This window comes from Streptomyces sp. NPDC088810 (assembly GCF_044750305.1).
Classification (GTDB): Bacteria; Actinomycetota; Actinomycetes; order Streptomycetales; family Streptomycetaceae; genus Streptomyces.
Genome location: NZ_JBIVJQ010000003.1, coordinates 712,252 through 767,472, shown reverse-complemented (window position 1 = coordinate 767,472; position 55,221 = coordinate 712,252). Strand labels below are relative to the sequence as shown.

Here is a 55,221-nt window from a genome sequence, read left to right as displayed (position 1 = left end):
GCCGGGCGAGTAGGTGTAGTCGAGGCGGGCGGGGGCGACGATCCCGGTGACCGGGTTCTCGAACGCGCCGCTGTGGCCGCCCGGTTCTTCCGGACCGCCGTCGTACGGTTCGAAGCAGGCGATGTCGGTGATGGCGCCGGTGCGTTCCGCGGCCCAGCGGACGCGCACCCGCATGCCGGTGCGGACGGCGTCGGGGCCGGGGGCGTCGAGTGCGTGCAGCAGGGCGGTGTCGGCGCCGTCGAGCCGGACCAGTACCCAGGCGAAGGGGGTGCCGAGGGGCTGGCCGCGGCGCGGGGCGGGGTTCCAGGCCCAGGTGGTGACCGTGCCGGTGGGGGCCACCTCGACCAGATCGCGGAGCTCCTCGGCGGTGACGGGGTCGTACTCGACGGGCGGGACGAGGGTACGGCCGTCCTTCGTCTTCACACCGAGGACGACGCGCTCACGAAGGCCGGTGAGGAAGGCGCTCTGGACGGGGCCGAGGGAGCGGGTGAAGGGGAACTCGACGACGAGTGGGGCTTCGAGGACTTCTGGCATCGGCTGCCTCCTTGGGAGGTCGGCGGTGAAGGCGCGCCCCGTAGGGGTCGCGGGGCGGTGACATGTGCGGCTCCGCCGCGTGGGCGCGACCAGCCCACGGCGGCCGCAGTGTGCGAACGGCGTCTGCCAGCCCCCGGCGGAGCGTCACGCACGCTTGTAGACAGGCGGCCGCTTCTCCGCGAAGGCGCGGGCGCCCTCCTTGGCGTCGGCGGTGTCGAAGACGGGCCAGCCGCGGGCGAGTTCGGCGGCGAGGCCGTCGGTCTCGGTCATCTCGGCGGCCTCGTACACGGACGCCTTGACGGCCTCGACGGCGAGCGGGCCGCAGGCGTTGATCTGCTCGGCGATCTCCAGGGCCCCGGAGAGGGCGGTGCCGTCGGGGACGACATGCCCGATCAGTCCGATGCCGGCGGCCTCCCGGGCGCTGTAGGGGCGTCCGGTGAGCAGCATCTCCAGGGCGTGGGTGCGCGGGATCTGGCGCTGGAGGCGGACGGTGGAGCCGCCGATCGGGAACAGGCCGCGCCTGACCTCGAACAGGCCGAAGGTCGCGGACTCGCCCGCGACCCGGATGTCGGTGCCCTGGAGGATTTCGGTGCCGCCGGCGACGCAGTGGCCCTCGACGGCGGCGATCACCGGTTTGCGGGGGCGGTGGTGGCGCAGCATCGCCTTCCAGTGCAGGTCGGGATCGGCTTTCAGCCGGTCGCGGTACCGCTGCCCCTGCATGCCGTCGCCGGCCAGCGCCTTGAGGTCCATGCCGGCGCAGAACGCGCCGCCGGCACCGGTGAGGACGATCGAGCGGACCGAGTCGTCCGCGTCGGCCTCGAGCCAGCCGTCGTACAGGCCGACCAGCATCGCCAGGGAGAGCGCGTTCCTGGCGTCGGGCCGGTTGAGCGTGAGCACCAGTGTGGCGCCTTCCCGCTGCACGGTGAGGTGTTCCGTCCCACCCATGGGCCATCTCCCCTCGGTCGGAACGAGAACAGGTTGCAGGAGGGGAGGGGGCACTTCAAGGGTTTTCTGACAGTCAGTCAGATTTCTTGGTGCGGGCCCTTCCCACTTGCCGCCCCCTTTGCTCTGATGACCGGCGAGCCGACGGATGCGCCTGTCGTCGCCAGGACGTGCCGGGGTCAGGAGGAAGCGGTGGAGTACAACCTTGCCGACCTGTTCGAGTCGGTCGTCGGCGTGGCCGCGGACCGCGAGGCGCTGGTGTACCTCGACCATCCCGGCACGGGTGCGGAGCGCCGGCTGACGTACGCCGAGCTGGACGCCGCCGCCAACCGCGTCGCGCACCACCTGATCGACACCGGCATACGGCCCGGTGAGCACCTCGGCCTCCACCTGTACAACGGTGTCGAGTACCTGCAGACGGTGCTGGCCTGCCTGAAGGCCAGGATCGTGCCGGTGAACGTCAACTACCGGTATGTAGAGGACGAGTTGGTGTACCTCTTTCGAGACGCGGACCTGGTCGCGCTGGTCTTCGACGCGGAGTTCGAGGGCCGGGTGGCGGGCGCGCTGCCGCGGGCACCGAAGCTGCGGCACCTGCTGCGAGTGGGCACCCCGGCCGCGCAGGCGGTGCCCGGGGCGGTGCCGTTCACCGCCGCGGAGGCCGCCGGCTCGCCCGGGCGGGGCTTCCCCGCGCGCTCCGGGGACGACCGGTTCATCATCTACACCGGCGGTACGACCGGCATGCCGAAGGGCGTGATGTGGCGTCAGGAGGACCTCTTCTTCGCCGGACTGGGCGGCGGGGCGCCGACCGGGGAGCCGGTGAAGGCGCCCCAGGAGCTGGCCGAGCGGGTCGCCGCGGGCGGCTCCGGGATCACCTTCTTCCCCACTCCCCCGCTGATGCACGGCACGTCGACGCTCACCGCGTTCATCGGCTTCAACTTCGGCCAACGGGTCGTGCTGCACCGCAAGTTCGTGCCCGAGGAGGTGCTGCGGACCGTCGAACGGGAGCGGGTCACCAGCATGTCGCTGGTCGGGGACGCCATGCTCCGGCCGCTGATCGACGCACTCGCCGGACCGCTCAAGGGCACGGACTGCTCGGCGCTGTTCAGCGTCTCCTCGTCGGGCGCGATCATGTCGGAGACGGTGCGCCGGCAGTTCCGCGAGCTGCTCCCGAACGCGGTGCTGCTCAACAACTTCGGCTCCTCCGAGTCCGGCTTCAACGGCACCGCGACCGAGGACTCGGGTCCCGAGCGCGGCTTCCGCATCCGGGTCAACTCCCGTACCCGGGTGGTGGATCCGGTGACGCACGAGCCGGTGGCGCCGGGCGAGGTGGGCCGGGTCGCGCAGTACGGCCATGTGCCGCTCGGCTACTACAACGACCCGGCGAAGACCGCCGAGACGTTCTTCGAGAAGGACGGGCGGCGCTGGGTGCTGCTCGGCGACATGGCGACGGTCGACGCGGACGGCGTGGTCACCGTCCTCGGCCGGGGCTCGCAGTGCATCAACACGGGCGGGGAGAAGGTGTACCCGGAGGAGGTCGAGCAGGCGCTCAAGGCGCATCCGGACGTGTACGACGCGCTGGTAGCCGGGGTGCCGGACGCCCGGTGGGGCAACCATGTGGCGGCCGTGGTGCAGCTGCGCCCGGGGGCGCCGCGCCCCTCGCTCGCCGCCATCCAGCGCCACTGCCGCACCCGCCTGGCCGGTTACAAGGTCCCCCGTCAGCTGGTCGTCGCGGACACCATCCAGCGGTCGCCGAGCGGCAAGGCCGACTACCGGTGGGCGCGGGAGGTGGCGGTGGCGGCGGAGCGGCCGTAGGCCGGGTGTCCCGCACCGCCGAGCCGCACCCCGACGATTACTCTGTGCGCACAGTCGAGCCACTCACTGACACACAGTGACGACCGCACGGAAGGACCTTCGGGTGTCCCACCCCACGCCTGGTCACCTGCCGGACGGCACGGTGACGCCGGACAGCGGCGGCGCGGCGGCCGGGGGTGCTGCCGCGCCAGAGACGTCGGCGGGCGCCGGGTCCCGCCGGTCCGGGCGGCCGGCGCGCGGCGCGGCCGTGGGGGCGACCGTGCTCGCCGCCGCTCTCCTGCTGGGCGCGCTGCTGCTGCCGAACCGGCTCCACAGCCTCACCCCGTCGGCGTTCCTGCGCCTCCCGGTCGAGGGCATCGGGCTCGCCGCGCTGCTGCTCGCGCTGCCGCCCCGGGCGAGGCGGGCCGGCGCAGCCGCCGGCGGCTTGCTGACCGGATTGCTCGCCCTGCTCAAGGGCGTCGACATGGGATTCCAGGAGGTGCTGCTGCGCCCGTTCGACCCGGTGCTGGACTGGAGTCTGCTCGGCAACGCGGCGGACTACCTGCGGCAGACGTCCGGCCGGGCCGGCGCAGTGCTGACCGCGATTGGGGTGCTCGCTCTCGCACTCGCCGTCCCCGCCCTGACCACGCTGGCGGCGGTGCGCCTGGCGACCGTGATGACCCGTCACCGGCGGCCCGCCGTCCGCGCCACCCTGGTGCTGGCGCTCGCCTGGACCACCTGTGTCACGCTCGGTCTGCGCTCCGGCGGGGCCCCGGTCGCCGCCACGATCGACGCGGACCTCGTCGCCGACCGCGTCCGGCAGGTCCGTACGTCCCTCGCCGACGCGCGGGTCTTCCGCCGCCAGGCCGCCCACGACGCCTTCGCGCACACCCCGCCCGGCCGGCTGCTGACCGGGCTGCGCGGCAAGGACGTGCTGGTCACCTTCGTCGAGAGCTACGGCCGTACGGCCCTGGAGGACCCGGCCGTCGCCCCGCGGATCGGCGCGGTCCTGGACGAGGGCACCGCCGCTCTGCGGACGGCCGGCTTCCGGGCGCGCAGCGGCTGGCTGCGCTCGCCGGTGACCGGCGGCGGCAGCTGGCTGGCCCACGCGACCTTCCTGTCCGGGCTGTGGATCAGCAACCAGCAGCGGTTCCACACCCTCACCACCAGCGACCGGACCACCCTCACCGGCGCCTTCCGCACGGCCGGCGCCTGGCGGACGGCCGGCATCATGCCCGGGATCGACCGGGCCTGGCCGGAGGGCGGGTTCTTCGGGCTGGACCACGTCTACGACCGGGCCCGCCTCGGCTACCACGGCCCGGGCTTCGGCTGGTCGCAGGTGCCCGACCAGTTCACCCTGGAGGCGTTCCGGCGGCTGGAGTCCGGGCGGCGGGGCCGGGGGCCGCTGATGGCCGAGATCGTCCTGACCTCCAGCCATCATCCGTGGGCGCCGGTGCCCCGCATGGCCGACTGGGGAAGCCTGGGCGACGGCTCGGTCTTCCGCCGCCTCGGGACGCAAGGCAAGGACGCCGAGGAGGTGTGGAAGGACCCCCAGAGCGTGCGCGCCGGGTACCGGGACGCGATCGCGTACTCGCTGCGCAGCGTCATCGGCTTCCTGCGGCGCTACGGCGACGAGCACACCGTCCTGGTCTTCCTCGGCGACCACCAGCCCGTGCCGGCGGTCACCGGGGGCAGCCCCCGCAAGGACGTGCCCGTGACGATCGTCGCCCACGACCCGAAGGTGCTGGAGCGGATCTCCGGCTGGGGCTGGACCGAGGGTCTCGAACCGGCCGCGGACGCCCCCGTCTGGGCGATGGACGCGTTCCGGGACCGGTTCCTGACGGCGTACGGCCCGCAGCCGGGCGGATGAGCGTCACCGGTCGAGGAAGGCGAGCGTACGGCTCACGAACAGCTCCGGGTCGTCCAGCCAGGGGTAGTGGGCCGCGCCGGGCTGCACGGTGCACTCGGAGTGGGGGAAGGCCTCGGCGGTGCGGCGGGCGAGGTCGGGGCGGGGACCGCCGTCGACCGCGCCCGCGTACACGAGGACCGGCGCCGTCAGGGCGGCGAGGGCGGCCCGGGTCGCGTCCGGGGTGAAGGCTCCCTCGGCGAAGTAGCGCTCGCCCGCCTCCTCATTGGTCTGGTGCAGCTCGGCGTCCGAGTGCGCCCGGGCGGTGTCGTCCCAGCGGCCGTGGAAGAACGGCAGGAACACGTCGTCGAACTCCGCCTCGCCGGCGAGCCAGGCCCGGAAGGCGGGGAACGCCCGGGCGAACCACGGCTCGTCCGCGCGCAGCCGGGCCGCGGCCAGCCGGTCCTCGGGCGTGGCCCGCAGGCCCAGGGCGGACGGATTGGGTGTGATCAGGAGCAGCCGCCGTATCCGGTGCGGGTGGCGGGCCGCGTAGAGCATCGCCAGGGCGGCACCCGCCGAGTGGGCGACCAGATCCATGTGCTCCAGTCCCATGTGGGCCCGCCACACCTCCACGTCCTCGACCATCCGGTCGCAGCGGTACGTCGCCGGATCCGCCGGCACCTCCGAGTCACCGGTGCCCCGCAGGTCGAGCAGGGCCAGCCGACGGTGCGCGGTCAGCCCGCCGAGGTCCCCGAGGTAGGCGGAGGCCCGCATGGGTCCCCCGGGCAGTACGGCGAGCGGCTCACCCGTGCCCCGCAGGTGGTAGGCGAGCCGGGTGCCGTCGGTGGCGGTGAAGGTCGGCATGCAGGTGATCATCGGGGCGGGCCCCACCGGCCCGCAACGCCTTTGGGCGCGGAAAAATCTTCGCCGCCCTCTTGCCTCGGGCCGCGTGGCCTGCATTACTGGCCCCGAACAGATCGACCGAATGATCGGTCGGGCGGAAGGTGCGACTGGCGAGGGAGACGTCGCGATGGCCGAGGTGACGGACCTGCTCGACGCGGGTGAACGGCTCGGGCCCGAGGAACTGCGGGCGCTGCAACTGGAGCGGCTGCGTGCCACCCTGCGGCACGCGTACGCACACGTGCCGTTCTACCGGGAGTCCTTCGACAAGGCCGGCGTCCGCCCCGAGGACTGCCGTTCGCTCGCCGACCTCGCACGCTTCCCCTTCACCACCAAGGCCGACCTCCGGGAGAACTACCCGTACGGCATGTTCGCCGTGCCCCGGGAGCGGATCCGCCGGCTACACGCCTCGAGCGGCACCACCGGACGCCCCACGGTGGTCGGCTACACCGACAACGACCTTTCCCTGTGGGCCGACATGGTGGCGCGGTCGATCAGGGCGGCCGGCGGCCGACCGGGAGACGTCGTCCATGTGGCGTACGGCTATGGGCTGTTCACCGGAGGTCTCGGCGCCCACTACGGCGCCGAGCGCCTCGGCTGTACGGTCGTCCCCGCGTCCGGCGGCATGACGGCCCGCCAGGTGCAGCTGATCCAGGACCTGGAACCCTCCGTCATCATGGTGACCCCGTCCTACATGCTCACCCTGCTGGACGAGTTCGAGCGGCAGGGCGTGGACCCGCGCGGCACCTCGCTGCGGGTCGGCGTCTTCGGGGCCGAGCCCTGGACCGAGCAGATGCGGCGGGAGATCGAGGACCGGTTCGCGATCGACGCCGTCGACATCTACGGGCTGTCCGAGGTGATCGGTCCCGGGGTCGCCCAGGAGTGCGCGGAGACCAAGGACGGCCTCCATGTGTGGGAGGACCACTTCTACCCCGAGGTCGTGGACCCGATCACGGGCGAGGTGCTGCCCGAGGGCGAGCGGGGCGAGCTGGTGTTCACCTCGCTGACCAAGGAGGCCATGCCGATCGTGCGGTACCGGACGCGGGACCTGACGCGGCTGCTGCCCGGCACGGCCCGGGCGTTCCGGAGGATGGAGAAGATCACCGGGCGCAGTGACGACATGGTGATCCTGCGCGGGGTCAATCTGTTCCCGACCCAGATCGAGGAGATCGTGCTGCGCACCCCCGGGGTGGCGCCGCACTTCCAGCTGCGGCTCACCCGGGAGGGCCGCCTGGACGCGCTGACCGTCCGGGCCGAGGCCCGCCCGGACGCGCCGCCGGAGGTGCGGGAGGCGGCGGCCCGGGCCATCGTCGCGGCGGTCAAGGACGGCATCGGCGTGTCGGTCGACGTGGAGATCGTGGAGCCGGAGTCGCTGGAGCGGTCGGTGGGCAAGATCCGCCGCATCGTGGACCTGCGGCCGCGGGACGGCGGACAGGGGTAGGCCGCTCGGGGCGGCCCCGCGGGGCCGGAGGTCACTCCCGCCGGACCGCGCGTGTGATCGCATCGACGTACTTCGAAACGTCGGCGACACCTATACTCCGGAAGCATGACGGACACCGCCACCGCCCCGGACCCCGACCTGGTCAACGCGCTGCGGGCGCTGTCCAACCCCATGCGGCTGCAGATGCTGCGCTGGCTGCGCGAACCGGAGCGGCACTTCCCGATGGAGACCGCCATCGCCGACCCGGCCGAGGTGGGTGTGTGCGTGAGCCACATCCAGGCCAAGGCCGGGCTGGCGCAGTCGACCGTGTCGGCCTACCTGGCGGAACTCCAGCGCGCGGGCCTGGTCCGCGCGACCCGGGTCGGCAAGTGGACCCACTACAAGCGGGACGAGCAGCGCATCGCCGGCCTCGTCGCGGAGCTGGGGCGGACGCTGTAGGGCACGCGTAGAAGGCGGCGGTCGTCGTGTTGCGGCGACTGCCGGCGCTTGCGATTCATATCGAGAATCTGCGATATTTCGAATCGACGAGATCAGCGACTCCACGGATCGACGCGTCGAGCGGTCGGTCCGCCCTGCGAGGGGAGCACACGATGGACCTCGGTACGTTCGGCATCTACACCTTCGACTTCGAGCACCAGCCGGCCGCGCTGATCCGGGACTCCGTCCAGCAGCTGGAGGACCTGGGCTGGCGGTCGCTGTGGATCCCCGAGGCGCTCGGCCGGGACGCGTTCACCCACGCCGGGCTGCTGCTCGCCGCCGGCCGGCGGCTGAGCGTCGTCAACGGCATCGCCCGGATCTGGTCCCGGGAGGCCCGCTGGACGCAGGGCGCCGCGCTGCTGCTCGCGGACGCCTACCCGGGCCGGCACGTGCTCGGCCTCGGCTTCGGCGGTGATCCCCGGCCGGGCGTCACACCGCTGGCAGCCATGGCGGCGTACCTGGACGAGCTGGACAGCCTGCAGACCCCCAACCCCCGCCCGGCCACTCCGGTCCGGCGCCTGCTGGCCGCGTACGGGCCGAAGATGCTGGAGCTGGCCCGCGAGCGCGCCCACGGCGCCCACACCTACCACGTGAGCACGGCCCACACCGCGCAGGCCCGGGAGATCCTCGGCCCGGACGCCTTCCTGGCCGTCGAGCACGCCGTGCTGTTCGAATCCGACCCGGTGCGGGCCCGCGCCGTCGCGCGCGAGCATCTGCGCGGCTACCTCGCGACGCCTTACAACCTCGCCAAGTTCCGCCGGCTGGGCTACACGGACGACGACCTCTCCGGCGGCGGCAGCGACCGCTTCGTGGACGACCTGGTGTTCTGGGGCGACCCGGACACCGTCGTGACGAAGCTGCACGGCCACCTGGAGGCGGGCGCCGACCATGTGGCCGTACAGGTGATCGGCGTCGCACCGGGTGAATCGGCGCTGCCGTACTGGCGGTTGCTGGCCGACGCGCTGCTGCCGGAGCGGGCCCCGGCTAGCCGCTGAAGCGGTCGCGCAGCTCGCGCTTGAGGATCTTGCCGCTGGCGTTGCGGGGCAACTCCGCGACGAACAGCACCCGTTTGGGTGCCTTGAACGGCGCGAGCCGCTCCTTCACGTGCGCGATGAGCTGTTCCTCCGTCACCTCGCCGCGCGGGACGACGACCGCGGTGACGGCCTCGATCCACCGCTCGTCGGGCAGGCCGATCACCGCGGCCTCCGCGACCGCCTCATGGGTGTACAGGGCGTCCTCGACCTGGCGCGAAGCCACCAATACGCCACCGGAGTTGATGACGTCCTTCACCCGGTCCACGATGGTGAAGTAGCCCTCGGCGTCCCGCACCGCGAGGTCCCCGGAGTGGAACCAGCCGTCGCGGAAGGCCTCGGCGGTCTCCTCTGGCTTGTCCCAGTAGCCCTCGCACAACTGCGGTGAGCGGTAGACGATCTCGCCGGGCGTGCCGGCGGGGACGTCCTTGCCGTCCTCGTCGACCACCCGGGCGTCGACGAACAGCACGGGACGGCCGCAGGAGTCCATCCTGCCCTCGTGCTCGTCGGGCGCCAGGACGGTGGCCAGCGGGCCGATCTCGCTCTGGCCGAAGCAGTTGTAGAAGCCGAGCCCCGGCAGCCGCTCGCGCAGGCGCTCCAGGACCGGCACCGGCATGACCGAGGCGCCGTAGTAGGCCTTGCGCAGCCCGGACAGGTCCCTGGTCGCGAAGTCCGGGCGGCCCGCCAGGCCGATCCAGACCGTCGGCGGCGCGAACAGGCTGTCCACCCGCCCCGCCTCGACCAGGTCGAGCAGCCGGTCCCCGTCGGGCCCGTCGAGGATCAGGTTGGTGGCGCCGACCGCCAGACAGGGCAGCAGGAACACGTGCAGCTGTGCGGAGTGGTACAGCGGCAGGGAGTGCGCGGGGCGGTCGCCGGCGCTCAGGTCCAGGGCGGTGATCGCGCTCAGGTACTCGTGCACCAGGGCGCGGTGCGTCATCATCGCGCCCTTGGGGAGCGCGGTGGTGCCCGACGTGTAGAGCAGCTGCACCAGGTCCTCGGCGCGCGGCTCGGGGCCGTCGTACGCGGGTGCCGTCGCGAGCCGGGCCAGGAGCGAGTCCTCCGCGTCGCGCAGCGGCAGCGTGCGGACACCGCCGGGGAGCCGGTCCGCGAGGGAGGGGTCGGCGAGGACCAGGGAGCTGCCGGACTGGCCGACGATGTACGCGAGGTCGTCGCCGGTCAGGTTCTGGTTGACCGGCACGTGCACCAGGCCTGCGCGGGCGCAGGCCAGGAAGCCGATCAGGTAGGCGTCGGAGTTGTGGCCGTAGGAGCCGACCCGGTCGCCGGCGGTGAGGCCCAGGCCGAGCAGGACGCTCGCCGCCCGGGAGACGGCCTCGTCGAGTTCCTCGTACGTCCAGGCGCGGTCGCCGTACTCCACCGCGGTCCGCGCCGGGGTGCGCCGGGCGCTGCGCCGCAGCACCCCGTCAACCGTGCTGCCCTGTCCCTGCGTCATGACTCATGATCCTCGGTCCGTCACCGGGGCGGGTCAAGCACCCGGAGGACCCGGATACATACCGGTTGGTACGCTCAACCGCTCCTTCCGTCGATGATGTTGGGAGGCACGACGTGCGTAACCGCTTCAGACGACTGGCCGTCGCGGCCGTCGCCCTGCTCACCGCCTCGGCCGCGCTGCCGGCCGCCGCGGCCGAGCGGCCGAGCCGCCAGGAACACCCTTCGCACGGGGGTCTGTCGGCTGTCATCCGCTACACCGAGTACGGCATTCCGCACATCCGCGCGAAGAGCTACGCGGACCTCGGCTTCGGCACCGGCTGGGCGCAGGCCGCCGACCAGGTGTGCGTCCTCGCCGACGGCTTCGTGACCGTGCGCGGCGAACGCTCGCGGTACTTCGGCCCGCACGCGGCGCCCGACGGCTCGCTGTCCTCGGCCGGCGACAACCTCTCCAGCGATCTGTACTTCCGGGGCGTCCGGGAGGCCGGCACGGTGGAGAAGCTCCTCGCCGAGCCGGCTCCGCTGGGCCCGAGCCGGCAGATCAAGGACCTGATGCGGGGCTACGCGGCCGGGTACGACGCCTGGCTGCGGCAGCACCGGACCACCGACCCGGCCTGCGAGGGCGCCGCCTGGGTGCGCCCGGTCAGCACCGTGGACGTGGCGGCCCGTTTCTACGCCCTCGCCGTGATCGGCGGCCAGGGCGACGCCGTGGACGGCATCACCGGGGCCCAGCCGCCCACCGCCGCCGCCCGGGCCCGAGGCACCGGGACCGCGCCGGACGCCCAGGCTTTGATACGGGCCCTGCGCCGGCGGGCCGCCGACGCGGACATGGGCTCGAACGCGGTCGCGTTCGCCGGCGGCACCACGGCCAGCGGACGCGGCCTGCTGCTGGGGAACCCGCACTACCCCTGGCAGGGCGGTCGCCGGTTCTGGCAGGTGCAGCAGACCATCCCGGGCGAGCTGGACGTCGCCGGCGCCGCGCTGCTCGGCTCGCCCACCGTCTCCATCGGCTACAACTCCCGGGTGGCGTGGAGCCACACGGTGTCCACCGGTGTGCCGTTCAACCTGACGCAGCTGACGCTGGATCCGGCCGACCCGACCGTCTACCTGGTCGACGGCCGGCCGGAGCGGATGACGCGGCGGACCGTGACCGTCCCGGTCAAGGACGGCCCGCCGGTGACCCGCACCCAGTGGTGGACCCGCTACGGCCCGGTCGTCGCCTCCGGCGACGGCGACCTCCCGCTGCCCTGGACCACCACGACGGCGTTCGCGCTGAACGACCCCAACGCCGCGAACATGCGGTTCGCCGACACCTCGCTCGGCTTCGGGAAGGCACGGGACACGGCGGACGTCCTGGCGTCCCTCGCCCGGCACCAGGGCCTGCCCTGGGTGAACACGATCGCCGCGGACTCCTCGGGGCACTCGCTGTTCACCCAGTCGCAGGTGCTGCCCCGGATCACCGACGACCTGGCGGGGCGCTGCTCCACGGATCTCGGCAGGGCCACCTACCCGGCGGCCGGGCTCGCGGTCCTCGACGGCTCCCGCGGTACCTGCGCCCTCGGCCGCGACGCCGACGCCGTGCAGCCGGGCACCTTCGGGCCGGCCCGCATGCCCACGCTGAAGGACGCCCCGTACGCGGAGAACTCCAACGACAGCGCCTGGCTGGCCAATGCCGACCGGCCGCTCACCGGGTACGAGCGGATCTTCGGCACCGTCGGCACCGCGCGCTCGCCGCGCACCCGGGGCGCGCTCGACGCCGTGGCGGCGATGGCGCAGCGGGGCGGTCTGACCGTGCGGGACCTGCAGCGGCAGCAGTTCGCGAACCGGGTGACCGTGGGCGCTCTGGCGGCCGGGGACGCGGCACGGGCGTGCGCCGCGCTGCCCGGTGGTGTCGCCAGGAACAAGGACGGCAAGGAGGTCGACGTCTCGGCGGCGTGCCCGGTGCTCGCTGCGTGGGACCGCACCGCCGGCACCCGCAGCCGGGGAGCGCTGCTCTTCGACCGCTTCTGGCGGCGGATCGGCGCGCTGGTGCCGAACGCGCAGCGGTGGAAGGTGCCGTTCTCGGCGGCGGACCCGGTGCACACCCCGAACACGCTGGACACCGGTGCGCCGGGCTTCGCCACGGCCCTCGCGGACGCGGTCACCGAGCTGCGGGGGGCCGGCATTCCGCTCGACGCCCCGCTCGGTGAGCACCAGTTCGTCGTGCGGAACGGCCAGCGGATGCCCGTCCCGGGCGGCACGGAGGCACTGGGTGTGTGGAACAAGGTCGAGCCGGTGTGGGACCCGGCGCACGGCGGGTACACGGAGGTGGTGACGGGGTCCAGCCACATCCAGGCGGTGGGCTGGAACGGCAGCCGCTGCCCGGTGGCGCGCACGCTCCTGACGTACTCCCAGTCCTCCAACCCGAACTCGCCGCACTACAGCGACCAGACCCGGTTGTTCTCCCGGCAGCAGTGGGTGACACCGCGCTTCTGCGAGAAGGACATCCTGGCCTCTCCCGCGCTCGAGGTCGTCCACGTGCGCGAACGCTGATTCTGTGGTCCCGTCCCCCATGGGGCGGGACCACACCCGTCTCATACGGGACGTGTACGCCCTTCCCAGTAGGGGTCCCGCAGCCGCCGCTTGTACAGCTTGCCGTTGGGGTCGCGGGGCATCTCGGCGATGAAGTCGACGCTCCTGGGCCGCTTGTAGCCTGCGAGCCGCCCGGCGCAGTGGTCCAGGAGCGCGGCGGCCAGTCCGGGGCCGGGTTCGTGGCCGGGGGCCGGTTCGACCACGGCCTTGACCTCCTCGCCCCAGTCGTCGTGCGGGATGCCGAAGACGGCGGCGTCGGCGACGGCGGGATGGGCGAGCAGGGCGGACTCGATCTCGGCCGGATAGATGTTCACCCCGCCGGAGATGATCATGTCGATCTTGCGGTCGCGGAGGAAGAGGTAGCCGTCCTCGTCCAGATAACCGAGGTCACCGACGGTGAAGAAGTCGCCGATGCGGTTCTTCCTCGTCTTGGCCTCGTCCTTGTGGTACGAGAAGCCGCCGGTGTTCATCTTCAGGTACACGGTGCCCAGTTCACCGGGCGGCAGCCGCCTGCCGTCCTCGTCGAAGATCGCCAGTTCGCTGATGGGCCAGGCCTTGCCGACCGTGCCGGGCTTCTTCAGCCAGTCCTCGGCGGTGGCGAAGGCCCCACCGCCCTCGCTGGCGGCGTAGTACTCCTCCACACAGTCGCCCCACCAGTCGATCATCGCGCGTTTCACGTGGTCGGGGCAGGGCGCGGCCCCGTGGATGGCGTGCCGCATCGACGAGACGTCGTACGACCGCCGTACCTCCTCCGGCAGCGCGAGCAGCCGGTGGAACTGGGTCGGGACCATATGGGTGTGTGTGCACTTGTGTGCGTCGATGACACGGAGCATCTCTTCGGGCGTCCACTTGTCCATCAGCACCAGGCGGTGCCCGATGTGCAGGGAGGCGCCCGCGAACTGGAGGACCGCGGTGTGGTACAGCGGCGAGCAGACGAGGTGCACGTTGTCGTCGTACGGCTTGATGCCGAAGATGCCGAGGAAGCCGCCGAGGTAGGCGTCCTCCGGGCGCTTGCCGGGCAGCGGGCGGCGGATGCCGCGCGGGCGGCCGGTCGTGCCCGAGGTGTAGTTCATGACCCAGCCCAGCTCCCGGTCCTCGGGCGCCGACTCGGGCCGGCCGTCGAGGAGTTCGGCGTACGGCCGGAAGCCCTCGACCGTGCCGACGGCGTACCGGTGGCTCGCCGGCAGTCCGGCCTCGTCGGCCGCCTGGCGGGCCGGGCCGGCGAACCGTTCGTGGGCGATGAGCACCTTGGCGCCGGAGTCGGCGACGATCCAGGCGATCTCCGGGCCCACGAAGTGGTGGTTGACGGGCACGAGGTAGAGGCCGGCCTGGCTGGCGGCGAGGTAGGCGGTGAGGAACTCGGCGCCGTTGGGCAGGACGACCGCGAAGGCGTCCCCGCGCCGGAGGCCGGCGGCGCGCAGGCCGTGGACGAGGCGGTTGGCGGCGGCGTGCAGCCGTCCGGCCGTCCACTCCTCGCCGTCGGGCGCGATCAGGACCGTGCGGCCGGGGTCCTGGGTGGCCTGGGCCCAGAAACCGGCGGGGGGTGTGTTCGCGGGTGCGCTCACGGCTGGCCGCTCCTTCCGGCGATGCGGTTGATGCGGTCCACGGCCTTCTCGAAGCCGCGGGTGAGGTCGTCGAAGACCTCCTGGACGCTGCGTTCGGCGGTCATCCGGCCGACGATCTGGCCGACGGGGGTGCCGAGCAGCGGCTCGACCTCGTACTTCTGGATGCGGGAGACGGCCTCGGCGACCAGCAGTCCCTGCAGCGGCATGGGCAGGGTGCCGGGGCCGGCCGGGTCGTCCCAGGCGTCGGTCCACTCGGTACGGAGCTGGCGGGCGGGTTTCCCGGTGAGGGCGCGGGAGCGGACGGTGTCCCCGGAGCCGGCGGCGAGCAGCTTGCGGGTGAGGGCGGGCGAATGGAGATCCGCTTCCGTGGTGGTCAGCCATATGGAGCCCAGCCATACACCTTGGGCGCCGAGAGTGAAGGCGGCCGCCACCTGCCGGCCGCTGCCGATGCCCCCGGCGGCCAGGACGGGCAGCGGGTCGACGGCGTCCACGATCTCGGGGGTGAGCACCATGGTGGCGATCTCCCCCGTGTGGCCGCCGGCCTCATAGCCCTGGGCCACGACGATGTCGATGCCCGCCTCCTGGTGTTTGCGGGCATGCCGGGCGCTGCCGGCGAGGGCGGCGACGAGGACGTCCCGGTCGTGGGCGCGCGCGACGACGTCGGCGGGCGGGGAGCCGAGGGCGTTGGCCAGCAGCCGGATCGGGTAGTCGAAGGCGACGTCGAGCTGGGTGCGGGCGACCTGTTCCATCCAGCCGGTGATGCGCCATCCGGAGGCCTCGCCCTCGGCCAGTTCCGGCACGCCGTACGCGGCGAGGGTGTCCCGCACGAACCGCCGGTGCTCCTCGGGGATCATCGCCTCGACGTCCGCCTCGGTCACGCCTTCGACCTTCTTGGCGGGCATGACCACGTCCAGCCCGTAGGGCCGGCCGCCGGCGTGGGCGTCGAGCCAGTCGAGGTCGCGTTTGAGGTCGCCGGGAGCGGTGTAACGGACCGCGCCGAGCACGCCGAAGCCGCCGGCCCGGCTGATGGCCGCGGCGACGGCGGGGAACGGCGTGAAGCCGAAGACGGCGTGCTCGATTCCCAGTTTCCTGCTCAGCTCCGTCTGCATGGGCGCAGGATGCCGCAGCGGGCCGGACGACGGAAGACCTTTTCTGATGCTCCGTCAGATTCTTCGGAAGGTCTCGCGCCCCGTTGACACACCCCCTGCCTGACAGGAAAGTTTCACGACGCAGGGCAAGCCCGGAAAGATACTTTCAGGCGGGAGGCCGCAGCATGACGGACGACGTGGCAGGCGGACGATCGGGCGGGCCGACCCGCCGGCGGCTCGTGGTGGGCTCCCTGGCCACGGGCGGCGCACTGGCCCTCGGTGCGCTCCCGGCGGGCCCGGCCGCCGCCGCATCCGCCGCCGGCCGCCACCCCACCCTGCGCCACGGCTCGCCGGAACGCGCCGGGCTGCTCCCCGCCCACCTGCGGCAACTCGTCGCGGACGCCGAGGCGTTCCTCGCCCCCTCACCCCGGCATCCCTGGTACGCGGGTGCCGTCCTGCTCGCCGGGCGCGGCGGCACCGTGGCCCTGCACGAGCCGATCGGCATGGCGGTGCGCTACGCCGGTTACGACGAGAAGACCGACACCGGCCTCGAACTGCCGCCCGAACGACAGCTGCCGATGACCCGGGACACCGTGTTCGACCTGGCCTCCGTCTCCAAGCTGTTCACCTCGGTCCTCGCCGTCCAGCAGATCGAGCGGGGCGCCCTGGAGCTGGAGGGCAAGGTCGCGGCCTGCCTTCCCGACTTCGGGCGCGCGGGCAAGCAGGACGTGACGATCCGCCACCTCCTCACGCACACCTCGGGTCTCCGTGCCTGGATCCCGCTGTACAACGCGCCCACGTACGAGGAGAAGCTCCAGCTCATCTGGAACGAGGCCCCCCTCAACCCGCCGGGCACCGCCTACCTCTACTCCGACCTGAACCTGATCTCCCTGCAACTCGTCCTGGAGCAGATCACCGGCCGCACCCTGGACACCCTGCTGCGCGACGAGATCACCGGACCGCTCGGCCTGGACAGCACCCGCTACAACCCGCCCGCCTCCTGGCGGCCGCGGATCGCGGCCACCGAGGACGCGCGCAGACCCTGGTCAGGGCTGGACCGGGGGCTGGTGTGGGGCGAGGTGCACGACGAGAACGCGTACGGCCTGGGCGGTGTGGCCGGGCACGCGGGTGTCTTCGCGAGCGCGTGGGACCTCGCGGTCCTCGGCCGGACGCTGCTCAACGGCGGCCGCTACGGCCGGGCGCGCATCCTGCGGCCGGAGTCGGTGGAGCTGATGTTCACCGACTTCAACACGGCCTTTCCCGGCGACGAGCACGGGCTCGGCTTCGAGCTGTACCAGCACTGGTACATGGGGGCGATGGCCACCCCGCGCACGGCCGGCCACACCGGCTTCACCGGCACCTCACTCGTGCTCGATCCCACGACCGACTCGTTCCTGGTCGTCCTCGGCAACTCCGTGCACCCGGTGCGCACCTGGCGGTCCGGTTCCGCGCCACGGGCCGCCGCCGGCAACCGGCTCGCCCGCGCGGTGCCGGTCCGCCCGGCGCGCGGCCGTACGGCCTGGTTCTCGGGCATGGCCAACGCCACGGCAGCGACCCTCACCCTGCCGGCGCTGGACACCTCCATCGGCCCGGCCCGCCTGCGCTGCGCCCTGTGGTGGGACACCGAACCCCGCTCCGACACGGTGGCCCTGGAGGCCACGGCGGACGGCGGCACCACCTGGCAGCCGGTGCCCTTCACCACCACCCGGCACGGAAAGGACCCCGAGGACCACCCGGCGGGCACGGTCACCGGCTGGTCGGGCCGGGCCTGGCACCGGGTGACCGCGGCCCTGCCGGCCGGCCCGCGGCTGGCCCTGCGCTGGCGGTACGCCACCGACCGGCTGTACGTCGGCCGGGGCGTGTACGTCGACGCGCTGCGGGTCGAGGCGGGCGGGGCGGTGCTGTTCGACGGGGCACGCCCGGCGGACGCGGCACGGATCACGGCGGCGGGCTGGCAGCTCTCTGCGGACTGAGGCGGCCGGTACGGGGGTCGGTGCCGGGCCGGGACGGCCGGTCAGTTGCGCTCCAGCACCGCCATCGCCGCGTTGTGCCCCGGCACCCCGCTCACCCCGCCACCGCGCACCGCACCCGCCCCGCACAGCAGGACGTCCGCGTGCCGCGTCTCCACACCCCAACGGCCGCTGTCCTCTTGGGCGTACGGCCAGGACAGGGCCCGGTGGAAGATGTTGCCGCCGGGCAGCCGCAGGTCCCGTTCGAGGTCGAGCGGGGTCTTGGCCTCGATGCAGGGGCGGCCGTCGGCGTCGGTGGCCAGGCAGTCGGCGAGGGGTTCGGCGAGGTGGGCGTCGAGCTGGGCGAGGGTGGACTTGAGCAGTTCCTCGCGTACGGCGTCGTTGTCCCGGTCGAAAAGCCGGGCCGGGGTGTGCAGGCCGAACAGGGTGAGCGTGTGGTAGCCGCGATCGGCGAGGTCGCCGCCGAGGATGGTGGGGTCGGTCAGGGAGTGGCAGTAGATCTCCGAGGGCGGCGCGGTGGGCAGTTCGCCGGCGGCGGCCTGGGCGTGGGCGGTGGCCAGTTGCGCGTAGCCCTCGGCGATGTGGAAGGTGCCGGCGAACGCCTCCCGCGGGTCGGCGTCGGGGTCGCGCAGCCGGGGCAGCCGCTCCAGCAGCATGTTGACCTTGAGCTGGGCGCCTTCGGCGGGTTCGGGCGCCGCATCGCCGGTGAGGGCGGCCAGTTCGTGGGGGGAGGCGTTCACCAGGACGTGCCGGGCGGCGGCGACGCCCTCGCCGTCGGCCGTGCGGTAGGCGACCTCGGCGGTGTGCCCGTCGGTGTCGATCCGGATCGCCTCGTGCCCGGTGGCGATGCGCGCCCCCGCCGTGCGCGCCGCGGCGGCCAGCGCGTCGGTGAGGGCGCCCATGCCACCGACGGGCACGTCCCAGGCGCCGGTGCCGCCGCCGATGACGTGGTAGAGGAAGCAGCGGTTCTGGGCGAGGGAGGGGTCGTGGGCGTCGGCGAAGGTGCCGATGAGCGCGTCGGTGAGGACGACGCCCCGCACCAGGTCGTCGGCGAAGGTCTCCTCGACGGCCACGCCGACCGGCTCCTCGAACAGGGTCCGCCAGGCGGTCTCGTCGTCGATGCGGCGGCGCAGTGCGTCGCGGGTGGGCAGCGGTTCGGTGAGGGTCGGGAAGACGCGCTGGGCGACGCGGCCCGTCATACCGTAGAAACGCTGCCAGGCCTCGTACTCGCGGTCACTTCCGGTGAGCCGGGCGAACGCCTCCCGGGTGCGCTGCTCGCCCCCGCCGACCAGGAGGCCGGTGGGCCGTCCGGCCCGCTCCACGGGGGTGTACGAGGAGATGGTGCGGTTGCGGACGCGGAAGTCCAGCCCGAGGTCGCGCACGATCTTCTCGGGCAGCAGGCTGACCAGGTAGGAGTAGCGGGAGAGCCGGGCGTCGATCCCGGCGAACGGGCGGGTGGAGACGGCCGCGCCGCCGGTGTGGTCCAGCCGTTCCAGCACCAGCACGGAGCGGCCGGCCCGGGCCAGGTAGGCGGCGGCGACCAGGCCGTTGTGGCCGGCACCGACGATGACGGCGTCGTACGCGCGGGGTGTCTCGTTCGCGGACATGGTTCTTCGTAGCACGCGGTGATCCACGACGGCCAGCGGGCCCGGCGCCGGTCACGGGCGCAGTTTCACCGGTGCCGGACGGGCGTCCGGGCCGAGGCGCGCCATGGCGCGCAGGATGTGCTTCGGCGGCAGCTGCCAGCGCAGCCGGGCCGGTATGCGGCGCAGCAGGGCGCCGGTGGCGCGCAGCCGGCGGGTGACGGCGGCGGGTGCGGGGGCCGGTCGGCCGTACAGCTCGTGGGCGTACGGCGGCAGCGCGGCGTACGCCAGCAGCGCCACCCGCCGCCACAGCAGTTCGCGTGCCGGGACGAGGAGGGGGTGCACCGGCGGGCGGAGCAGGAAGTCGTCCACCTCGCGCGCCTCGGGTCCGGCGGCCAGCTGCGGGCGGACCCTCTCGAAGTACGCGGCCAGCTCCGCCCGGTCGGCCGGTACGGTGTCCGGGCCGAGCCCCACCAGCCGGGCGCTGACGCGGTGTTCGGCGATGTACCGGTCGGCCTGGGCGTCGGTGAGCGGGAAGCCGGAACGGCGCAGGACGTGCAGATAGGAATCGATCTCCGCGCAGTGCACCCACAGCAGCAGCTCGGGCTCGTCGACGCCGTACGGCTCGCCGCTGTCCGGGTCGGTCACGGTGAGCATGCTGTGGATCCTCCGGACGCGGGCGCCGGCCCGTTCGGCGGCCTCGGTCGTGCCGTAGGTAGTCGTACCGACGAAGTCCGCGGTCCGCATCAGCCGCCCCCAGGCGTCCCGGCGGAAGTCGGAGTTCTGCGTGACGCCGCGGACCGCGCGCGGGTGCAGGGCCTGGAGGTAGAGCGCGCGGATGCCGGCGACCCACATCATGGGGTCGCCGTGCATCTGCCAGGTCACGGATGCGGGGGTGAACAGCCCGGGGTCGCCCCGGTCTGCGGGTAGGACCACAGCCACTGGACGTCACCTCTTGTCGCCGCACCGGTCTGTGAGGCATCCCTGCCCAGGCCGGCCGGGATCATTCCCTGCGGAAGCCCGCACCGGCGGGAGCAGGGCTCGCCGTGCATCGTGAGGGTGCACCGAGCCCTCCGCGGCCGTCCAGCGCACGGTGGCACACACCCGGCCGTGGTTGCCCTCGCTTCCTGGCGGGGGCGTCGCCGCCTCGGCGGTGAGCACGGCGTTCGCCGCCTGCACCTGAGTGCTCCAGGCGGCGAACGCCGAGTTTGTCGCCTGTGCCGCCACCCCGCCCGCGAGGACTTTTCCGAGGAGGGCAAGCGCCCAGATGCAGCGATCCAGGTCTCGATGACATCGTCGTGCCGTCCGACCGGGTTGCGTCGGCAGCGCCACGGCCACACGCGGGTCACGTGCGTGGGAGGTGTCGCCGGTCCGCCTCCTCTCGCGTGGCACTCGCAGTCGTCAGCCGGAGGCCGATCCCCGCGGGTTCGGCAGGTCCGGGTCGAGATCCGGGGGGGGGCGCGACTGCCCGTACCGGCCCAGGTCGCCCTCGCTGTACTCCTCCTTGGGCAGCAGATCAGCCTCGGAGACCACGCCGACGAGACGTCCGTCGTCGTCCAGGACCCTTAGGGCACTGACCCGCCAGGGGCTGGGTGCCGTTCCACACCACCCCCGTCGGGGCTGGACACCTCGAGATGCCCGCCCAGCTGTTGCGCCCGCCTGCCCCCTTGTGGCAGCAGCGTGCCGACATCCACCCGCACTTGCTGAACTGGCTGGACGCCATTACCTCCCCGAAGGACGCGGGTGCCGACCGGCTGGCCGCCATCAGCGACCTCCTGGTCGAACCGGCCGTCGCCGCGAACGACATCCGGGTCGTCCCAAAGGTCCACGCCTGGACCGACAACGGAGCCGACAGCCCCGAGCACCGCGCGCTGATCGCCCGCTTCCTGACCGTCGCTGCGGAACCGGACACACTGGGCGCCGGAGTCCGTGGTATGCGCTGGACTCGGCACAGGAGGACTCGGAGGGCATTGCGACCGTCGTCGCCCTGGTGTGCCGGGGTGAGTTCGCCGAGCACTACCCGCGCCAGGCCCTCAGCTGCCACGGGTGTGGAGCACGGTCATCAAATGGGCCATCGAGAAGAAGCACTTGGCAGGACATCGAGCTTTCCTGTCGCTACTGGACCCACGCGTGGACCCGTACGTTCTGCACGTCATGCTGGCGGCAGCCGAGCGGAAGCAGGACGTCAGGGAAGCGCTCGTGGACGGCTGGAGCGCGGCCCTGGCCGACACCCGGGTCGAAGCCGAATGTCGGCAACTGCTGACCGCCTGGGCCGAGGCACGGAAGACGGCGGAATGCCCACCGAGCTGCTGACGGAACTCCTCAGCCAAGTCGTTCTGGCGCACCTGGTCGCCTCTCCGGTCTCGGCCCTCATCTTCGGGGAGCCTGGAGTCGCCGACGATGAGGCCGTCATCGACCTGCGCAAGGATCTCCGGCTGGCCCCGGCGCTGTCGCCTCCCCTAACGAGCCACGAGCGTGACGTGAGCAACAGGGCCTGGGGCGACGGGTGTTCCGGAGCGTAGAGGTCACCGCCGTCATCGCCGGGGGATCGCGTCGGGTTGGATCTCGATTCGCGCGGCGGTACGTGAGCCGACGCCGACAGGGGGTGACGCGGGTGCGCCGAACAGGCCACCGTGACGCACGGCACCAGGCCGACTGTGCGGCATCCCTGCGACCTCGTTGGTGCACCGAAAAGGCTCAGCCGCCCCTCTCGAATTGCTAGGCTTGGGATTTCGCCACATGCTGTTTCAGAGATCCGCGTTGAGCACGATGGGCCACATGAGGCGGGCAGGTCAAGAGCTGGCCGCTGTCGCGAATCAGCGTGGAGTTCCCCGTGCTCGGCCCCGCTCCACCGCCCCGTCAAAGCCGGTGTCCCGCTCAGCGCATATGGCCGCCAGCCGCAAGAGGGGGCCTGGCGGCCGGAGCGCGCCGCAAGCAGGCCGTTTGCCACCGGGTGCGGGCCGCGAGGGAAGGCAAAAGACGGAGGCCGGATCGCCATGGCGAAGTTGGACATCACTAAAACGAACCGCGCGATAGACCGGTTGCTGGAGGTCACGGAGAACCCCCGGCACCGGTTCATGCTCCAGGCCTACTACCGCCACCGGTACCTGGAGATCGCAGGGCGTTATGAGGAGATCTTCGCGCCTGAGATGATGGTGGAGAATCCCGTCTACCACTTCCACGCGCTGGGGATCAGTGCCCGGCTGGAGGGCCAGGACGCGATCAAGAACCTGTACCGGACGTGGTCCGAGACGGGTGAGTGCGTGATGTACACCGACGACGAGGAAGTCGCTGTCAGCGACCACATGATCGCCTCCAAGATGACCGGCTACCAGTTCAAGCCGGGCAAGGTTCTCGCATCTGCCGGATTCGAGGTCGACGACCAGGACGCGATGTACATCTACAAGGCATCCGAGGAGATGGTCTGGCCCTACGACGACCGCTGCCGGCTCATCGGCGAGGACGTGTGGGAGGTCGACCCGGACAAGGCTGAGATCATCGAACTCGACTCCGCCGACGTCATCACCACGGAGGAGGCCAACCGGGTCCTCGAACCCCTCATCAAGCCGCTGCCGTCCTACGACGAAGCGACAATGCGGACCCGGGCCGCCGGGGACTGACGCCGCAGGTCTGCAGCCCCTCCGGCGAGCGGTCGCCTACTGTCCGCGGCACGCCCTTCCCGAAGCGCCCCGACCGGACATGCACGGTGCGATGGGGCACCTGGGCGGGGCAGACATCGGGAGGTAGCTTCATGCAGTTCACAGCCCCACAGCGTCGCGCCTTCGCCACCGTAGGTGGCCGTGCGCATCGTCCCGGCAGGTCAAACCCGAGACGCCACGGGCTACGGACCGGCGCCGCGATTGCGTCCGCGACCACGATATTGCTGGCCTTGTCCATGACTTCCCCCGTCGGCGCCGCACCCGCCGAGGAAGACCTCGCCGACGACGCCGTGCAGGCGTACATCTATGGCTACCCGCTGGTGCTGATGAAGACCACGGAGCGGTCGTCGACCAACGTCACGGCCCCAGATTCCGCCAACATCAGGGCGCCGATCAATCAGTTCGCCAAGGCGGCCGACGTTCCGGGCCCCGATCAGAAGTCCGTGGTCTCGCCCAACGTCGACACGCTGTACACGCCCGCCTGGCTGGACCTGTCCGCCGAGCCGGTCGTGCTGCACATACCCGATACCGACGGCCGGTACTACCTCATGCCGATCCTCAGCGCCTGGACCGACGTGATCGACTCGGTGGGCAAGCGTACGACCGGCACCCAGGCAGGCGACTACGCCATCACGGGCCCTGACTGGGACGGCAGGCTGCCGGCCGGGGTGAAGGAGATCAAGTCCCCCACCAACACGGCGTGGATTCTCGGCCGCACCCAGCTCAACGGCCCCTCGGACCTGTCCGCCGTGCAGTCCCTGGTGAGCAAGTACGATGTCCGCCCGTTGAGTGCCTACGGTGACAAGTCGTACAAGCCCCCGCAGGGGCGCGTCGACCCGAACGTCCCCAGCACACCGCCGAAGAATGTGGTGCAGCAGATGGACGCCCAGGACTTCTTCTCGGCCCTGGCCGCCGCGATGGCTGCCAACCCCCCGGCCCGGGCCGACGCCCCGATGGTCGCCAAACTCGCCAGGCTGGGCATCCACCCTGGCCAGAAGGTGGACCTCGACGCCATACCGCCGGACACCGCCAAGGCGCTGGAGCGTGCCGTGCCCGAAGGCCAGAGGCAAATCCAGGCCGCTGTCGCGAATGTCGGCAAGGACATCAACGGTTGGCGGGTCGCCACAGACCTGGGCACCTACGGCACAAACTACACACTGCGTGCGGCCACCGACTGGCAAGGGCTCGGCGCCAACCTCCCCCAGGACGCGATCTACCCGATCAACTTCGTCGACGGCACCGGCCAGCAGCTCAACGGTGCCAACCAGTACGTCATCCACTTCCCACCCGGCAAGACTCCTCCGGCGAATGCCTTCTGGTCAGTGACGATGTACAACCCGGACGGCTTCCTGGTACCGAACTCGATCAACCGCTACGCGGTAGGGCACACCGCCGAACCGACCGCGAACGCCGACGGCTCGGTGGATCTGTACGTCCAGCGCGACGCCCCCGCCGCGGACAAGAAGGCCAACTGGCTCCCGGCCCCGTCAGGCCAGTTCAACGTGATGCTGCGCCTGTACTGGCCGCAGCAGAGCGTGATCGACGGCACCTGGACGCCACCGGCCATCACAAAGGCACAGTAGGTCGTGGAGACGGACAAGGCGGCCATCGAGGTCGAGTGCTTCGAGTCCGGGACCGTGGGTCGGCTGCTCGTTGCGCCGGGTGCCCGGGTTCCGGTGGGCACGCCGCCCGCGGTGACCGAGGGCGAAGCCGCCTCCGGCGTGCCGGCAGACGCCCCCGGGAAGCCGGTGGCGGCCAACTCCCCGGGGGGATCCCGTCGGTGAGGCTCAGGCGTAACCAAGGCGCGCGCACGAAGGCCGACCGGGAACCCGAAACGGTCCTGGTCCCCGCCGCCCCACCGCAGAGGCAGGAACCCCCACGCCGACGCCGCACCCGAGCGCCTGTCAGCCGAAGCCGGGTGCGGAAGATGCTCAGCCGCCTTGCCGCTGCCCTGCCCGCCGGGCCGAGCAACTGACCCGGGAATGCGGGACCGGCACTGAGCATCACGACACGCCGTGTGCGGCAGCGGTACGCAGCCGAGTCACTGAATGACGTCACTGAACGACGCGCTCGCCCGGCGTGCCGCCAGGAGCGCGACGCGGATGTCCGCCGCCGCCCGTGGATCGGACAGCGAGCGGGCCGTGAGCTCCTCGACGCGGCGCAGCCGGTAGCGGACGGTGTTGGGGTGGACGAACAGGCTGCGCGCCGCGTCCGTGGCGGAGCCGGCGGCGGCGAACCAGTGCTCCATGGTCTCCAGGAGCCGGGCACGCTCGGCGGCCGGGAGATCGAGCAGGGGCTTGAGGACCACCTCCACCAGGTGCGCCGCCTCGGCCGGGGCGGCGGCAACCACCATCGCCAGCGGGTCGTCGTCGAACCGCGCGACGCCGGGGCCGGTGCCGGGGAGGCCGGCCAGAGCAAGCCGGGCGAAGCGCAGAGCCTGTGGGGTGTCCCGCAGGCTGTGGAAGCACGGGCTGACGCCTACGCGGGCGCCGGCGCGGCGCAGGATGCGCAGGCAGGTGCCCTCCGCGGTCGCGGTGGGCAGGGCGGCCAGGCCGATCTGCTGGTCGGGCAGCAGCCGCCAGGCGAAGCGGACCTGGGCCTGACGCAGCGCCGCTTCCGTCCCCGCCAGCGGCTCCTCGCCGGGAGCGTCGGCCGCCGCCGCGGCGACCACGTAGGGCCCGCGGTCGGGCAGGCCCAGCTCGCGGGCGGCCTCCCACAGCGTGCGGTCGGCGATGACGCCGGTGAACAGCGCCTCCACCAGTGCCGAGCGGCGTGCCTGACGCCGCGAGGTCAGCTCGGCGGTCGTCTCCCGGTAGGCCGCCGCCACCGCCTCCGCGTAGCGGCCGAACAGCGCCCAGATCTCGGCCGACTGCGACACCAGTTGGGCGTCGGAGACTTCGGGATGGGTGCGTGCCTCCGTGAGGATCTCGGTCCACACGAGCTCGAAGCCGATCCGGTACGCGTGCAGGGTGTCCGCCAGCGGCACGCCCTGCTCGGCGCGGAGGCGGCCGGTCTCCCGGGCCGGGCTCGGGTCCTGCGCGCCCGCGCGGCCGAGCTGCTTCAGGAGCAGGTCCGCGTTGGCGGTGCACGAGCGGCGCAGCGAGTCGAAGGGGATCAGCGACTCGTCCTGGTAGGCATCGACGTCCGAGCGGATGCGCTGCGCCATCCGCTCGCCCAGTTCCGGCAGCCTCGCCCGAAGCGCCGAGACCACCCCCGAGATGTCCATTCCAGCAGCTTAATGCTGGTGTTTTGTCGTCAGGAACAATCTGGGAGGGCACGCGCTGTCCTACCGCACATAGGCCGTCGGCACGAACATCAGCACCATGTCGTCAACGTGAACAACGGATTTCAACGGTGACGTTCGTGGAGGCGGTCATGCCCAATCTGGCTCAGTTCCTGGTGGAGACGGCACGGCGGCAGCCGGAACGCCCCGCGCTGCGACTCGGGGACCAGGTCACCAGCTACGCGGAGCTCGACGAGCGCAGCGCCCGCGCCGCCGCGCTGCTGCGGGCCGAGGGCGTACGACCGGGAGACCGGGTCGCTCTGATGCTGCCCAACGTTCCCGAGTTCGTCGTCCTGTACTACGGCGTGCTGCGCGCCGGAGCGGTCGTCGTGCCGATGAACCCGCTGCTGAAGATCCGGGAGACCGAGTACCACCTGCGGGACTCCGGCGCCGTCGTGCTCTTCGAGTGGCACCAGGCGCCGGGCGAGGGCGCGCAGGGCGCGGCCGCCGCCGGAGTGCGGCACATGGCCGTCGAGCCCGCCGCCTTCGCGGGACTGCTGGCCGGTCACGAGCCGCTGCCGGAGGTGAGCGAGCCGGACGGCGAGGACGTGGCCGTGCTGCTGTACACCTCCGGCACCACCGGCCGCCCCAAGGGCGCCACGCTCACCCACGCCGGGCTGCGGCACAACACCGAGGTCAACGCGGTCCACGTACAGCGGATGACGGCGGACGACGTGGTCGTGGGCTGTCTGCCGCTGTTCCACATCTTCGGCCAGATATGCACGATGAGCGTGACCATCCGCGCCGGTGCCTCGCTCACCCTGATCCCCCGCTTCGACCCGCAGACCGTCCTGGACGCCATCGTCCGCGACCGGGCGACGATCTTCGAGGGCGTACCGACCATGTACGCGGCCCTGCTCCAGCACCCCTCGGGGGCGGACGTGTCGACGCTGCGGATGTGCGTCTCCGGCGGAGCCTCGCTGCCGGTGGAGGTCCTGCACGGCTTCGAGCGTCGCTTCGGCTGTGTGGTGCTGGAGGGCTTCGGCATGTCCGAGACCAGTCCGGTGGTCACGTTCAACCACCCCGACCGGCCGCGGAAGGCCGGCTCCATCGGCACCCCGATCAAGGACGTGGAGGTGCGGCTCCTCGACGACAAGGGCCAGGACGTGGCCCAGGGCGAGATCGGCGAACTGGCCGTCCGCGGGCCGAACGTGATGAAGGGCTACTGGAAACGTCCGGAGGAGACGGCGGCCACCATCCCGGACGGCTGGCTGCGCTCGGGCGACCTCGCGCGCCAGGACGAGGACGGCTACCTGTACATCGTCGACCGCAAGAAGGACATGATCATCCGCGGCGGCTACAACGTCTACCCGCGCGAGATCGAGGAGGTGCTCCACGAGCACCCGGCCGTTGCACTGGCCGCGGTGGTGGGCGTGGCCGACGCGCATCTGGGCGAGGAGATCGCGGCCGCGGTGGTGCTGCGCCCGAAGGCGCAGGTCACTCCCGACGAGCTCCAGCAGTTCGTCAAGGAGCGCGTGGCAGCGTACAAGTACCCGCGCCGGGTGTGGCTCGTGGACACACTGCCCACGGGCCCCAGCGGCAAGATCCTTAAGAGGGAGATCACCGCGCCGACCCACCGGACGGGCTCTGTCACTTTGACCGACCCGGTGGGATGATCTTCTGGTTGATCGAGGTGGGAGGGTAGGGCAGCTCCCGGCTGCCCTTGAGGGACTGCTGAGCGGTCTTCCACCAGATGCGCCCAGTGAGCACCGCCGCGGACTCGGCTGGGTCCTCAGGGGCCGGAAGCGTATCGCGCACCGTCTGGCCAGCTGAGCCGGATGAGATGTCCAAGGAGCCTCGTCACACTTCGTCAGCGCCGTACCCGGGGCATCCCCAGGCCGATCCAGGAGATGATCTCGCGCTGGATCTCGTTGTTGCCGCCGCCGAAGGTGAAGATGACCGCCGAGCGGTAGCCGCGTTCCAGTTCGCCGTGCAGGACGGCGCTCGCCGAGCCCTCCTTCAGCGGGCCGGCGGCAGCGACGATCTCCATGAGCCAGGCGTAGGCGTCCCGGCGGGCCTCGGAGCCGTAGACCTTGACGGCGGAGGCGTCCTGCGGGGTGAGGGTGCCGTCCTGGACGGCCGAGACCATCTGCCAGTTGAGGAGCTTGAGCGCGTCGAGCCGGGTGTGCGTGCGGGCCAGCAGCCGGCGCACCCAGGGCAGGTCGGCGACCCGCCGGCCGTCGGCGAGCTTGGTCTCCATCGCCCAGCGCTGTACGTCGTGCAGGGCGCGGATCGCCATGGTGCCGTGGGCGGCGAGGGTGACGCGTTCGTGGTTGAGCTGGTTGGTGATCAGCCGCCAGCCCTCGTTCTCGGCGCCGACGCGGCGGGAGACGGGGACGCGGATGTTCTCGTAGTAGCTCGCGGTGGTGTCGTGGGAGGCGAGGGTGCGGATGAGGGTGCAGGAGTAGCCGGGGTCCGAGGTCGGCACCAGCAGCATGGTGATGCCCTTGTGCGGCGGGGCCGCGGGGTCGGTGCGCACGGCCAGCCACACCCAGTCCGCGGTGTCGCCGTTGGTGGTCCAGATCTTCTGCCCGTTGACGATGTACACGTCGCCGTCGCGTACGGCGCGGGTCCTGAGCGAGGCGAGGTCGGTGCCGGCGCCGGGCTCGCTGTAGCCGATCGCGAAGTCGATCTCGCCGGAGAGGATGCGGGGCAGGAAGTACGCCTTCTGCTCCTCGGTGCCGTACCGCATGATCGTCGGCCCGACCGTGTTCAGCGCCATCAGCGGCAGGGGTACGCCGGCCTGCGCGGCCTCGTCGAAGAAGACGAACTGCTCCATCGCCGTCATCCCGCGCCCGCCGTACTCCTCGGGCCAGCCGACGCCGAGCCAGCCGTCCGTGCCGAGGCGGCGGATGGTGTCGCGGTAGAACCGCTTCTGCGCGGCCGGGTCGGCATACCGGGCGTAGGCGTTGTCCGGAACCAGCTCGGCGAAGTAGGCGCGCAGCTCGGTGCGCAGCCGCTGCTGCTCGGGCGTGTGGTCGAGGTGCACGGCGCCTCCAGGCTCCCCAAGGGCGGTCCTGACGGCGCACACCGTAGAACGTGTTTCAGAAATTGGGAATGCCGGGACCCGGGCGAATTCGGGTACGGGCCCTCACTTGAGCGTCTCCAGGAAGTCGGCGCAGGCTGCGGCGCAGGCCCGGCAGGTGTCCGCGGCCGATTCGGCGCCGGGGTGCTCGTCGAAGGCACGGGCGCACTCCAGGCACACCGAACGGCACCAGTCGACCCGGACCCGGATCGCCTCCTCGTCCTGCCGGCCCTCCTCGCACAGCACCCGGCAGGTCGCGTCGCACACCTCGGCGCACATGATGCCCAGCCGGCGCACCCGCTCCTGCCGCTCGGTGCCGTCCGGGTCGACGAGGCTCGCGCGCACGGCGCAGGCCCGGGCGCACTCGGTACACGCCTGGGCACAGGTGAAACGGTCCTCCAGGAACCGGTAGAGCTGCTGCTGTGAAGTCGGGGTCACACCGTGCGGGTAGCCGGGGCGCACGGCGGCAAACACCGTGAAACGGCCATCCGTGCACCCCCCGGTAACCCACAGTGTCCGGGTTCGTCCGGGTTTGGGTGGGGTATTCGTGTCCTATGAACACCGCATCGATGCAGCTGGCCGCGCCGAGCGGCCTGATGAGCCTCTTCATGTTCATCGTGGCCGTGGGCGTGCTCGCGCTGCTCGCCGGCGGCTTCTGGATGACCTCCCGCGTCAGGTCCAACGAGTCCCCGCGCCCGCGCCCCGAGGAACAGCCCCAGCTGCCGCCGGACGGTCCGGTGCGCGAGATCCGGCAGAACAGGGAGTCCGCGGAGATCCCCCGGGTCGCCAAGGGCGGCCGCCCGCTCACTCCGTACGAGCTGAGCAACATGGACAGCAAGCCGAGCGAGTCGCAGGAGCGCCCGCGCTGGAGCAAGGGCTCCAGCGGTTCCTTCGGCGGCGGCGGACTCGGCGCCCACTGAAACGGCCCCACCACCTCCGGCAACCCCGGCCCGCGCCGGACCGCCGTACGCCCCCGGACCTAGGACGTCGTCCGGGCGGCGTCCAGGCGGCCGACGCGGGCCACGTTCTGCCGGTCCTCCGGATCCTGGCTGGGCTCGGCCCGGAACCAGGCGTCGAGGATCTCCTTGAGTACCGGTTCGGAGGTCAGCCGGAGGCTGAGCGCGAGGACGTTGGCGTCGTTCCAGCGGCGCGCGCCGTCGGCCGTGGCGGCGTCCGTGCACAGCGCGGCGCGCACGCCCGGCACCTTGTTGGCCGCGATGGACGCGCCGGTGCCGGTCCAGCAGCACACCACCGCCTGGTCGGCCGTGCCGTCGGCCACCTCCCGGGCGGCGGCCGCGGAGCAGGCCGCCCACTGCGCGTCGGCGCCGGGCCGCAGCGCGCCGTGCTCCCGGACGTCGTGGCCGCGCCGGCGCAGCTCCGCGACCAGGAGCCGGGCCACGGGCTCGTCCATGTCGGAGGAGACGGAGATCCGCATACTCCGGAGCGTAGCGCCTGCCCCGTCCCCGGACGTGCCGAACGGCCCGCTGGGGGCCGTTCAACCGATGCGGAATGCGAGGTCAGGGGTGCTCGGGCTGCTGCGCCGGAGGCACCCCGCCGCCCTCTCCCCCGCCCTTGGCACCCTTGTCCGTGCCGTGCGGGCGGGCGCCCGCGTCGCGGCCGGCCCGCTGGCGGGCCTTCAGCTCGCCGACGTCCTGCGGGGTGGCGCCGCCCTTGTCACTGCGCCGCTGTTCGGGCTGCTGCGGATTGCTCATGCGCCGGACTCCCTCCGGTGGTGCGTGTTCCGTGCGGGGTCCGGGTTCCCAGGGCCGCGCGGGTGACGCACACCGCCTGCGGACGGGTCAGGACGCGGGGCGGGTCAGCGCCCGGTGGAGGTGTTCGAGGGCGTCGAGGAGCACCGAGCGGTGGTACCAGCTCAGCCAGGCCGAGGTGTCCGCGGCCAGCAGGGCGAACGCCTCGGCCTGCGCGGCGGTCGGCCGGTGGCCGGCGTCGGGCCAGAGCAGGGTGATCACGCCGGTGCACGAGCCGGCGGAGGAGAGCACCGGGACGCTCTGCACGGCGTGGGTGCCGGTGGCCAGCAGGGCCTGCCGGCAGTCGTCGGAGAGCTGCGGGTCGGCGGTGACGTCGGGCACGCTCACCTGGCGGCCCCGGACGCGGGCCGCCGCGTCGGCCGTGCCGTCGCCCCGGCCGCGCACGAGGTGGTCCAGGAACGTTTCCGCACAGCCGTAGTGGGTCTCCAGCATGAGGGCGTGCACGGCCGGGTCCACGAACTGCACGTACCCGGCGGGTGCCTGGCCGATGGCCAGCGCCTCGTGCAGCACGGCGTCGGTCATCTGCCGCCGGTACCGGGGGTCCCGGCCGCTCCGGGCCAGGATCCGCAGCTGGGGCACCGGCAGGGAGCGGCGGCCGGGGAACCACACCTCGCCGTCCGGGGGCCGGGCCACCACGACGGCCGAGACCAGGACCCGCAGCGGCACGTTGAACCGCTGCGAGGCCTCGCGCAGCGCCCGGAAGGCGCTGCCGGAGTCCGGCAGGCCGTAGCGGACCATGAGCGTGCCCTGCGCCATGCCGATCACCGGCGCGGTGCGCACCCGGGCCCGCAGCGCGCGGACCTCCTTGTGCAGTTCCTCGTACGAGGGCCGCAACGGGTCCGCCATCTGGGAGTGCCAGGCGGGCAGCTCCTCCACCCGGGAGGCGGCGCGGGCCAGCTCGCGCAGCGCCTCGTCGAGGGTGGCGTACAGCCGGACGCCGTCGAGGCGGGCCAGGTGCACCGCCTCGCGCACGCCGGGCCGGGCGCGCACGATGATCAGGTCCGGGCGCCCGGTGCGGGCCCGGGTGGTCTCGCTGAGCGTGCGGAGCACGGCGGCGCCGCCCAGCTGGACGTGCGCCATGTCGAGCACGGGGCGCAGTCCGGCGCGGTCCGCCTGTTCCAGGTGACCGCGCAGTTCCTCCGACCAGGCCTCGGCGCCGTGGGCGTCGAGGCTTCCCGACATGCGCAGCAGCAGCGCGCCTTCGGCGGGCAGTCCCTCGACGACGGAGGACTCGATGACGAGGGGAGCCGGTGCGGCCGGGCGGCCGGAAGAAGGTTTCATCGCATCACCCAGACTGGACGTGCCGCAGTTGTCGATCGGTCTCTTGCCGACCTTGGCACCACCTTGCACGGTGGGTCCCCGGCCCTCAACCGCGGCGGGCGGGGGGGGTGGTGGCCCGCTATCCCGGGTCGCCGGCCGGCAGGGCGTCCAGGTCGTCCAGCGCGCACGCCAGGGAGGCGTGCACCCGGATCCCCGGCAGACCGGCCGCGGTCAGGGCCTCCCGCACGTGCGGCCGGGGCTGTACGACGGGCAGTGCGCGGCCGGAGCGGGCCAGCAGCCCGGTCGCCCGGTCCAGGGAGCGCACCGCGTCGGCGCACGCGAGGTACACCTCGCTCAGGTCCAGCAGGGGGTGCTCCCCGGCCTGGTCGGCGTGGGCGACGTGCTCGGCGAGGGCCTCGGCGAACCGCCGGGCGTTGGCGGCATCGACCGTGCCCCGGGCCTTCAGGACACTGATGCCGCCGAGCCCGGTGCGGTGCTCGTGGACGGTCTGCAGGAGCAGCGGGGCCGGGCCGCCGGGGCGGACGCGGGCAGGGGACGGCGGACCGGTTTCCATGGGGGCACGCGCTTCCTGGGGCGGGGAGGAAGGAGCTCGGCCGGCCGCTTCTTGACCGGGACCTCACTGTGCCCCCGCCCGGATCCCGGATGCAACGACGTCCCTGGGCGTGTCGTGGCGCCTCGTGGTCAGCCGACGTACCGCCGTGCGGGTGAGTCCCTGCGGGCCCGCTCCAGCATGGCGAGCCGGCGCTCCAGCTCCGGCGGTACCGGGTCGCGCTGGCGCAGCACCCACGGCAGTCCGGCGGTGGCGTGGACGAAGGCGCGGGCGGAGGCCGCGTCCCGGGGCACGGTCCGGATGAGGTGCCCGGTGCGGCGCAGCGCCGGCAGCAGCGGGCGGCGCAGCCAGGTGAACCACAGCGTGTTGCGCAGCCCGAGGATCCGGCGGGCCGTGCTGTCGCGCAGCCGGGAGGCACGGTGGTGGACGGTGAGTTCCTCGGCGTAGGCGAGCCACCAGCCCTGGCGCAGCAGGTCGCAGGCGAGCAGTTCCTCCTCGCCGCCGAGCCACAGGCCGGGGTGGAAGCCGCCGCCGGCGCGGAAGGCCTCGGTGCGCAGCACGGTGGCGGCGGCGAGGAAGGAGCCGAGGGCGGGCCCGGGGAGCCAGTCGGGGCCGGACAGCGGGGACTCGCGCAGCTCGCGCACGACCGGGTCCTCGGTGCCCTCCGGTTCCACCAGGATCCGGGCGGTGACGGCGGCGAGCCGGGGCCGGGCGTCCAGCAGGTCGGCGGCCCGGCGCAGGCTGCCGGGCTCCCACCAGGTGTCGTCGTCGCAGAAGGCGACGTAGGGCGTGCGCACCCGCTGGACGGCCAGGTTGCGGCCGATCGCGCCGAGGTTGCGGCCGGGGCGCAGCAGGGTCATCTCGGGGAAGTCCCGGGCGACGGCCTCGGCGGTGCCGTCGGTGGAGGCGTTGTCGGTGACGATCACGGGCGGGCGTTCGGGCAGCCGGCGCAGCAGGGCGAGGGTGCGCAGGAGTTCGGGGCGGCGGTTGTGGGTGATCAGGACGACGGTCGTCCGGTCGTCGGGGCCGGTCCGGGTAAGGACCTCGGGGGCGAGCCTGGTCATCGGGCGCCGCCTTCCGCCAGGCGTCCGGACGCCTCCCGGTCGAGCAGGCGGGCGGCGTCCTCGACGTGCGGGGGCAGGGTCCGGCGGCGGGCGAGGGCGGCCGGGAACCGGGCGACGCTCTCCTTCAGGGCCCGGCGCGCGCCGGGCCGGCCGGCCGCGGCGGCCAGCGCGAGGTCGGCGAAGGCGCGCAGGGCGACCGGCCAGGGGCGGCGCAGGCAGGTGGTGAGCACGTGGTTGCGCCGGACGAGGAAGGAGCGGCCGGTGCGGCCGTGGTCCTCTGGGTGGTGGCAGGCGCAGAGGGAGGGTTCGTAGGCGACGCCCCAGCCGGCGGCGGCGAGGTCGTAGGCGAGCAGGGTCTCCTCGCCGCCGAAGAAGAGCAGCGGGTGGTAGCCGCCGGCGTTCAGGAAGGCCTCCCGGCGGACCACGCAGGCGCAGCCGAGGAAGCCGAGCACCGGGCGGCCGGGCAGGTCCGGCTCGGGCAGCAGCGGGGAGGCGGCGAGTACCGCGTTGAGGGGGTCCTCGGCGGCCTCCTCGCCGACCAGGGTGCGGGCGGCGAGCAGACCGAGCCGGGGGTGCCGGTCGAGGAGGTCGGCGGCCCGGGCGAGGCTGCCGGGCTGCCACCAGGAGTCGTCGTCGCTGAAGGCGACGTAGGGGGTGCGGGCGTGCTGGACGGCCAGGTTGCGGCCGAGGGCGCCGGTGTTCGCGGCGGGCCGCAGCAGCCGGGTGATGGCCGGGTGGCCGGCCACGGCCCGGCAGGTGGCGTCGTCGCGGGAGTTGTCGACCACGATGACCGGCGGCCGCTCGGGCAGCGCGGCCAGCGCGTCCAGGGTGCGCAGCAGGCTGGCGCTGCGGTCGCGGGTGATGACGGCGACGGTGACGCGGGGATCGCCCGGTGCGGTGGGCCGGCGGACGCGGCCGGGGGCGTGCTCAGTGGACATGGGCCGCCTCCGGTCCGCTCTGCCGCTGCCGGGCGCGGCCGTCCCGCAGCACCCTCAGGCAGGCCGCGGCGACCTCGCCGGTGCGGATGCGCAGCAGACGGGCGTCGGGGGTGCGGCCGTGCGGGTCGCCGGGCGGGCCGGGTTTCCACAGGGCGAGGTGGTGGGGGCTCGGCGGCGGGCCCCACAGGCGCGGGGAGACCGGCCCGAACAGGGTGACGGAGCGGGTGCCGTGGGCCACCGCGAGATGGGCGAGGCCGGTGTCGCCGCTCAGCACCAGGGACGCCTCGGCGACCAGCGCGGACAGCTGCCCGAACGGCAGGCCGCCGGCCAGCACGTCACTGCCGCGCCGGCCGCTGTGTTCGGCGACCGAGCGGACCAGGGCGTCCTCGCCGGGGCCGCCGGTGAGGACCACGCGGTGCCCGGCGGCGCGCAGGCACCGTACGACGGCGGCGAACCGTTCCGCCGGCCAGCGGCGGGAGCCCGAGGCCGCGCCGGGGTGCACGACGACCGCGCCGGGGGCCGGGGACGGCGTGCCGGGCGGGGGCAGCCGCAGGTCCAGGGGGTCGGCGGGGATGCCGTAGTCGTGCAGGAAGGCGCACCAGCGGTCGCGTTCGTTGGCCTGCCCCCGCCACGGCGGGCCGTCCGGGCAGGCGTGGGCGAGCAGCCGGCGCGGGTGCAGGGCGGCCAGGGCGTCGCGGCTCTCGGGGCCGTTGCCGTGCAGGTCGATCGCCACGTCGGGGGGCGGCCCCGGCCAGTGGGTCAGGTCCGGTACCCCGCGGCCCGGGGCCTCGGCCGGGAACACGGCGTCCACCGCCCCGGTGGACAGGGCGAGTTCGGCGAGGCCCGGCGGCTGGGCGAGGACGACCCGGTGGCCGGGGAAGGCCCGGCGGACACCGCGCAGCGCGGGCACGCCGGCGAGTAGATCGCCGAGGCCCAGCGCGCGCAGGACCAGGACGCGCGGGGGGTGCCCGCTTCGCTGCTCGGCGCTGGTCACCTCGTACGTCCTCCGGTCGGAACGGGGGCCAGGGCCGCGCGCCGGGCGAGGCCGGTGGTGGAGCGTCCGTCCAGGTAGGGCAGCAGCAGGACCTGGCCGCCCCAGCTCTCCACGAGGGGCTGCTCGGGCAGCCGGGTGCGGGCGTAGTCGCCGCCCTTGGCCCAGATGTGCGGGCGGAGTTCGCCGAGGATGCGTTCGGGGGTGTCCTCGTCGAACACGGCGACGGCGTCCACGCACTCCAGGGCGCGCAGCACCCGTACCCGGTCGGCGGCCGGGACGAGGGGGCGGCCGTCGCCCTTGCGGCGGCGAACCGAGTCGTCGGAGTTGATGCACACGACGAGGCAGTCGCCGGCCCGGCGGGCGGCCTGGAGCAGGGCGACGTGCCCGGCGTGCAGCAGGTCGAAGCAGCCGCCCGCGGCGACGACGGTGCCACCGGCGGCGCGGACCCGGGCGGCGGTGCGCACGGCGTCGGCGGTGGTGTCGCCGTCGGCCTGCGGCTCCGCGGCGGTCTCCGGCTCGTCCGGGACGGCGACCGCGCGGGCGCCGCCCTCGGCGACGTACCGGGTGGCGGCGTGCACGGCGGCCTGTACGGCGGCCTCGGTGAGGGCGCCGTCGGCGAGCAGCCCGGCGGCGGTAGCGGCGAACCGGTCGCCGGCGCCGCAGGGGTCGCCGGTGGCGGCGGCCGGGGTCGGCACGAGCAGCGGGGTCTCGCCGTGCGAGAGCAGAGCGCCGCGTTCGCCGATGGTCACCGCGACGGCCTGGGCTCCCCAGGCTTCGACCAGGGCGCGGGCGTCCCGGGCGGCGGTGCGCAGGCCGGCCGCCTCGCCGGCATCGGCATCGTCCAGTTGCCGGGCGAAGGCGCGGGCCTCCTGGGCGGAGGGGGTGGCCAGGCGGACGCCGGGGACGGGGGGCCGGCCGCGCACGTGCGGGTCCCAGACGACCGGTGCCGTCGCGTGGGTCAGGGCGTCCCGCAGGACGTCGGCGGTGCCGCGGCCGTAGTCGGCGACGAGGATGCCGTCGGCCGCCGCGATCGTGGACACCGCCTCCTGGGTCGCCTCGCGGGCGCGGCCCTCGCCGTCGTCGAGGCGGAGCAGCGGCCGGTCCCCGGCCAGCACCCGGGTCTTGCTGCTGAGGGTGCCCTCCAGCGGTACCTCGACCAGACCGACCCGGCCGGCCAGCAGCTCCCGCAGGGTGTCGCTGGCGGCGTCGGGGCCGAGGGCGGTGACCAGGGTGACGGGGCGTCCGTCGGCCGCCGCGAGGCAGGCGGCGAGGGCGGCGCCGCCGGGGCGGGAGCTGCGCCGGGTGCCGTGGACCACGGGCACGGGGGCGTCCGGGGCGAGCCGCTCCACCCGGCCGCACAGGTCGTGGTCGAGCAGCGCGTCGCCCACGACGACCAGGGGCGTCTGCGCGGCGGTCATGCGTGTCCCTTCCTCGGGGCCACGGGCGCGCCGGGCGCGGTACGGCCGACCGTGCGGGCCCGGCCGACGAGCCGGCCGACGACACCCGGCTTGCCGTCGGCACCCGGTTTGCCGTCCGCGTCGGCCCGGTGGCCGGCCTCGCCGCGCTCGACGGCCTGGTCGAAGGCCTCGCAGAGCATGTGCACGGCGACCAGGTGGAGTTCCTGCACGGTGGCGGTGACGGGGGCGTCGACGCACAGCGCCTCGTCCGCGCCGAGCTGCAGCGGGTTGGGGGCCCGGCCGGTCAGCGCCCACACCGTCATGCCGAGCCGGTGCGCGCGGTCGGCGGCGGCCAGCAGGTTGGCGCTGGCGCCGCTGGTGGACAGCAGCAACAGCACGTCCCCGGGGCGGCCGTGGGCGGCGGTCTGCCGGGCGAACACCTCCTGGACGCCGTAGTCGTTGGCGATCGCGGTGGTGGAGGAGGTGTCGGCGTGCAGGGCGACCGCGGAGAACGGCGGGCGGTCGTCGCGGTAGCGGCCGACGAGTTCGGCGGTGAGGTGCTGCGCCTGGGCGGCGCTGCCGCCGTTGCCGGCGACGAGCAGCCGGGCGCCGGAGCCCAGCCGCCGGGCGAGGTCGGTGCCCCAGCGCTCGATGAGCGGCGCGTGGTCGCGGAAGGCCTCCAGGGCCTTGGCGAGGTCGTCGCAGTGCGTGGTGTCGGTGACGGTGTTCATCGGACGACTCCCGAGAGCGAGCGGATCGAGGACACGGCGCCGTACACCCCGGCCACGCCGTCGGCCACCCGGTCCCAGGTGTAGTGGCTGAGCACCCGGGCGCGGCCGGCGGCTCCGTACCGGGCGAGCCGGTCGGGGTCGGCGAGGAGGGCGCGGATCACCGCGCCGAGGTCGTGGTCGTCGTCGGCGGGGACCAGGACGCCCGTGGTGCCGTCCACGACCGTGTCGAGCTGGCCGCCGACGGCGGTGGCGACGACCGGCGTGGCGCAGGCCATGGCCTCCAGCGGGACGATGCCGAAGGGCTCGTAACGGGGCAGCGACAGCACCAGGTCGGCGCTGGACATCAGCCGGGGCATGCGGGCCCGGCTGACCCCGCCGAGCAGGGTGACCCGGTCGGAGACGCCGTACTCGCCGGCGATGCCGTAGAGGCGTGCGGCCTCGGGCTCGGCGCCGAGCAGGTCGGCCTCGGGACCGCCGGCGACGAGGAGTTCGGCGTCGGGGACGCCGGCCAGGGCGCGGATGGCGCGGTCGAAGCCCTTGCGGGGTACGAGCCGGCCGACGGCCAGCAGCCGCCTGCGGACGCCGGGCGGGCGGGTGCGGGCGCCCGGCGTGAACTGGTCGGGGTCGACGCCGCAGGGGACGACGCTGATCCGGTCCTCGGGCAGCCCCATGGCCTTCAGTTCGGCCACCTCGTCGCTGCACGTGGCGATGATCCGGGCGCACTCGTGGCCGATGGCCTCCTCGATGGCGAGGCGCTGCGGCGGGCTGGTGTCGGCGTCGCCCTGGTAGCGCTTCTTCACCGTGCCCAGCGCGTGGTAGGTCTGCACGACGGGGATGCCGAGGTCGCGGGCACCGGCCAGGGCGGCCAGGCCCGACATCCAGAAGTGGGCGTGCACCACGTCGGGCGGGCTCCCGGCCCACTGCCGGGCCAGGAAGTCGCCGAACTCGGTCATGTGGGGCAGGAGTTCGTCCTTGGGGACGGGCGCGGGCGGTCCGGCGGGCACGTGCACCACCTGGACGCCGTCGATGAGGGTCACCCGGTCCGGCAGGCCCGCCGAGTCCCGCCGGGTGTACACGGTGACCCGGTATCCCTTCCTGGCGAGCTGCCGGGCGACCTGCGCCACGTACACGTTCTGGCCGCCCGCGTCCGGCCCGCCGAGCGCGGCCAGCGGGCTGGCGTGCTCGGAGACCATGGCGACGCGCCCGGCCGTGTGCGGAATGCGGCTCATCGGGTGACCTCCTTGATCAGGCGCTCCCAGTCGTCGAGGAAGCGCCGCTCTCCGTAGCGGGCCTGGGCCGCAGCCCGTGCCGCCGCGCCGGTGCGGCGGGCCCGCTCGGGTTCGGCGAGGAAGGTCCGTACGGCGTCCTCCAGGACGTCGAGGCGGTTCGAGACCACCCCGGCGCCGTCGGGTATCGCCTCCCGGACCTCCGTGGTGTCCAGGGCGACCACGGGCATGCCCAGGAACATGGCCTCCAGCAGGGACAGTCCGAGCGAGGTCCAGCGCACGGGGTGCAGATAGACCCGGCAGCGGGCCATCTCCCGGTGCAGTTCGTGCTGCGGCAGGTCCCGGGCGCGGCAGCGTTCGGGGAGCAGGCCGAGGTGCTCGGCGAGGCCTTCGGTGCGCATCCCGAAGACGTCCAGGGGCGCGGACCGGGCGAACCGGGGCAGCAGGTCGGTACCGGTGGTACGGCCCCTGCGCACGGGCTCGTTGACCACGACGGCGGCGCGCCGCTCGGTGCCGGTGTAGAGCGGGCCGGGGTCGATGATGCCGTGCTCGACCACCTCGGTGGGGGCCTGGCCGTTGTCCCACATCAGCCGGTTGAAGTGGGTGACGTGCACGACGGGGATCCGGGACTGCCCGGCCAGCGGGTGGAGTTGCCGCTCGGGTGACGCGTCGGGGCTGTTGTGCTCGACGTACACGGCGGGTACGTCCACGCCGGGCCGGCGGCCGGTCCAGCGCAGGGCCAGGTCGAGTTCGTGCGGGCGTTGCAGCACCATCAGGCCGATGTCGCAGTCCCACAGCTGCTTCGGGGCGCGTTCCTGCACGGACTCGGGCCAGTCCCAGGTCACGGCCCGGCCGAGGCCGTCGGGTCCGCGGTCGTCGGTGACCGGGACCAGGTAGGTGTGGGGGCCCTGCACGAAGGCGGTGAGCCAGGATCCGTGCACGTGCCAGACGAGGATGTTCATGACTGCCGCTCCTGGATGAGCTTGTGCACGGCGCGCACCACGTCCTGTCCGGTGACCTCGTCCAGGCAGGGGTGGCCGGGCACCGGGCAGGTGAGGGCCCGGGTGTGCGCGCACGGCGCCGACTGGTCGCCGAGCAGGATGACGGGGACGCCGTACGGTGCCCAGCGCTCGGCCGGTACGACGGGGGCGAACAGCGAGACGACCGGGGTGCCGACGGCGGCGGCGAGGTGGGCGGGGCCGGTGTTGGCGCTGATCACGACGTCGGCCATGCGCAGGACCCCGGCGAGGGTGCGGGGGGAGGTCCGGCCGCCGAGGTCCACGGCCAGGCCGCCGCTGACCTGGCGGGTGAGGTCGGTCTCGGCGGGGCCGCCGGTGACGACCACGCGGTGCCCGGCGTCGGCGAGCAGCGCGACCGCCTCGGCGCAGCGGTGCGGGCTCCAGGCGCGGGCGGGCGCGCTGGCGCCGGGGTGCAGGACGACGTAGGGGCCGTTGCCGGTGAGGCTGCCGGTGTCCGGGGGCGGCAGCACGCGCAGCCGGCCGTCGTCCCCGGGCGGGGCCGTGAAGCCCAGGGCGGCGGCGGTGTCCAGGGCCGCCTCGGCCTCGTGCCGGCCCTCCAGCCGCCGGTGGCGTACGTCGAGCAGCCGGCCGGGGTGGTCGACGCTGTCGGCGCCGATCCGGCCGATCCCGGCGAGCCGGAGCAGCAGGGCGGTGGGCAGCGGGCTCTGGTGGAACGACGTGAGGACGAGCGCGGTGTCGTACGCCCCGGCGCGCAGCCGTCCCACCAGCCCGTCGATGTCGGCCGGACGGACCGGGGGCGGGTCGAACCCCTCCCAGGGCGCCTCCCACACCAGCACCTCGTCCACACCGGGCAGCAGCCGGGCCGCGTCGGCGCCCCGGGGACCGCAGAGCAGGGTGACGTGCGAGGAACCCGCGGCGACGGCGCGCACGGCGGGCCCGGCGAGCAGCACGTCACCGAAACCGTCGAGCCGGACGACGAGTGATCTCACGCCGGCCACCTCCCCACCGGTCCGGCGGCGTCCGGCACCGCACACCGCGCCCGCTCGTGGGCGACCGCGTCCGAGGAAGCGGCGGGCGGCCGATCGCACGCCGCGGCGTCCGCCGGAGCCGACCGGGTCCAGGACTGCCGTGGCCGGGCGTGCGTGGGCGGACCGGAGGTGCGCCTCCCCACCGGGACCCCCGCCTCGATCAGGGCCGCGCGGACCGCGGTGAGCGCGTCGGGGGCGCTCTCGGTGGCGAAACGTTCCACCTCGGCCGGGGCGGTGGCCGCGTTCGGGACCAGGACGCCCCGGGCGCCGGCCGCGCGGGCGGCCAGGACGTCCGCGGCGATGTCGCCGATCACCAGGCATTCGGCGGGCGGTACGCCCAGCCGTTCGGCGGCCGCGTGGACCAGCCCGGGGCGCGGCTTGCGGCAGGCGCAGCCGGCTTCGGGGGCGTGCGGGCAGAACACCCAGGTGTCCAGGCCGCCCAGCAGTTCGTCGGCGCGTTCGTTGACGCGGAGCACCTGTTCGGTGGTGAGCAGCCCGCGGCCGATGCCGGACTGGTTGCTGACCACGCCGGTGGCCAGGCCGTGGGCCCGGGCCAGCGCGACGGCCGCGGCGGCGCCCGGCAGCAGCCGGACCCGCTCGGGGTCGCCGTTGTACGGCACGTCCACCACGAGGGTGCCGTCGCGGTCGAACAGGACGGCGGACAGCCTGCTCATTCGGCACCTCCCAGGGGCTCGGCGTGCCGGTGGCGGACGACTCCGCGCACCCAGTGCCGGACGGCGAGCGGCGGGATGAGCACGCTGGTGCCGAGCATCCCGGCGATCTCGCGGGCAGTGCGCGGGCCGGGCAGGATCCGGGCGAGCGCGAACTCGGCGGTGCCCAGCGTCCACAGGGCCGCGCAGGCGCTCGCGGCCCGGCGCCGCCCGGCCAGGGCGCAGCCGGCGGCGGCGAGGGCCGCGCCGGTGACCACCACATGGCGGGGCAGCCGGCCGCGGGGGGCCTGCGCGCGGTCCCACCAGTCGCGGCCGTGCAGCCGGTTCATCAGGGCGTCGTCGGCGTTGCCCCGCTGCGCGGGCAGCGAGGCCCACCAGTGGGCCGGACGGACCGGGTGCCGGGTGATGCGGGCGCCCCGGACCAGGTCCCAGCCCGCCCGCTGCACCCGCAGGGCGAGGTCGGCGTCCTCGCGGAAGGCCCGCGGGAAGCGTTCGTCGAAACCGCCGGTCCGCTTGAGCGCCTCGGTGCGGTACGCCATGTCGGCGGTGGCCCAGGCGGCGTTCTCCAGGCCCTTGGTGGTGCGCTCCCAGTCGGTGGGCCGGCGGTCCAGGGGCAGGGGGACGCGCAACTGCCCCTGGACGCCGCCGACATCGGGGCCGGCCGCCCGCAGGTCGTCGGCGAGCCGCCGGGACCAGTCCGGCAGCACCTGGACGTCGTCGTCCAGGAACACCGTCCAGGGCGTACGGACGGTCTGCCAGCCGGCGTTGCGGGCGGCGGCCGGTCCCTTGCCGCCGGTGCGCAGGGTGCGCACCCGGTCGAGCAGCTGCCCGGCCGTCTCCAGGGGCAGGTCGCCGTCGGGCTCGGGCCTGTCGTCGACGACGACCACCTCGTGCGGCGGATGGCCGCCGGCCGCGGCGAGCGTACGCAGGCACTCGGCGAGGCAGGGCCGGCCGATCGTCGGCACGACGACGGTGTAGGCGGGCGCGCCGGTCATGCGAACGCCTTCCCACGGCGGATCGCGAACGGGCCGAGCACCAGCAGGTCCACGGGTGCCGAGCCGAAGCACTCCAGGGCGTCCCGTGGATCGTCGACCATGGGCCGCCCGGCGGTGTTCAGGCTGGTGTTGACCACCACCGGCAGCCCGGTGCGCCGTTCGAAACCCTCGATCATCCGGGCCACCAGCGGCTCCTGGGCGCGGTCCACGGTCTGGATGCGGGCCGTGCCGTCGACGTGCACCACGGCCGGGATCCGTGCCTTCCAGTCGGCGGCCACCCCGTGCACGAACAGCATGTGCGGGCTGGGCAGCGGCCCGTCGAAGATCTCCCCCGCGCGTTCGGCGAGCACCATGGGCGCGACCGGCCGGAACTCCTCGCGCCCCTTGACCGCGTTGAGCCGCTCCAGGTTCTCCGCCTTGCCGGGGTGGGCGAGCAGTGAGCGGTGCCCGAGCGCGCGCGGCCCGTACTCGCTGCGCCCCTGGAACCAGGCCACGATCCCGTCGGCGGCCAGCGCCTCCGCGGCCGTCTCGGCGATGTCCGCTGGCTGCTCGTACGGCACGGCCGCCCGGTCCAGCCACGCGCGCAGCTCGGCGTCGCTCCAGCCGCGGCCCAGGGCGGCGGTCGGCATCGGCTCCAGGGTGTCCTTCTGGCCGGCGACGTGCGCCGCCGCGCCCAAGGCCGTACCCGCGTCACCGGCGGCGGGCTGCACCCACACGTGCCGGAAGCCGCTCTCCCGCCACAGCCGGGTGTTGGCCACGCAGTTGAGGGCCACCCCGCCGGCAATGGTGAGCGCGTCCTCGCCGGTGCGCTCGCGCAGCCACCGGGCGAGGTCGAGCATGGTCTCCTCCAGGCAGAGCTGGGCGCTGGCCGCGAGGTCGGCGTGGTCCTGGTTCCAGGCGCCGCCGGCCGGGCGGGGCGGGACGAACTCGGCCCAGGGCACCGGGCGGGCCCGGAAGCCGCCGCCGTCGTCGGCGTGGACGTATTCGCGCAGCCGGCCGGCGAAGCGCGGGGTGCCGTAGGAGGCGAGCGCCATGACCTTGAACTCGTCGCTGCTGCGCAGGAATCCGAGGTGCTGGGTCAGGTCCTCGTAGAACAGGCCGAGGGAGTCCGGCAGCCGCTGGGTGCCGAGGACGGTCAGTTCGCGGTTGGTGTAGCGGCCGGCCAGGTGTGAGCCGCACTCGCCGCGGCCGTCCAGGACGAGGACGGCGCAGTCCGGGTACGGCGAGACGGGACCGGCCGAGGCCGCGTGCGCCACGTGGTGCGGGACGAACTTCACTTTCGCCGGGTCGAGTCCGGGCAGGGCCTCCGCGAGGAAGTGCGGCGCCTCGCGGGCGTACTGCCGGCGCAGGTGGTCCCAGGGGTCGTGCAGGCCCATCTCGTCGGCGGGGCGGGCCAGTGCGGGGTCGTAGGAGTAGGCGACGGCGTCCAGGTCGGCCGGGGTGAGGCCGGCCTGCTCCAGGCACCAGCGGGCCGACTGCTCGGGCTGCTCCCAGGCGGAGAAGGGAACGGGCCGCTTGCCGTGCTTGCGGCGGGAGAACCGCTCCTCCTCCGCCGCCGCCACGATCCGGCCGTCGGTGAGGAGGGCGGCGGCGGGGTCGTGGAAGAGTGCGTTGATTCCGAGGACGTGCATGCGCTGTCTCCAGGGCCGGGGAAGGGCGGGGGGTCAGGACCGGTGGGCCGATCCCTCCGGGTGCGGGGCCGGTTGCGGGGGCTGGGCCGCGAAGTAGGCGATGGTCTGCTTCAGGCCCTCCTCCCAGGGGACCTGCGGGGACCAGCCGAGCAGTTCGCGCGCGAGGGTGGTGTCGGGGCGGCGCCGGCCGGGGTCGTCGACGGGCCGGTCTATGAACGCGATCGGGGACCGGGAGCCGGTCAGGGCGACCACCCGGCGGGCCAGGTCGGCCATGGTGATCTCGTCGCTGCCACCGATGTTCACGGGCCGCACCGACCTGCTGGCGGCGACCCGCAGGATGCCGTCGACGGTGTCGTCCACGTAGCACAGCGAGCGGGTCTGGCTGCCGTCGCCGGTCACCGTGAGCGGCTCACCGGCGAGGGCCTGGCAGATGAAGGTGGGCACGGCGCGGCCGTCGTGGGCCCGCATCCGCGGGCCGTAGGTGTTGAACAGCCGCACTATCCCGGCGTTCGTGCCGTTGGTGCCGGCGTGCGCGGTCACCAGGGCCTCGGCGAACCGCTTGGACTCGTCGTACACGCTGCGCGGCCCGACCGGGTTGACATTGCCCCAGTAGCCCTCGTGCTGCGGGTGCACCAGCGGGTCGCCGTACACCTCCGAGGTGGAGGCGAGCAGGAAACGGGCACCGTCGCGTTCCGCGATCGCCAGGGCGTTGCGGGTCCCGAGGCTGCCCACGTCCAGGGTCTCCAGGGGCATGCGCAGGTAGTCGGAGGGCGAGGCCGGGCAGGCGAAGTGCAGGACCAGGTCGTACGGGCCCGGCAGCCGCTCGGCGCACTGCGGTGCGGACACGTCGCAGTGCACGTACCGGAACCCGGGCCGGTCCTCCAGCTGGGCGACGTTCTCGCGCCGCCCGCAGGCCAGGTTGTCGGCACAGTCGACTTCGACGCCCGAATCCAGCAGCCGTTCGCACAGGTGGGAGCCGAGGAAGCCGGCGCCGCCGGTCACGAGGGCGCGCCGCCAGGAGAACGGTGTGTCACCAGTCATGGGGGCCATTCCTTCGTCGTCCTTGGTCCACGCGTCCGCTTCATCCGCTTCGTCCGCGTCCGGGACTGCGTCGTCCGCGCACCTCGAAGGGGGTCTGCGCGGGCGTTCGGCGCGTGCCGCGCCGCCGGGTCCGACGTCGTCGGCCCGTGGGGAAGGGAGAGGGCAGGGCTCGGGTCCCGAGGATCGTGCAGGACCACCCTGGTCGGCCGCCACTGGCTGGACGGCACTGGCAGCTGAGTTCCCCTGCCAGTTGCTTTCACACGTTGGATTCTTATTCTCCGGAATCACGGGTACTCGCGCGACTCAGGCGCCCCGATCACAGGGGAGACGCTCATGCACGACGACGTCGCGACGGCGGTGCTGCGCGCGCTGCGCGGCCCCGGCCAAACCCCGGAACGGCTGCTGCTCACCGGCTGGTTCAGCTTCCGGGACGGTGAGGCCACCGCTGGGGACGTGCTCGCCCAGCAGCACATGGCCGCGGCCCTGACCAGGGCCGGCATCCCGTACGACACGGCGTGGAGCCCCGGGTTCCGGCCCGGCCGGCTGTCCTTGGAGACGGCCGACCCGCGTGCGTACGACACGCTGCTCTTCGTCTGCGGTCCGCTGCACGGGCCCCAAGTGGCTGCTCTCCATGCAAGGTTCGGGTCCTTGAGACGACTCGCCGCCGGGGTCTCGGTGGTCGACCCGGCGGATCCGGCGGTCACCGGTTTCCACACGGTCGTCCCCCGCGACGGTACCGGCGCCCCGGGCCGGCGGGATCTCGCGGCCGCCGCCCCAGCGGGCCCGCTGCCGCCCGTGGCCGGGGTGGTGCTCTCCCACGGCCAGGGCGAGTACGGGGAGCGCCGGCGGCACGCGGAGGTGTCCGAGCGGATCACCGGCTGGCTGGCCGGCAAGGACTGCGCGCGGGTGCCGGCCGACACCCGGCTGGCCACCGACGACTGGCGGCTGTGCGCCACCGCCGAGCAGTTCCTCGCTCTCCTCCCCCGCTTCGACCTGCTCGTCACCACCCGGCTGCACGGCCTGGTGCTGGGGCTGCGCTCCGGCACCCCGGTGATCGCCGTCGACCCGGTCGCGGGCGGTGCCAAGGTCAGCGCCCAGGCCCGTACCCTGGGCTGGCCCGCGCTGGTGGCGGCGGACACGCTGACCCCGGACATCCTGGACCACTGGTGGCAGTGGGCGCTCTCCGAAGCGGGCCGGTCGGCCGCCGCCTGCCACTCGATGCGCTGACCGGGCCCGGGGGGCCGTGTAGCGCGCCGTGGCCGGGGCACTCGGCGCGGCGACGGCCGGCCGCTCACGGGCCGCCGCGTTTGACGCAGGAGGTAACGACCATGGGTCACGGCGGAAACGTCATCCAGGAGCTGACCACCGACCATCGCGAGGTCGAGGAGATCTTCGGCCGCATCGAGGCGATGCCGCCCGGCTCCGCGGAACGCAAGACCCTCTGCGACCAGGCCACGATGGAGCTGATCCGGCACTCCGTCGCGGAGGAGTCCTACCTGTACCCGGCAGTACGCGAGCACGTGACCAACGGGGACTCCCTGGCCGACAAGGAGCTCCAGGACCACGCCAAGGCCGAGCAGATCATGAAGGACCTGGAGAGCTGCGAGGCGGACGACCCCCGCTTCGACACGCTCATGACTCAGCTGATGAGCGAGATCCGGTCCCATGTGGCGGACGAGGAGCAGAACCTCTTCCCGCAGCTGGAGGCGGCCTGTCCCCCGGACGCGCTGATGGACCTCGGCGACAAGGTCCGCCGGGCGAAGAAGATGGCCCCCACCCGTCCGCACCCGTCGGCACCGGACACTCCCCCGGCCAACAAGCTGCTGGCTCCGGGGGCCGGTCTGGTCGACCGGTTGCGCGACGCGCTGTCGGGGCGGGGCAAGGAGAGCTGACGGGGTGCTCCCCCACGGGGGCCGGGTGCGCGCCCGGCCCCCGTTCCGTGCGTCCGTTCCGTACGTCCGTTCAGTACGGCCGGGGGCGGTTCACAGCCACGGGGTGAGCCGGGTGCCGGAGCGGGGCCGGGGGCGGGCCGCCCGGCACAGCAGCCGGAAGGCCTGAAAGAGGGTCAGCGGCCACAGCAGCGCGAAGCACCACAGCAGTGCGGGGTCCGAGGTGCGGATGCCCATGACGGCGACGAACGCCGAAGCGGCCGCCAGCAGCAGCACCGACGCCGGCAGCCACGTCCGGTCGCGGAGAGCGCCCATGTGGCGCGCGAACCGCCGGTCCTGCCGGAGGTTCGCCTCGATCTGCAACAGCGCGAGCCGCTCGCGCGGTGACAGCCGTACGTCGTCGTGCATGTCCCACATCTCCCAGTCGTCCACGGCAACGGCACCTCCTCCGCCGACCGGCGGCCTCCGTCCCGCAGCCCCGAGTTCCCCGGACGGCCCGGCCGAAGCGGTGCCGCAGGGACGGCCCCCGGCAGCCTCTGCGCCAAGTGGCGTGCCCTTGCGTCCCGCGTGACGATACGAAATGGGATCAGACGCGACATCCCTTACCGGAGAGGGGCTCACATGTACGGGCGCGTGCGAACCATAACGGAAAAAGAGCCCATTGCCATGATTAAGGTGAGCGTCTATCGGCCTGATCTGACGCTCATCGACCACACGTACACCAACGACGACGGTCACTACAGCGCGGACGTTCCCGCCGGTGCATTGGTGACCGTGCAGTTCGACACCCACCACACGCTCGTCAACGCGCGGAGCTGGCAACCCTCGCTGGTCACCAACGTGGTCGCCGACGACCACACGCCCCTCGACCGCTACTTGCTGCCCGTCGGGAATTTCGCCGATACGGCGACAGGCGTGGACGTCCTCGCGGCTTTCCTGCTCGCCACGGCGTCCGGCGACGGAAGCGACGGGGACGCCACGGAAGAAAGCTACGCATCCGCTGCCCGGGCACGTCTGTCCCAGATCAAAGAGAACACCCCATTTCTCGACGACGTCCGGCAGCTGCTTATCCGGTATTTCCAGCACGGCTCCGGCTGAACAGCGCGACACGCTGCGTCAGCGTGCCGCTACCCGCTGTGAGGCCGCACGGCTACAGGTGTCCTTCCCTGCCGCAAGGCCGATACTTCCAAGTAGACGGGAAGCCCCGGATACGAGGAGACACCCATGAGGATGCTGATCAACGTGCCGGAGACCGTGGTGGCGGACGCGCTGCGCGGCCTGGCGGACGCGCATCCCGAACTCAATGTGGACGTGGAGAACCGGGTGATCGTCCGCCGCGACGCCCCCGTGGCCGGGCAGGTCGCGCTGATCTCGGGCGGCGGCTCCGGGCACGAGCCGCTGCACGGCGGGTTCGTCGGCCCGGGCATGCTCTCCGCCGCCTGCCCCGGGGAGGTCTTCACCTCGCCGGTACCGGACCAGATGGCGCGCGCCGCGGCCGCCGTGGACAGCGGGGCGGGCGTCCTGTTCATCGTGAAGAACTACACCGGTGACGTGCTGAACTTCGACATGGCGGCCGAGCTGGCCGAGGACGAGGGCATCCAGGTCGCCAAGGTGCTCGTCAACGACGACGTGGCGGTCACCGACAGCCTGTACACGGCCGGCCGGCGCGGTACCGGCGCGACGCTGTTCGTGGAGAAGATCGCGGGCGCCGCCGCGGCCGAGGGACAGCCGCTGGAGCGCGTGGAGGCCATCGGCCGCCAGGTCAACGAGAACTCCCGCAGCTTCGGCGTGGCCCTGAGCGCCTGTACGACCCCGGCGAAGGGCAGCCCGACCTTCGATCTGCCGGACGGTGAGCTGGAGTTGGGCATCGGCATCCACGGCGAGCCGGGCCGGGAGCGGCGGCCGATGATGACCTCCGGGGAGATCGCCGACTTCGCGGTGAACGCGGTCTTGGAGGACATGCCGCCGCGCAGCCCCGTCCTGGTCCTGGTCAACGGCATGGGCGCGACCCCGCTGCTGGAGCTGTACGGCTTCAACGCCGAGGTGCAGCGGGTGCTCCGGGAGCGCGGTGTCCCCGTGGCCCGCACCCTCGTCGGCAACTACGTCACGTCCCTGGACATGGCGGGCGCCTCGGTGACGCTGTGCCAGGTGGACGAGGAGCTGCTGCGGTTGTGGGACGCCCCGGTGAACACCCCGGGGCTGCGCTGGGGCATGTGATACGGCGGAGCAGGCGGCCTGCGATCCGGCCGCACGGTCAACAGCCCTCTGACACGAGGAGTTCCAGTGCTCGACGCCGATTTCTTCCGCCGTTGGATGATGGCGGTCGCCGCATCCGTCGACCGCGAGGCGGAACGGCTCACCGCCCTCGACTCGGCCATCGGGGACGCCGACCACGGCAGCAATCTGCAGCGCGGGTTCACGGCCGTGGCGGCCACCCTGGAGAAGGAGGCGCCCGACACCCCCGGGGCCGTCCTGACCCTGGCCGGACGGCAGTTGATCTCGACGGTGGGGGGTGCCTCCGGACCGCTGTACGGCACCCTGCTGCGCCGGACCGGCAAGGCGCTCGGGGATGCCGCCGAGGTCGGCGCGGAGCAGCTGGCCGCCGCGCTGCGCGAGGGCGTGGACGGGGTGATGAAGCTCGGCGGGGCGGCACCCGGCGACAAGACCATGATCGACGCGCTGATGCCGGCCGTGGACGCGCTCGGCTCCGGGTTCGCCGCCGCGCGGGCCGCCGCCGAGGAGGGTGCGCTGGCCACCACGCCGTTGCAGGCCCGCAAGGGCCGGGCGAGCTATCTGGGCGAGCGCAGCATCGGTCACCAGGACCCGGGGGCGACCTCGTCGGCGCTGCTGATCGCCGCGCTGGCCGACACGGCGGAGGCGGACGGTGAGTGAGGAGAAGCTCGTCGGGATCGTGCTGGTGTCGCACAGCGCGGAGGTGGCCGCCTCGGTCGCCGAGCTGGCGAAGGGCCTGGCGGGCGGGGGGACGGCGGTGCCGGTGGCCCCGGCCGGCGGCACCGAGGGCGGCGGGCTCGGCACCAGCGCCGAGTTGATCTCCGCCGCGGCGGCCTCGGTGGACCGGGGGGCCGGGGTGGCGGTCCTCACCGACCTGGGCAGCGCGGTACTCACGGTGAAGGCGCTGCTCGCCGAGGGCGACGAACTGCCGGACGGCACGCGCCTGCTGGACGCGCCGTTCCTCGAGGGCGCGGTGGCCGCCGTGGTCACCGCCGCGGCGGGTGCCGACCTGGACGCGGTGGAGGCCGCGGCGGCGGAAGCGTACAGCTACCGGAAGGTGTGAGGGGCTCCCGGGCCGGGCTGGTCAGTTGTTCATGACGAAGAGTCTGGCCAGCCGCTCTCCCTCGGTCACCGCCGCCGCGTGGTCCTCGATGGGGCTGATGTGGGAGTCGCGGAAGACGATGTAGGTCACGTCCGAGGGCACCCCGCCGGCCAGCGGGTCGGGGTTGATGCCGAGCCCGGTCGCGGCGGCGTAGGAGGCCTCGCCGATGATGTCGCTCGGGCCGGTGTCGCCGACGACCGCGTACTGCACCCGGTCGCCGTAGACGACGGCGGCCACGGAACCGCCCCGTACGCCGTGCGCGCGGTAGTCCCAGCGGGAGCTGGGTGCCGGGACGACGATGTAGGGCAGGGTCTCGGCGTTCAGGTAGCGGCCGTCGGACTGCTGGAAGGCGGTGGCGGCGCCGAACATCGGGTCGGTGCTGCTGTTGCAGTGGGTGGTGGGGCGGCCGTCGCAGTCGATGTCCATGTCGGCCTTCCAGAAGACGGCGTCGGGGGTGCCGCACACGGGTACGGTCGCGGGGTCGCCGGCGTCGGTGCGGTAGCGGCCCTCGGAGATCTCGGTGCACGTGCCTGCCCGGGCGAGCAGGTCGGCGGCGGTGACCGCGCCCTCGCCGCGGGCCACGAGCCGCTCGTGGGGCGGGACGGCGGTGGCCGGGACGGCGGTGGCCGGGGCGGGCAGTGCCGCCGGGGCGAGCAGTGCTGCACCGGCCGCGGCCAGGGTCAGCGACGGGAAACGCACGATGAGGGACCCTCTCGTCGGGGACATGGGAACAACCAGCCCACTGTGCGGCCGGTCCGGGCGCCCGGCCACGGGGGCCGCCGCGAAGGGGCCGGATGGAGCACGCCTCTGACACCCCGTAAGGGGACAGTGCGGGCGAGAGGGGGCGAAAGTGAGGGCGAGAGCGGGAACAACAGGGGCCGGGGGTCCGGCCCGTACCTGCCCGGACCCCCCGGCCACCCGCGTCGGCGCGGGATCGGCGACGACAGCGTGTCCGCGCCACAGGCATGAACTTCCCTGCCCTCTCGGGTAGTTCAGCCGTAGGGAGGCTCAGCATACGTAACGCCCGGGGGTGGTCACGACCGCGGCCCCCTTGATGTGGCCGCACTCGCCGGGCCATATTGGTCCGGACCTTTACGTGATACCGAGGCCGCCCGGGGGAGGCAGAGCCGTGCGACGCGTTCCCGTTCCGCTCGTGCTGCTGTGCGGATCGTTGCTGCTGGTGGCGTCGTGCGGCTGGAGCCGGGCCAGCGGCGGCGGCGAGGGCCGGGTGCCCGGCGCACCGGCCGGGGTCACCGCCGCGGCGGGCAGCGCCACGAGCGTGCACGTGATGTGGAACGCGGCGCCGGAAACCTCCGGGGTCCGCACCTACGAGGTCTATCGCGGCACCACAAGGGTGGCCGACGTACCGGGTTCGCAGCACATGGTGGACGTCACCAGGCTCAGGCCGTCGACCATGTATGCCTTCACCGTGCGGGCCCGGGACACCGCGGGCCGGCTGGGCCCGCCGAGCCGGGCGGTGCGGGCCCGGACGCCGGCCGCGACGCCGGCGGACCGCTCGGCACCGACCCGGCCGCCGACGACCGGCGGACGGGCCGTGAGCAGCCGCGCGGTCCAGTTGACCTGGGGCGCGGCCCGGGACGACCGGGGTGTGCTGTCGTACGACGTCTACCAGGGCGGGGTGAAGATCCACAGCGTGGGCGGGAACCAGACCGCCACCGTCGTCACCGGCCTGCGCCCCGGCAGCCGGTACGTCTTCACGGTCCGGGCCCGGGACGCCGCCGACAACCTCTCCCCCGCCGGCCCGCCGGTCCGCCTCGCCACGCCGGGCAGCGACGACGGCCGCAACACCGCGCCCACGGGTTTCACCGCCGCCACCCACCGCTCCGGCGGGGCCTGGTACATCGACCTGGCCTGGGACCCGCCGCGCGCGGACGGTGTGATCACCGAGTACCTGATCCAGCTGGACGGCACCGCGGCCACCTCGCTCGTCTGGGGCGGCACACCGCCACGCGGCCGGGCCCGGCACAGCTTCTACGCCGGCACCGCCGCCGGGGAGGAGCACCGGGTACGGCTGCGGGCGCGGCTGCCGGACGGCACCTGGGGCGGCTGGTCGGCGGAGCGGAAGGTGACCACGGGCGGCTGACCGGCGCGCCGGCCCGGCGGGTCCTCGTGCGCCGGACGGAGGAATGCGTCACCCGACCGGGTCCCTCCCGCGTGCGGGCGGCCCCGGGTCCGCGTTGGCTGCGGTTGAGGCAGCACGGACGTTTCCCGACCCTCGGCGGCGCATGGGACGTACCGCCAACCGTGCCGCCGGAGGCCAGCCCATGGACAACTCGCGACTCCTGCTCCGCTCCGGCCTGACCCTGGCGGCCGCCGCCGCGCTCCCGGCCGCGCTCGCCGGGCCGTCCGCCGCGGTCTCGGGCATCTCGGTCAGCACCACCGGCTCCACGGTCTCGGTGGTCACCAGCGCGTGCACCCAGATCAACGGCAGCTGGGGGACGGCAGCCCTGCTCACCAGCCGGCAGGCGAACTTCGCCCAGGGCCGGCAGGTGGCGCTGTCCGGCACCACCGTCAGCCAGTCCGCGGCCTGGTCGTCGGTGAGCCCGGGGACGTACACCGTGGTCGTGGTCTGCTCCAGCGGCGCCACCGCGGGCAGCCAGTCGGTGATCGTCTCCTCGCCCGCGCGGCCGACGATCTCCGCGACGTCCGCCCCCACCCCGTCCCGGGGCGTGATGGGCGGCCTCGGCGGCGCCGCCCGTGACTACGGCGCGCTGACGCTCGGGCTCGGCGGAGCCCTGGTCGGCGCCGGGCTCGTCGCCACCGGCTGGTTCCTGCGCCGCCGCTCGAAGCCGTACCGGCTCTGAGTACCCCTCAGTCGGCGTCCGGCAGTTCGGCGAACTCCGCCAGGGCCTGGGTGAGCCACCGGGTCCAGAAGGTCTCCAGGTCGATGCCGGCCCGCAGGACCAGGTGGCGCAGCCGGTCCTCCGGGGCGTCCCGGTCCGGCGGGAAGTCGCGCTGCTCGATCTCCTGGTACTCGGTCAGCTGGCGCCGGTGCAGCTCCAGGTGGCGGCGGAGATCGGCCTCCAGGCCCGCGGTGCCGACCACGGCCGCCGCGCGCAGCCGCAGCAGGAGCGGATCCCGCATCGTCCTGGGGTCCTGTGCGGCGGCGGTCCAGCGGGCCAGTTCGGCGCGGCCCGCGGGCAGGACCTCGTAACTCTTCTTCTGCCCGCGGGCCGGCTGCTCGGCCGGCAGCGTCCGGATGAACCCCTCGGCCTCCAGTTTCCCCAGCTCGCGATAGATCTGCTGATGCGTCGCGGACCAGAAGTAGCCGATCGACTTGTCGAACCGGCGGGTCAGCTCCAGCCCCGACGAGGGCTTTTCCAGCAGGGCGGTGAGGATCGCGTGCGGGAGTGACATGGGCTCATCCTAGGGACGCGCGCCCGGCCCCCTACAGCGCCGCCGCCAGCTCGGTGCCCTGCTTGATGGCGCGCTTGGCGTCCAGTTCGGCCGCGACGTCCGCGCCGCCGATCAGGTGGGCGCCGATCCCGGCGGCCACCAGCTCGTCGTACAGGTCGCGGCGCGGCTCCTGGCCGGTGCAGAGCACCACGGTGTCGACGTCCAGGACGGTGCTCTCCTCGCCGACGGTGATGTGCAGGCCGGCGTCGTCGATCCGGTCGTAGCGCACGCCCGGCACCATGGTCACGCCCCGGTGCTTCAGCTCGGTGCGGTGGATCCAGCCGGTGGTCTTGCCGAGGCCGGCGCCGACCTTGGTGGTCTTGCGCTGGAGCAGGTGGACCTGGCGGGGCGGCGCGGGCCGCTGCGGGGCGGCGAGGCCGCCGGGCGCCTGGTATTCCATGTCGACGCCCCACTGCCGGAAGTAGGTCTCCGGGTCGTTCGCCTTGTCGCCGCCGTCGGTGAGGAACTCGGCGACGTCGAAGCCGATGCCGCCGGCGCCGAGGACGGCGACGCGGTCGCCGACGGGGGCGCCGTCGCGCAGGACGTCGAGGTAGCCGAGGACGCGGGGGTGGTCGACGCCGGGGATCTCGGGGGTGCGCGGGGTGACGCCGGTGGCGACGACGACCTCGTCGTAGCCGGCCACGGTCTCGGGGGTGACCCAGGTGTCCAGGCGTACGTCGACGCCGTGGGCGTCGAGCTGGTGGCGGAAGTAGCGCAGCGTCTCGTCGAACTCCTGCTTGCCCGGGACCTTGCGGGCGACGTTGAGCTGGCCGCCGATCTCGCTCGCCGCGTCGAACAGGGTGACGGCGTGGCCGCGTTCGGCGGCGGAGACCGCGCAGGCGAGGCCGGCCGGACCGGCGCCGACGACGGCGACCCGCTTCTTCAGCCGGGTCGGCGCGAGCACCAGCTCGGTCTCGTGGCAGGCGCGCGGGTTGACCAGGCAGGAGGTGATCTGGCCGCTGAAGGTGTGGTCGAGGCAGGCCTGGTTGCAGCCGATGCAGGTGTTGATGGCCTCCGGGGTGCCGGCGGCGGCCTTGGCGACGAAGTCGGGGTCGGCGAGCATGGGGCGGGCCATGGAGACCATGTCCGCGCAGCCGCCGGCCAGCAGCTCCTCGGCGAGTTCCGGGGTGTTG

At 73.6% G+C, this 55,221-nt stretch carries 54 protein-coding genes (2 of these 54 cut by a window edge); 22 read left to right on the top strand and 32 right to left on the bottom strand.

The annotated features are described in order from the left end of the window. Together ACIP4Y_RS14365 and ACIP4Y_RS14360 are read right to left on the bottom strand one after the other, a co-directional pair. Positions 1-534, bottom strand: partial view of an OB-fold domain-containing protein gene (locus ACIP4Y_RS14365; protein WP_358636536.1) — the 5' portion only. 408 nt of this gene lie to the left of the window's left edge; 534 of the gene's 942 nt are visible here — the first part of the coding sequence; it begins with the start codon at positions 532-534; its stop codon lies off the left edge, out of view. Positions 535-678: 144 nt separating this feature from the next. Next, complete coding sequence (locus ACIP4Y_RS14360; protein ID WP_401392382.1) at positions 679-1,479, bottom strand: crotonase/enoyl-CoA hydratase family protein; 801 nt, start codon at positions 1,477-1,479, stop codon at positions 679-681. A 189-nt stretch (positions 1,480-1,668) separates the two neighbouring features. On the opposite strand from ACIP4Y_RS14360, the gene ACIP4Y_RS14355 reads away from it, so the two are divergent. After that, positions 1,669-3,288, top strand: a complete 1,620-nt coding sequence (locus ACIP4Y_RS14355) for an acyl-CoA synthetase (RefSeq protein ID WP_401392379.1) — start codon at positions 1,669-1,671, stop codon at positions 3,286-3,288. Positions 3,289-3,391: 103 nt separating this feature from the next. Beyond that, entirely contained in the window at positions 3,392-5,137 is a 1,746-nt protein-coding gene (locus tag ACIP4Y_RS14350; protein ID WP_401392376.1) for a sulfatase, read from the top strand. A gap of 3 nt (positions 5,138-5,140) precedes the next feature. On the opposite strand, the gene ACIP4Y_RS14345 is transcribed toward ACIP4Y_RS14350, so the two are convergent. Next, a complete protein-coding gene (locus ACIP4Y_RS14345) occupies positions 5,141-5,977 on the bottom strand; it encodes an alpha/beta fold hydrolase (protein ID WP_401392373.1) in 837 nt (278 codons plus the stop codon). Positions 5,978-6,143: 166 nt separating this feature from the next. Here ACIP4Y_RS14345 and paaK point away from each other — a divergent pair, with 166 nt between their 5' ends. The 3 genes from paaK to ACIP4Y_RS14330 all read left to right on the top strand — a co-directional run bounded on the left by paaK (position 6,144) and on the right by ACIP4Y_RS14330 (position 8,926). Then, positions 6,144-7,454 (top strand): phenylacetate--CoA ligase PaaK, encoded by a 1,311-nt coding sequence (gene paaK / locus ACIP4Y_RS14340; RefSeq protein WP_401392370.1) that lies wholly within the window; start codon positions 6,144-6,146, stop codon positions 7,452-7,454. Between the two features lie 105 nt (positions 7,455-7,559). Continuing rightward, entirely contained in the window at positions 7,560-7,892 is a 333-nt protein-coding gene (locus tag ACIP4Y_RS14335; RefSeq protein ID WP_401392367.1) for an ArsR/SmtB family transcription factor, read from the top strand. A 152-nt stretch (positions 7,893-8,044) separates the two neighbouring features. Next, positions 8,045-8,926, top strand: a complete 882-nt coding sequence (locus tag ACIP4Y_RS14330) for a TIGR03620 family F420-dependent LLM class oxidoreductase (protein WP_401392364.1) — start codon at positions 8,045-8,047, stop codon at positions 8,924-8,926. On the opposite strand, the gene ACIP4Y_RS14325 is transcribed toward ACIP4Y_RS14330, so the two are convergent. Continuing rightward, entirely contained in the window at positions 8,916-10,412 is a 1,497-nt protein-coding gene (locus ACIP4Y_RS14325) for an acyl-CoA synthetase (RefSeq protein WP_358636551.1), read from the bottom strand. The genes ACIP4Y_RS14330 and ACIP4Y_RS14325 overlap by 11 nt on opposite strands. A gap of 113 nt (positions 10,413-10,525) precedes the next feature. Between ACIP4Y_RS14325 and ACIP4Y_RS14320 the strand changes: the two genes are divergently transcribed. Beyond that, entirely contained in the window at positions 10,526-12,940 is a 2,415-nt protein-coding gene (locus ACIP4Y_RS14320; RefSeq protein WP_401392361.1) for a penicillin acylase family protein, read from the top strand. 41 nt (positions 12,941-12,981) lie between these two features. On the opposite strand, the gene ACIP4Y_RS14315 is transcribed toward ACIP4Y_RS14320, so the two are convergent. Then, positions 12,982-14,544, bottom strand: a complete 1,563-nt coding sequence (locus ACIP4Y_RS14315) for an acyl-CoA synthetase (RefSeq protein WP_401392358.1) — start codon at positions 14,542-14,544, stop codon at positions 12,982-12,984. After that, entirely contained in the window at positions 14,541-15,653 is a 1,113-nt protein-coding gene (locus ACIP4Y_RS14310; protein WP_401392355.1) for an NAD(P)H-dependent flavin oxidoreductase, read from the bottom strand. Before ACIP4Y_RS14310 ends, ACIP4Y_RS14315 begins: the two co-directional genes overlap by 4 nt. 164 nt (positions 15,654-15,817) lie before the next feature. On the opposite strand from ACIP4Y_RS14310, the gene ACIP4Y_RS14305 reads away from it, so the two are divergent. Next, positions 15,818-17,605, top strand: a complete 1,788-nt coding sequence (locus ACIP4Y_RS14305) for a serine hydrolase (RefSeq protein WP_401392352.1) — start codon at positions 15,818-15,820, stop codon at positions 17,603-17,605. A 41-nt stretch (positions 17,606-17,646) separates the two neighbouring features. Here the strand turns inward: ACIP4Y_RS14305 and ACIP4Y_RS14300 are convergent, their stop codons facing one another. From ACIP4Y_RS14300 to ACIP4Y_RS14290, 3 genes are all read right to left on the bottom strand, one after another. Next, positions 17,647-19,209, bottom strand: a complete 1,563-nt coding sequence (locus ACIP4Y_RS14300; protein WP_401392349.1) for a phytoene desaturase family protein — start codon at positions 19,207-19,209, stop codon at positions 17,647-17,649. 51 nt (positions 19,210-19,260) lie between these two features. Next, positions 19,261-20,058, bottom strand: coding sequence for an oxygenase MpaB family protein (locus tag ACIP4Y_RS14295; RefSeq protein WP_401392537.1), 798 nt, complete (start codon positions 20,056-20,058; stop codon positions 19,261-19,263). 528 nt (positions 20,059-20,586) lie between these two features. After that, positions 20,587-20,718: a hypothetical protein gene (locus tag ACIP4Y_RS14290; protein WP_401392346.1), complete on the bottom strand. Its 132-nt coding sequence runs from the start codon at positions 20,716-20,718 to the stop codon at positions 20,587-20,589. A gap of 597 nt (positions 20,719-21,315) precedes the next feature. Between ACIP4Y_RS14290 and ACIP4Y_RS14285 the strand changes: the two genes are divergently transcribed. From ACIP4Y_RS14285 to ACIP4Y_RS14265, 5 genes are all read left to right on the top strand, one after another. Beyond that, a complete protein-coding gene (locus ACIP4Y_RS14285; RefSeq protein ID WP_401392343.1) occupies positions 21,316-21,498 on the top strand; it encodes a hypothetical protein in 183 nt (60 codons plus the stop codon). Then, positions 21,480-21,707, top strand: coding sequence for a hypothetical protein (locus ACIP4Y_RS14280; protein ID WP_401392340.1), 228 nt, complete (start codon positions 21,480-21,482; stop codon positions 21,705-21,707). Before ACIP4Y_RS14285 ends, ACIP4Y_RS14280 begins: the two co-directional genes overlap by 19 nt. Before the next feature lie 474 nt (positions 21,708-22,181). Continuing rightward, complete coding sequence (locus ACIP4Y_RS14275) at positions 22,182-22,805, top strand: hypothetical protein (RefSeq protein WP_401392338.1); 624 nt, start codon at positions 22,182-22,184, stop codon at positions 22,803-22,805. A gap of 275 nt (positions 22,806-23,080) precedes the next feature. Further along, positions 23,081-24,427 (top strand): DUF1254 domain-containing protein, encoded by a 1,347-nt coding sequence (locus ACIP4Y_RS14270; protein WP_401392534.1) that lies wholly within the window; start codon positions 23,081-23,083, stop codon positions 24,425-24,427. Positions 24,428-24,430: 3 nt separating this feature from the next. After that, positions 24,431-24,628, top strand: a complete 198-nt coding sequence (locus ACIP4Y_RS14265; protein ID WP_401392335.1) for a hypothetical protein — start codon at positions 24,431-24,433, stop codon at positions 24,626-24,628. Positions 24,629-24,885: 257 nt separating this feature from the next. Here the strand turns inward: ACIP4Y_RS14265 and ACIP4Y_RS14260 are convergent, their stop codons facing one another. Further along, positions 24,886-26,070: a PucR family transcriptional regulator gene (locus tag ACIP4Y_RS14260; protein ID WP_401392332.1), complete on the bottom strand. Its 1,185-nt coding sequence runs from the start codon at positions 26,068-26,070 to the stop codon at positions 24,886-24,888. 149 nt (positions 26,071-26,219) lie between these two features. Between ACIP4Y_RS14260 and ACIP4Y_RS14255 the strand changes: the two genes are divergently transcribed. Continuing rightward, positions 26,220-27,743: a long-chain fatty acid--CoA ligase gene (locus ACIP4Y_RS14255; protein ID WP_401392329.1), complete on the top strand. Its 1,524-nt coding sequence runs from the start codon at positions 26,220-26,222 to the stop codon at positions 27,741-27,743. 194 nt (positions 27,744-27,937) lie between these two features. On the opposite strand, the gene ACIP4Y_RS14250 is transcribed toward ACIP4Y_RS14255, so the two are convergent. Both ACIP4Y_RS14250 and ACIP4Y_RS14245 read right to left on the bottom strand, forming a co-directional pair. Beyond that, complete coding sequence (locus tag ACIP4Y_RS14250; RefSeq protein WP_401392326.1) at positions 27,938-29,116, bottom strand: acyl-CoA dehydrogenase family protein; 1,179 nt, start codon at positions 29,114-29,116, stop codon at positions 27,938-27,940. A 102-nt stretch (positions 29,117-29,218) separates the two neighbouring features. Further along, positions 29,219-29,590: a ferredoxin gene (locus tag ACIP4Y_RS14245; protein ID WP_358636794.1), complete on the bottom strand. Its 372-nt coding sequence runs from the start codon at positions 29,588-29,590 to the stop codon at positions 29,219-29,221. Between the two features lie 116 nt (positions 29,591-29,706). Between ACIP4Y_RS14245 and ACIP4Y_RS14240 the strand changes: the two genes are divergently transcribed. Continuing rightward, positions 29,707-30,072 (top strand): DUF6479 family protein, encoded by a 366-nt coding sequence (locus ACIP4Y_RS14240; protein WP_358636566.1) that lies wholly within the window; start codon positions 29,707-29,709, stop codon positions 30,070-30,072. A gap of 59 nt (positions 30,073-30,131) precedes the next feature. Here the strand turns inward: ACIP4Y_RS14240 and ACIP4Y_RS14235 are convergent, their stop codons facing one another. From ACIP4Y_RS14235 to ACIP4Y_RS14160, 16 genes are all read right to left on the bottom strand, one after another. Then, positions 30,132-30,587, bottom strand: a complete 456-nt coding sequence (locus ACIP4Y_RS14235) for an RpiB/LacA/LacB family sugar-phosphate isomerase (protein ID WP_401392323.1) — start codon at positions 30,585-30,587, stop codon at positions 30,132-30,134. 82 nt (positions 30,588-30,669) lie between these two features. Beyond that, the gene (locus tag ACIP4Y_RS14230) at positions 30,670-30,864 is read right to left on the bottom strand and encodes a hypothetical protein (protein ID WP_358636571.1); all 195 of its coding nucleotides are present in this window, start codon (positions 30,862-30,864) and stop codon (positions 30,670-30,672) included. Between the two features lie 87 nt (positions 30,865-30,951). Continuing rightward, positions 30,952-32,202 (bottom strand): ANTAR domain-containing protein, encoded by a 1,251-nt coding sequence (locus ACIP4Y_RS14225; RefSeq protein ID WP_358636573.1) that lies wholly within the window; start codon positions 32,200-32,202, stop codon positions 30,952-30,954. A 118-nt stretch (positions 32,203-32,320) separates the two neighbouring features. Next, positions 32,321-32,755 carry an STAS domain-containing protein gene (locus ACIP4Y_RS14220; RefSeq protein WP_358636576.1) on the bottom strand — a complete coding sequence of 145 codons (435 nt, stop codon included), beginning with the start codon at positions 32,753-32,755 and terminating at the stop codon, positions 32,321-32,323. 128 nt (positions 32,756-32,883) lie between these two features. Next, positions 32,884-33,816: a glycosyltransferase family 2 protein gene (locus tag ACIP4Y_RS14215; RefSeq protein WP_401392318.1), complete on the bottom strand. Its 933-nt coding sequence runs from the start codon at positions 33,814-33,816 to the stop codon at positions 32,884-32,886. Then, complete coding sequence (locus ACIP4Y_RS14210) at positions 33,813-34,754, bottom strand: glycosyltransferase family 2 protein (protein ID WP_401392315.1); 942 nt, start codon at positions 34,752-34,754, stop codon at positions 33,813-33,815. Before ACIP4Y_RS14210 ends, ACIP4Y_RS14215 begins: the two co-directional genes overlap by 4 nt. Next, positions 34,744-35,748 carry a glycosyltransferase family 9 protein gene (locus tag ACIP4Y_RS14205; RefSeq protein ID WP_401392312.1) on the bottom strand — a complete coding sequence of 335 codons (1,005 nt, stop codon included), beginning with the start codon at positions 35,746-35,748 and terminating at the stop codon, positions 34,744-34,746. The genes ACIP4Y_RS14210 and ACIP4Y_RS14205 overlap by 11 nt, the downstream gene beginning before the upstream one ends. Further along, complete coding sequence (locus tag ACIP4Y_RS14200; RefSeq protein WP_401392309.1) at positions 35,745-37,166, bottom strand: PfkB family carbohydrate kinase; 1,422 nt, start codon at positions 37,164-37,166, stop codon at positions 35,745-35,747. Before ACIP4Y_RS14200 ends, ACIP4Y_RS14205 begins: the two co-directional genes overlap by 4 nt. After that, positions 37,163-37,876: an SIS domain-containing protein gene (locus ACIP4Y_RS14195; protein ID WP_401392306.1), complete on the bottom strand. Its 714-nt coding sequence runs from the start codon at positions 37,874-37,876 to the stop codon at positions 37,163-37,165. The genes ACIP4Y_RS14200 and ACIP4Y_RS14195 overlap by 4 nt, the downstream gene beginning before the upstream one ends. Further along, positions 37,873-39,105, bottom strand: a complete 1,233-nt coding sequence (locus ACIP4Y_RS14190) for a glycosyltransferase (RefSeq protein WP_358636588.1) — start codon at positions 39,103-39,105, stop codon at positions 37,873-37,875. The genes ACIP4Y_RS14195 and ACIP4Y_RS14190 overlap by 4 nt, the downstream gene beginning before the upstream one ends. Then, positions 39,102-40,064, bottom strand: coding sequence for a glycosyltransferase (locus ACIP4Y_RS14185; RefSeq protein WP_401392302.1), 963 nt, complete (start codon positions 40,062-40,064; stop codon positions 39,102-39,104). The genes ACIP4Y_RS14190 and ACIP4Y_RS14185 overlap by 4 nt, the downstream gene beginning before the upstream one ends. Beyond that, complete coding sequence (locus ACIP4Y_RS14180) at positions 40,061-41,071, bottom strand: glycosyltransferase family 9 protein (RefSeq protein ID WP_401392300.1); 1,011 nt, start codon at positions 41,069-41,071, stop codon at positions 40,061-40,063. Before ACIP4Y_RS14180 ends, ACIP4Y_RS14185 begins: the two co-directional genes overlap by 4 nt. Further along, positions 41,068-41,784, bottom strand: a complete 717-nt coding sequence (locus ACIP4Y_RS14175) for an HAD-IIIA family hydrolase (protein ID WP_401392297.1) — start codon at positions 41,782-41,784, stop codon at positions 41,068-41,070. The genes ACIP4Y_RS14180 and ACIP4Y_RS14175 overlap by 4 nt, the downstream gene beginning before the upstream one ends. Further along, entirely contained in the window at positions 41,781-42,776 is a 996-nt protein-coding gene (locus ACIP4Y_RS14170; RefSeq protein WP_401392294.1) for a glycosyltransferase family 2 protein, read from the bottom strand. Before ACIP4Y_RS14170 ends, ACIP4Y_RS14175 begins: the two co-directional genes overlap by 4 nt. Next, on the bottom strand, positions 42,773-44,407 hold the full coding sequence (locus ACIP4Y_RS14165; protein WP_401392291.1) for a carbamoyltransferase: 1,635 nt from the start codon (positions 44,405-44,407) through the stop codon (positions 42,773-42,775). Before ACIP4Y_RS14165 ends, ACIP4Y_RS14170 begins: the two co-directional genes overlap by 4 nt. A gap of 33 nt (positions 44,408-44,440) precedes the next feature. Continuing rightward, positions 44,441-45,448, bottom strand: coding sequence for an NAD-dependent epimerase/dehydratase family protein (locus ACIP4Y_RS14160; RefSeq protein ID WP_358636601.1), 1,008 nt, complete (start codon positions 45,446-45,448; stop codon positions 44,441-44,443). A gap of 333 nt (positions 45,449-45,781) precedes the next feature. Here ACIP4Y_RS14160 and ACIP4Y_RS14155 point away from each other — a divergent pair, with 333 nt between their 5' ends. Together ACIP4Y_RS14155 and ACIP4Y_RS14150 are read left to right on the top strand one after the other, a co-directional pair. Next, positions 45,782-46,675 carry a polysaccharide pyruvyl transferase family protein gene (locus tag ACIP4Y_RS14155; RefSeq protein ID WP_401392288.1) on the top strand — a complete coding sequence of 298 codons (894 nt, stop codon included), beginning with the start codon at positions 45,782-45,784 and terminating at the stop codon, positions 46,673-46,675. 101 nt (positions 46,676-46,776) lie between these two features. Further along, entirely contained in the window at positions 46,777-47,340 is a 564-nt protein-coding gene (locus tag ACIP4Y_RS14150; RefSeq protein ID WP_401392285.1) for a hemerythrin domain-containing protein, read from the top strand. Between the two features lie 90 nt (positions 47,341-47,430). Here the strand turns inward: ACIP4Y_RS14150 and ACIP4Y_RS14145 are convergent, their stop codons facing one another. After that, entirely contained in the window at positions 47,431-47,769 is a 339-nt protein-coding gene (locus tag ACIP4Y_RS14145; protein ID WP_358636607.1) for a DUF3040 domain-containing protein, read from the bottom strand. Between the two features lie 189 nt (positions 47,770-47,958). Here ACIP4Y_RS14145 and ACIP4Y_RS14140 point away from each other — a divergent pair, with 189 nt between their 5' ends. The 4 genes from ACIP4Y_RS14140 to ACIP4Y_RS14125 all read left to right on the top strand — a co-directional run bounded on the left by ACIP4Y_RS14140 (position 47,959) and on the right by ACIP4Y_RS14125 (position 50,632). Continuing rightward, entirely contained in the window at positions 47,959-48,435 is a 477-nt protein-coding gene (locus ACIP4Y_RS14140) for a carboxypeptidase regulatory-like domain-containing protein (RefSeq protein WP_401392282.1), read from the top strand. A 126-nt stretch (positions 48,436-48,561) separates the two neighbouring features. Then, on the top strand, positions 48,562-49,554 hold the full coding sequence (gene dhaK / locus ACIP4Y_RS14135) for a dihydroxyacetone kinase subunit DhaK (RefSeq protein ID WP_358636610.1): 993 nt from the start codon (positions 48,562-48,564) through the stop codon (positions 49,552-49,554). A 66-nt stretch (positions 49,555-49,620) separates the two neighbouring features. Then, complete coding sequence (dhaL, locus tag ACIP4Y_RS14130) at positions 49,621-50,229, top strand: dihydroxyacetone kinase subunit DhaL (protein WP_401392279.1); 609 nt, start codon at positions 49,621-49,623, stop codon at positions 50,227-50,229. After that, positions 50,222-50,632, top strand: coding sequence for a PTS-dependent dihydroxyacetone kinase phosphotransferase subunit DhaM (locus tag ACIP4Y_RS14125; RefSeq protein ID WP_401392276.1), 411 nt, complete (start codon positions 50,222-50,224; stop codon positions 50,630-50,632). Before dhaL ends, ACIP4Y_RS14125 begins: the two co-directional genes overlap by 8 nt. Before the next feature lie 21 nt (positions 50,633-50,653). On the opposite strand, the gene ACIP4Y_RS14120 is transcribed toward ACIP4Y_RS14125, so the two are convergent. Beyond that, the gene (locus ACIP4Y_RS14120) at positions 50,654-51,370 is read right to left on the bottom strand and encodes a glycoside hydrolase family 75 protein (RefSeq protein ID WP_401392531.1); all 717 of its coding nucleotides are present in this window, start codon (positions 51,368-51,370) and stop codon (positions 50,654-50,656) included. 430 nt (positions 51,371-51,800) lie between these two features. Between ACIP4Y_RS14120 and ACIP4Y_RS14115 the strand changes: the two genes are divergently transcribed. Together ACIP4Y_RS14115 and ACIP4Y_RS14110 are read left to right on the top strand one after the other, a co-directional pair. Further along, complete coding sequence (locus tag ACIP4Y_RS14115) at positions 51,801-52,775, top strand: fibronectin type III domain-containing protein (RefSeq protein WP_401392275.1); 975 nt, start codon at positions 51,801-51,803, stop codon at positions 52,773-52,775. 181 nt (positions 52,776-52,956) lie between these two features. Then, the gene (locus ACIP4Y_RS14110; protein ID WP_401392273.1) at positions 52,957-53,496 is read left to right on the top strand and encodes a hypothetical protein; all 540 of its coding nucleotides are present in this window, start codon (positions 52,957-52,959) and stop codon (positions 53,494-53,496) included. 7 nt (positions 53,497-53,503) lie between these two features. On the opposite strand, the gene ACIP4Y_RS14105 is transcribed toward ACIP4Y_RS14110, so the two are convergent. After that, a complete protein-coding gene (locus tag ACIP4Y_RS14105) occupies positions 53,504-54,049 on the bottom strand; it encodes a PadR family transcriptional regulator (protein WP_401392270.1) in 546 nt (181 codons plus the stop codon). A gap of 31 nt (positions 54,050-54,080) precedes the next feature. Continuing rightward, on the bottom strand, positions 54,081-55,221 hold the 3' portion of the coding sequence (locus ACIP4Y_RS14100) for an FAD-dependent oxidoreductase (protein WP_401392267.1). It continues 872 nt past the right edge of the window; the window shows 1,141 of its 2,013 coding nt (coding positions 873-2,013); its start codon lies off the right edge, out of view — the gene reads right to left on this strand; its stop codon occupies positions 54,081-54,083.

What these genes read in the sequence shown, in the direction of transcription:
- ACIP4Y_RS14280 (WP_401392340.1), top strand. Translation starts at nt 21,480, where the DNA reads ATGCCCACCGAGCTGCTGACGGAACTCCTCAGCCAAGTCGTTCTGGCG.
- ACIP4Y_RS14310 (WP_401392355.1), bottom strand. Translation starts at nt 15,653, where the DNA reads ATGCAGACGGAGCTGAGCAGGAAACTGGGAATCGAGCACGCCGTCTTC.
- ACIP4Y_RS14345 (WP_401392373.1), bottom strand. Translation starts at nt 5,977, where the DNA reads ATGCCGACCTTCACCGCCACCGACGGCACCCGGCTCGCCTACCACCTG.
- ACIP4Y_RS14225 (WP_358636573.1), bottom strand. Translation starts at nt 32,202, where the DNA reads ATGAAACCTTCTTCCGGCCGCCCGGCCGCACCGGCTCCCCTCGTCATC.
- ACIP4Y_RS14185 (WP_401392302.1), bottom strand. Translation starts at nt 40,064, where the DNA reads ATGAACATCCTCGTCTGGCACGTGCACGGATCCTGGCTCACCGCCTTC.
- ACIP4Y_RS14165 (WP_401392291.1), bottom strand. Translation starts at nt 44,407, where the DNA reads ATGCACGTCCTCGGAATCAACGCACTCTTCCACGACCCCGCCGCCGCC.
- dhaK (WP_358636610.1), top strand. Translation starts at nt 48,562, where the DNA reads ATGAGGATGCTGATCAACGTGCCGGAGACCGTGGTGGCGGACGCGCTG.
- ACIP4Y_RS14140 (WP_401392282.1), top strand. Translation starts at nt 47,959, where the DNA reads ATGTACGGGCGCGTGCGAACCATAACGGAAAAAGAGCCCATTGCCATG.
- ACIP4Y_RS14110 (WP_401392273.1), top strand. Translation starts at nt 52,957, where the DNA reads ATGGACAACTCGCGACTCCTGCTCCGCTCCGGCCTGACCCTGGCGGCC.
- ACIP4Y_RS14155 (WP_401392288.1), top strand. Translation starts at nt 45,782, where the DNA reads ATGCACGACGACGTCGCGACGGCGGTGCTGCGCGCGCTGCGCGGCCCC.
- ACIP4Y_RS14300 (WP_401392349.1), bottom strand. Translation starts at nt 19,209, where the DNA reads ATGTCCGCGAACGAGACACCCCGCGCGTACGACGCCGTCATCGTCGGT.
- ACIP4Y_RS14175 (WP_401392297.1), bottom strand. Translation starts at nt 41,784, where the DNA reads ATGAGCAGGCTGTCCGCCGTCCTGTTCGACCGCGACGGCACCCTCGTG.
- ACIP4Y_RS14170 (WP_401392294.1), bottom strand. Translation starts at nt 42,776, where the DNA reads ATGACCGGCGCGCCCGCCTACACCGTCGTCGTGCCGACGATCGGCCGG.
- ACIP4Y_RS14275 (WP_401392338.1), top strand. Translation starts at nt 22,182, where the DNA reads ATGGCGAAGTTGGACATCACTAAAACGAACCGCGCGATAGACCGGTTG.
- ACIP4Y_RS14190 (WP_358636588.1), bottom strand. Translation starts at nt 39,105, where the DNA reads ATGAGCCGCATTCCGCACACGGCCGGGCGCGTCGCCATGGTCTCCGAG.
- ACIP4Y_RS14255 (WP_401392329.1), top strand. Translation starts at nt 26,220, where the DNA reads ATGCCCAATCTGGCTCAGTTCCTGGTGGAGACGGCACGGCGGCAGCCG.
- ACIP4Y_RS14195 (WP_401392306.1), bottom strand. Translation starts at nt 37,876, where the DNA reads ATGAACACCGTCACCGACACCACGCACTGCGACGACCTCGCCAAGGCC.
- ACIP4Y_RS14160 (WP_358636601.1), bottom strand. Translation starts at nt 45,448, where the DNA reads ATGACTGGTGACACACCGTTCTCCTGGCGGCGCGCCCTCGTGACCGGC.
- ACIP4Y_RS14240 (WP_358636566.1), top strand. Translation starts at nt 29,707, where the DNA reads ATGAACACCGCATCGATGCAGCTGGCCGCGCCGAGCGGCCTGATGAGC.
- ACIP4Y_RS14215 (WP_401392318.1), bottom strand. Translation starts at nt 33,816, where the DNA reads ATGACCAGGCTCGCCCCCGAGGTCCTTACCCGGACCGGCCCCGACGAC.
- ACIP4Y_RS14330 (WP_401392364.1), top strand. Translation starts at nt 8,045, where the DNA reads ATGGACCTCGGTACGTTCGGCATCTACACCTTCGACTTCGAGCACCAG.
- ACIP4Y_RS14295 (WP_401392537.1), bottom strand. Translation starts at nt 20,058, where the DNA reads ATGCACGGCGACCCCATGATGTGGGTCGCCGGCATCCGCGCGCTCTAC.
- ACIP4Y_RS14210 (WP_401392315.1), bottom strand. Translation starts at nt 34,754, where the DNA reads ATGTCCACTGAGCACGCCCCCGGCCGCGTCCGCCGGCCCACCGCACCG.
- ACIP4Y_RS14335 (WP_401392367.1), top strand. Translation starts at nt 7,560, where the DNA reads ATGACGGACACCGCCACCGCCCCGGACCCCGACCTGGTCAACGCGCTG.
- ACIP4Y_RS14220 (WP_358636576.1), bottom strand. Translation starts at nt 32,755, where the DNA reads ATGGAAACCGGTCCGCCGTCCCCTGCCCGCGTCCGCCCCGGCGGCCCG.
- ACIP4Y_RS14360 (WP_401392382.1), bottom strand. Translation starts at nt 1,479, where the DNA reads ATGGGTGGGACGGAACACCTCACCGTGCAGCGGGAAGGCGCCACACTG.
- ACIP4Y_RS14230 (WP_358636571.1), bottom strand. Translation starts at nt 30,864, where the DNA reads ATGAGCAATCCGCAGCAGCCCGAACAGCGGCGCAGTGACAAGGGCGGC.
- paaK (WP_401392370.1), top strand. Translation starts at nt 6,144, where the DNA reads ATGGCCGAGGTGACGGACCTGCTCGACGCGGGTGAACGGCTCGGGCCC.
- ACIP4Y_RS14325 (WP_358636551.1), bottom strand. Translation starts at nt 10,412, where the DNA reads ATGACGCAGGGACAGGGCAGCACGGTTGACGGGGTGCTGCGGCGCAGC.
- ACIP4Y_RS14260 (WP_401392332.1), bottom strand. Translation starts at nt 26,070, where the DNA reads ATGGACATCTCGGGGGTGGTCTCGGCGCTTCGGGCGAGGCTGCCGGAA.
- ACIP4Y_RS14150 (WP_401392285.1), top strand. Translation starts at nt 46,777, where the DNA reads ATGGGTCACGGCGGAAACGTCATCCAGGAGCTGACCACCGACCATCGC.
- ACIP4Y_RS14305 (WP_401392352.1), top strand. Translation starts at nt 15,818, where the DNA reads ATGACGGACGACGTGGCAGGCGGACGATCGGGCGGGCCGACCCGCCGG.
- ACIP4Y_RS14105 (WP_401392270.1), bottom strand. Translation starts at nt 54,049, where the DNA reads ATGTCACTCCCGCACGCGATCCTCACCGCCCTGCTGGAAAAGCCCTCG.
- ACIP4Y_RS14200 (WP_401392309.1), bottom strand. Translation starts at nt 37,166, where the DNA reads ATGACCGCCGCGCAGACGCCCCTGGTCGTCGTGGGCGACGCGCTGCTC.
- ACIP4Y_RS14235 (WP_401392323.1), bottom strand. Translation starts at nt 30,587, where the DNA reads ATGCGGATCTCCGTCTCCTCCGACATGGACGAGCCCGTGGCCCGGCTC.
- ACIP4Y_RS14270 (WP_401392534.1), top strand. Translation starts at nt 23,081, where the DNA reads ATGACTTCCCCCGTCGGCGCCGCACCCGCCGAGGAAGACCTCGCCGAC.